Origin of the sequence: Synechococcus sp. CS-1329, from assembly GCF_025128055.1 — a bacterium.
Lineage (GTDB): Bacteria > Cyanobacteriota > Cyanobacteriia > PCC-6307 > Cyanobiaceae > Regnicoccus_A.
Map to the genome: position 1 here is coordinate 56,593 of NZ_JAHLYS010000033.1, position 56,406 is coordinate 112,998.

At 68.1% G+C, this 56,406-nt stretch carries 54 protein-coding genes (2 of these 54 cut by a window edge); 34 read left to right on the forward strand and 20 right to left on the reverse strand.

All coding sequences use genetic code 11. The features are described from left to right. The 3 genes from KQ304_RS07030 to KQ304_RS07040 form a co-directional block, all read right to left on the reverse strand. A protein-coding gene (locus KQ304_RS07030; protein ID WP_259736394.1) for a copper-translocating P-type ATPase crosses the window boundary here: on the reverse strand, positions 1–771 show its 5' portion. 1,305 nt of this gene lie to the left of the window's left edge; only the first 771 of its 2,076 coding nucleotides appear in the window; the start codon lies at positions 769–771; its stop codon lies off the left edge, out of view. A gap of 118 nt (positions 772–889) precedes the next feature. Beyond that, complete coding sequence (locus KQ304_RS07035) at positions 890–1,369, reverse strand: hypothetical protein (RefSeq protein ID WP_259736395.1); 480 nt, start codon at positions 1,367–1,369, stop codon at positions 890–892. Next, complete coding sequence (locus tag KQ304_RS07040; RefSeq protein ID WP_259736396.1) at positions 1,353–1,808, reverse strand: hypothetical protein; 456 nt, start codon at positions 1,806–1,808, stop codon at positions 1,353–1,355. The genes KQ304_RS07035 and KQ304_RS07040 overlap by 17 nt, the downstream gene beginning before the upstream one ends. 316 nt (positions 1,809–2,124) lie before the next feature. Between KQ304_RS07040 and KQ304_RS07045 the strand changes: the two genes are divergently transcribed. Genes KQ304_RS07045 through KQ304_RS07055 form a run of 3 tightly spaced genes read left to right on the forward strand, consistent with a single transcriptional unit; the run spans position 2,125 to position 3,816 of the window. Beyond that, positions 2,125–3,108, forward strand: a complete 984-nt coding sequence (locus tag KQ304_RS07045) for a class I SAM-dependent methyltransferase (RefSeq protein WP_259736397.1) — start codon at positions 2,125–2,127, stop codon at positions 3,106–3,108. A gap of 5 nt (positions 3,109–3,113) precedes the next feature. After that, complete coding sequence (locus KQ304_RS07050) at positions 3,114–3,344, forward strand: MoaD/ThiS family protein (protein ID WP_399228693.1); 231 nt, start codon at positions 3,114–3,116, stop codon at positions 3,342–3,344. A gap of 4 nt (positions 3,345–3,348) precedes the next feature. Continuing rightward, a complete protein-coding gene (locus tag KQ304_RS07055) occupies positions 3,349–3,816 on the forward strand; it encodes a molybdenum cofactor biosynthesis protein MoaE (RefSeq protein ID WP_259736399.1) in 468 nt (155 codons plus the stop codon). 43 nt (positions 3,817–3,859) lie between these two features. Here the strand turns inward: KQ304_RS07055 and KQ304_RS07060 are convergent, their stop codons facing one another. Genes KQ304_RS07060 through KQ304_RS07070 form a run of 3 tightly spaced genes read right to left on the reverse strand, consistent with a single transcriptional unit; the run spans position 3,860 to position 6,128 of the window. Next, positions 3,860–5,113, reverse strand: coding sequence for a molybdopterin molybdotransferase MoeA (locus tag KQ304_RS07060; protein WP_259736400.1), 1,254 nt, complete (start codon positions 5,111–5,113; stop codon positions 3,860–3,862). Between the two features lie 13 nt (positions 5,114–5,126). Next, a complete protein-coding gene (gene moaC, locus KQ304_RS07065; RefSeq protein WP_259736401.1) occupies positions 5,127–5,630 on the reverse strand; it encodes a cyclic pyranopterin monophosphate synthase MoaC in 504 nt (167 codons plus the stop codon). Positions 5,631–5,654: 24 nt separating this feature from the next. Next, positions 5,655–6,128 (reverse strand): DM13 domain-containing protein, encoded by a 474-nt coding sequence (locus KQ304_RS07070; protein WP_259736402.1) that lies wholly within the window; start codon positions 6,126–6,128, stop codon positions 5,655–5,657. 137 nt (positions 6,129–6,265) lie between these two features. Here KQ304_RS07070 and KQ304_RS07075 point away from each other — a divergent pair, with 137 nt between their 5' ends. Genes KQ304_RS07075 through KQ304_RS07095 form a run of 5 tightly spaced genes read left to right on the forward strand, consistent with a single transcriptional unit; the run spans position 6,266 to position 11,859 of the window. Beyond that, complete coding sequence (locus tag KQ304_RS07075) at positions 6,266–6,841, forward strand: sigma-70 family RNA polymerase sigma factor (protein ID WP_259736403.1); 576 nt, start codon at positions 6,266–6,268, stop codon at positions 6,839–6,841. Continuing rightward, the gene (locus KQ304_RS07080; RefSeq protein ID WP_259736404.1) at positions 6,838–7,563 is read left to right on the forward strand and encodes an anti-sigma factor domain-containing protein; all 726 of its coding nucleotides are present in this window, start codon (positions 6,838–6,840) and stop codon (positions 7,561–7,563) included. The genes KQ304_RS07075 and KQ304_RS07080 overlap by 4 nt, the downstream gene beginning before the upstream one ends. 22 nt (positions 7,564–7,585) lie before the next feature. Then, positions 7,586–8,596: an arsenosugar biosynthesis radical SAM (seleno)protein ArsS gene (arsS, locus tag KQ304_RS07085; protein WP_259736405.1), complete on the forward strand. Its 1,011-nt coding sequence runs from the start codon at positions 7,586–7,588 to the stop codon at positions 8,594–8,596. Continuing rightward, entirely contained in the window at positions 8,593–10,770 is a 2,178-nt protein-coding gene (locus KQ304_RS07090; RefSeq protein ID WP_259736406.1) for an FAD-dependent oxidoreductase, read from the forward strand. Before arsS ends, KQ304_RS07090 begins: the two co-directional genes overlap by 4 nt. Positions 10,771–10,800: 30 nt before the next feature. Then, complete coding sequence (locus tag KQ304_RS07095; RefSeq protein WP_259736407.1) at positions 10,801–11,859, forward strand: methyltransferase domain-containing protein; 1,059 nt, start codon at positions 10,801–10,803, stop codon at positions 11,857–11,859. A 33-nt stretch (positions 11,860–11,892) separates the two neighbouring features. Here KQ304_RS07095 and KQ304_RS07100 read toward each other — a convergent pair whose 3' ends face one another. Genes KQ304_RS07100 through KQ304_RS07110 form a run of 3 tightly spaced genes read right to left on the reverse strand, consistent with a single transcriptional unit; the run spans position 11,893 to position 14,746 of the window. After that, on the reverse strand, positions 11,893–12,738 hold the full coding sequence (locus KQ304_RS07100; protein ID WP_259736408.1) for a DUF547 domain-containing protein: 846 nt from the start codon (positions 12,736–12,738) through the stop codon (positions 11,893–11,895). Beyond that, a complete protein-coding gene (locus tag KQ304_RS07105; protein WP_259736409.1) occupies positions 12,735–14,060 on the reverse strand; it encodes a hypothetical protein in 1,326 nt (441 codons plus the stop codon). The genes KQ304_RS07100 and KQ304_RS07105 overlap by 4 nt, the downstream gene beginning before the upstream one ends. Next, positions 14,057–14,746, reverse strand: coding sequence for a glycosyltransferase (locus KQ304_RS07110; RefSeq protein ID WP_259736410.1), 690 nt, complete (start codon positions 14,744–14,746; stop codon positions 14,057–14,059). Before KQ304_RS07110 ends, KQ304_RS07105 begins: the two co-directional genes overlap by 4 nt. A 149-nt stretch (positions 14,747–14,895) precedes the next feature. On the opposite strand from KQ304_RS07110, the gene KQ304_RS07115 reads away from it, so the two are divergent. The 4 genes from KQ304_RS07115 to KQ304_RS07130 all read left to right on the forward strand — a co-directional run bounded on the left by KQ304_RS07115 (position 14,896) and on the right by KQ304_RS07130 (position 20,204). Next, positions 14,896–16,152 carry an MFS transporter gene (locus tag KQ304_RS07115; protein ID WP_259736559.1) on the forward strand — a complete coding sequence of 419 codons (1,257 nt, stop codon included), beginning with the start codon at positions 14,896–14,898 and terminating at the stop codon, positions 16,150–16,152. A 41-nt stretch (positions 16,153–16,193) separates the two neighbouring features. After that, complete coding sequence (gene ppk1, locus KQ304_RS07120; RefSeq protein WP_259736411.1) at positions 16,194–18,329, forward strand: polyphosphate kinase 1; 2,136 nt, start codon at positions 16,194–16,196, stop codon at positions 18,327–18,329. A 200-nt stretch (positions 18,330–18,529) separates the two neighbouring features. After that, on the forward strand, positions 18,530–19,510 hold the full coding sequence (locus KQ304_RS07125) for a sigma-70 family RNA polymerase sigma factor (RefSeq protein WP_399228704.1): 981 nt from the start codon (positions 18,530–18,532) through the stop codon (positions 19,508–19,510). A gap of 46 nt (positions 19,511–19,556) precedes the next feature. Beyond that, on the forward strand, positions 19,557–20,204 hold the full coding sequence (locus tag KQ304_RS07130; RefSeq protein ID WP_259736412.1) for a dolichol kinase: 648 nt from the start codon (positions 19,557–19,559) through the stop codon (positions 20,202–20,204). Here KQ304_RS07130 and KQ304_RS07135 read toward each other — a convergent pair. After that, the gene (locus KQ304_RS07135) at positions 20,194–20,508 is read right to left on the reverse strand and encodes a hypothetical protein (protein ID WP_311133890.1); all 315 of its coding nucleotides are present in this window, start codon (positions 20,506–20,508) and stop codon (positions 20,194–20,196) included. The genes KQ304_RS07130 and KQ304_RS07135 overlap by 11 nt on opposite strands. Before the next feature lie 169 nt (positions 20,509–20,677). Continuing rightward, positions 20,678–21,751 carry a 3-deoxy-7-phosphoheptulonate synthase gene (locus KQ304_RS07140; RefSeq protein WP_259736414.1) on the reverse strand — a complete coding sequence of 358 codons (1,074 nt, stop codon included), beginning with the start codon at positions 21,749–21,751 and terminating at the stop codon, positions 20,678–20,680. A gap of 130 nt (positions 21,752–21,881) precedes the next feature. Here KQ304_RS07140 and acnB point away from each other — a divergent pair, with 130 nt between their 5' ends. The 4 genes from acnB (at position 21,882) to KQ304_RS07160 (ending at position 28,218) form a co-directional block, all read left to right on the forward strand. Continuing rightward, positions 21,882–24,512, forward strand: a complete 2,631-nt coding sequence (gene acnB, locus KQ304_RS07145) for a bifunctional aconitate hydratase 2/2-methylisocitrate dehydratase (protein ID WP_259736415.1) — start codon at positions 21,882–21,884, stop codon at positions 24,510–24,512. Positions 24,513–24,559: 47 nt separating this feature from the next. After that, positions 24,560–25,945 (forward strand): ClC family H(+)/Cl(-) exchange transporter, encoded by a 1,386-nt coding sequence (locus tag KQ304_RS07150; protein WP_259736416.1) that lies wholly within the window; start codon positions 24,560–24,562, stop codon positions 25,943–25,945. Positions 25,946–26,090: 145 nt separating this feature from the next. Beyond that, positions 26,091–26,522, forward strand: coding sequence for a hypothetical protein (locus KQ304_RS07155; protein WP_259736417.1), 432 nt, complete (start codon positions 26,091–26,093; stop codon positions 26,520–26,522). 112 nt (positions 26,523–26,634) lie between these two features. Further along, a complete protein-coding gene (locus KQ304_RS07160) occupies positions 26,635–28,218 on the forward strand; it encodes a radical SAM protein (protein ID WP_259736561.1) in 1,584 nt (527 codons plus the stop codon). Here KQ304_RS07160 and KQ304_RS07165 read toward each other — a convergent pair. Both KQ304_RS07165 and purU read right to left on the reverse strand, forming a co-directional pair. Then, positions 28,190–29,470 (reverse strand): O-antigen ligase, encoded by a 1,281-nt coding sequence (locus KQ304_RS07165; RefSeq protein WP_259736418.1) that lies wholly within the window; start codon positions 29,468–29,470, stop codon positions 28,190–28,192. The two genes, KQ304_RS07160 and KQ304_RS07165, sit on opposite strands and share 29 nt — an antisense overlap. Further along, positions 29,467–30,321: a formyltetrahydrofolate deformylase gene (gene purU, locus KQ304_RS07170; protein ID WP_259736419.1), complete on the reverse strand. Its 855-nt coding sequence runs from the start codon at positions 30,319–30,321 to the stop codon at positions 29,467–29,469. The genes KQ304_RS07165 and purU overlap by 4 nt, the downstream gene beginning before the upstream one ends. On the opposite strand from purU, the gene psbQ reads away from it, so the two are divergent. The 3 genes from psbQ to pstS all read left to right on the forward strand — a co-directional run bounded on the left by psbQ (position 30,224) and on the right by pstS (position 33,136). Further along, on the forward strand, positions 30,224–30,934 hold the full coding sequence (gene psbQ, locus KQ304_RS07175) for a photosystem II protein PsbQ (protein WP_399228711.1): 711 nt from the start codon (positions 30,224–30,226) through the stop codon (positions 30,932–30,934). The genes purU and psbQ overlap by 98 nt on opposite strands. 32 nt (positions 30,935–30,966) lie before the next feature. After that, a complete protein-coding gene (locus KQ304_RS07180) occupies positions 30,967–32,061 on the forward strand; it encodes an FAD-binding oxidoreductase (protein WP_259736421.1) in 1,095 nt (364 codons plus the stop codon). Between the two features lie 67 nt (positions 32,062–32,128). Next, positions 32,129–33,136, forward strand: coding sequence for a phosphate ABC transporter substrate-binding protein PstS (gene pstS / locus KQ304_RS07185; RefSeq protein ID WP_259736422.1), 1,008 nt, complete (start codon positions 32,129–32,131; stop codon positions 33,134–33,136). A gap of 62 nt (positions 33,137–33,198) precedes the next feature. Here pstS and dnaK read toward each other — a convergent pair whose 3' ends face one another. Continuing rightward, a complete protein-coding gene (dnaK, locus tag KQ304_RS07190; RefSeq protein WP_259736423.1) occupies positions 33,199–35,118 on the reverse strand; it encodes a molecular chaperone DnaK in 1,920 nt (639 codons plus the stop codon). Between the two features lie 154 nt (positions 35,119–35,272). Here dnaK and KQ304_RS07195 point away from each other — a divergent pair, with 154 nt between their 5' ends. The 4 genes from KQ304_RS07195 to KQ304_RS07210 all read left to right on the forward strand — a co-directional run bounded on the left by KQ304_RS07195 (position 35,273) and on the right by KQ304_RS07210 (position 37,686). Continuing rightward, the gene (locus KQ304_RS07195) at positions 35,273–36,178 is read left to right on the forward strand and encodes a shikimate dehydrogenase (RefSeq protein WP_259736424.1); all 906 of its coding nucleotides are present in this window, start codon (positions 35,273–35,275) and stop codon (positions 36,176–36,178) included. A 46-nt stretch (positions 36,179–36,224) separates the two neighbouring features. Beyond that, positions 36,225–36,716, forward strand: coding sequence for a Tic20 family protein (locus tag KQ304_RS07200; protein WP_259736425.1), 492 nt, complete (start codon positions 36,225–36,227; stop codon positions 36,714–36,716). Positions 36,717–36,831: 115 nt separating this feature from the next. Then, the gene (gene rpsF, locus KQ304_RS07205; RefSeq protein WP_259736426.1) at positions 36,832–37,185 is read left to right on the forward strand and encodes a 30S ribosomal protein S6; all 354 of its coding nucleotides are present in this window, start codon (positions 36,832–36,834) and stop codon (positions 37,183–37,185) included. Between the two features lie 126 nt (positions 37,186–37,311). Then, positions 37,312–37,686, forward strand: a complete 375-nt coding sequence (locus KQ304_RS07210) for a hypothetical protein (protein WP_259736427.1) — start codon at positions 37,312–37,314, stop codon at positions 37,684–37,686. Between the two features lie 10 nt (positions 37,687–37,696). Here KQ304_RS07210 and KQ304_RS07215 read toward each other — a convergent pair whose 3' ends face one another. Continuing rightward, entirely contained in the window at positions 37,697–38,920 is a 1,224-nt protein-coding gene (locus KQ304_RS07215) for an argininosuccinate synthase (protein ID WP_259736428.1), read from the reverse strand. Positions 38,921–38,924: 4 nt separating this feature from the next. Further along, positions 38,925–39,188 carry a hypothetical protein gene (locus KQ304_RS07220; RefSeq protein ID WP_259736429.1) on the reverse strand — a complete coding sequence of 88 codons (264 nt, stop codon included), beginning with the start codon at positions 39,186–39,188 and terminating at the stop codon, positions 38,925–38,927. Between the two features lie 71 nt (positions 39,189–39,259). Between KQ304_RS07220 and KQ304_RS07225 the strand changes: the two genes are divergently transcribed. The 3 genes from KQ304_RS07225 to KQ304_RS07235 all read left to right on the forward strand — a co-directional run bounded on the left by KQ304_RS07225 (position 39,260) and on the right by KQ304_RS07235 (position 41,009). Then, a complete protein-coding gene (locus KQ304_RS07225; protein ID WP_006172708.1) occupies positions 39,260–39,511 on the forward strand; it encodes a DUF3134 domain-containing protein in 252 nt (83 codons plus the stop codon). Positions 39,512–39,628: 117 nt separating this feature from the next. After that, positions 39,629–40,717 (forward strand): phospho-N-acetylmuramoyl-pentapeptide-transferase, encoded by a 1,089-nt coding sequence (gene mraY, locus KQ304_RS07230; RefSeq protein WP_259736430.1) that lies wholly within the window; start codon positions 39,629–39,631, stop codon positions 40,715–40,717. Positions 40,718–40,766: 49 nt separating this feature from the next. Beyond that, complete coding sequence (locus KQ304_RS07235; RefSeq protein WP_259736431.1) at positions 40,767–41,009, forward strand: hypothetical protein; 243 nt, start codon at positions 40,767–40,769, stop codon at positions 41,007–41,009. Between the two features lie 20 nt (positions 41,010–41,029). Here the strand turns inward: KQ304_RS07235 and KQ304_RS07240 are convergent, their stop codons facing one another. Beyond that, complete coding sequence (locus KQ304_RS07240) at positions 41,030–41,191, reverse strand: cytochrome B6 (protein WP_399228718.1); 162 nt, start codon at positions 41,189–41,191, stop codon at positions 41,030–41,032. Between the two features lie 74 nt (positions 41,192–41,265). Here KQ304_RS07240 and purT point away from each other — a divergent pair, with 74 nt between their 5' ends. Together purT and KQ304_RS07250 are read left to right on the forward strand one after the other, a co-directional pair. Next, entirely contained in the window at positions 41,266–42,453 is a 1,188-nt protein-coding gene (gene purT, locus KQ304_RS07245; RefSeq protein WP_259736432.1) for a formate-dependent phosphoribosylglycinamide formyltransferase, read from the forward strand. Positions 42,454–42,513: 60 nt separating this feature from the next. Further along, positions 42,514–43,563 (forward strand): LCP family protein, encoded by a 1,050-nt coding sequence (locus KQ304_RS07250; RefSeq protein WP_259736433.1) that lies wholly within the window; start codon positions 42,514–42,516, stop codon positions 43,561–43,563. Between the two features lie 9 nt (positions 43,564–43,572). On the opposite strand, the gene KQ304_RS07255 is transcribed toward KQ304_RS07250, so the two are convergent. The 3 genes from KQ304_RS07255 to recN form a co-directional block, all read right to left on the reverse strand. Continuing rightward, the gene (locus KQ304_RS07255; RefSeq protein WP_259736434.1) at positions 43,573–45,129 is read right to left on the reverse strand and encodes an alpha/beta fold hydrolase; all 1,557 of its coding nucleotides are present in this window, start codon (positions 45,127–45,129) and stop codon (positions 43,573–43,575) included. Positions 45,130–45,184: 55 nt separating this feature from the next. Beyond that, positions 45,185–48,124, reverse strand: coding sequence for an excinuclease ABC subunit UvrA (uvrA, locus tag KQ304_RS07260; protein WP_259736435.1), 2,940 nt, complete (start codon positions 48,122–48,124; stop codon positions 45,185–45,187). Between the two features lie 125 nt (positions 48,125–48,249). Then, entirely contained in the window at positions 48,250–49,938 is a 1,689-nt protein-coding gene (gene recN / locus KQ304_RS07265) for a DNA repair protein RecN (protein ID WP_259736436.1), read from the reverse strand. Positions 49,939–50,014: 76 nt separating this feature from the next. Between recN and KQ304_RS07270 the strand changes: the two genes are divergently transcribed. The 6 genes from KQ304_RS07270 to purL form a co-directional block, all read left to right on the forward strand. After that, complete coding sequence (locus KQ304_RS07270; protein ID WP_259736437.1) at positions 50,015–51,973, forward strand: AarF/ABC1/UbiB kinase family protein; 1,959 nt, start codon at positions 50,015–50,017, stop codon at positions 51,971–51,973. A 27-nt stretch (positions 51,974–52,000) separates the two neighbouring features. Continuing rightward, on the forward strand, positions 52,001–52,615 hold the full coding sequence (locus KQ304_RS07275; RefSeq protein WP_259736438.1) for an alpha/beta hydrolase: 615 nt from the start codon (positions 52,001–52,003) through the stop codon (positions 52,613–52,615). 117 nt (positions 52,616–52,732) lie between these two features. Continuing rightward, on the forward strand, positions 52,733–53,791 hold the full coding sequence (thrC, locus tag KQ304_RS07280) for a threonine synthase (RefSeq protein ID WP_259736563.1): 1,059 nt from the start codon (positions 52,733–52,735) through the stop codon (positions 53,789–53,791). Positions 53,792–54,253: 462 nt separating this feature from the next. Continuing rightward, positions 54,254–55,396 (forward strand): DNA polymerase III subunit beta, encoded by a 1,143-nt coding sequence (gene dnaN / locus KQ304_RS07285; RefSeq protein WP_259736439.1) that lies wholly within the window; start codon positions 54,254–54,256, stop codon positions 55,394–55,396. Positions 55,397–55,400: 4 nt separating this feature from the next. Next, positions 55,401–56,186 carry an RNA methyltransferase gene (locus tag KQ304_RS07290; protein WP_259736440.1) on the forward strand — a complete coding sequence of 262 codons (786 nt, stop codon included), beginning with the start codon at positions 55,401–55,403 and terminating at the stop codon, positions 56,184–56,186. Positions 56,187–56,250: 64 nt separating this feature from the next. After that, a protein-coding gene (gene purL / locus KQ304_RS07295) for a phosphoribosylformylglycinamidine synthase subunit PurL (RefSeq protein WP_259736441.1) crosses the window boundary here: on the forward strand, positions 56,251–56,406 show its beginning. Its footprint extends 2,220 nt past the window's final position; only the first 156 of its 2,376 coding nucleotides appear in the window; its start codon is at positions 56,251–56,253; its stop codon lies off the right edge, out of view.

Genomic DNA, 56,406 nt, shown 5'->3' on the forward strand with positions numbered 1-56,406 from the left:
CACCGTATCGGCCCCCACCCGGCTGACCCGGAAGCTGAAGCTGCCGCTGCGGTTCATCGAGGCGCCGATCACCGCATCGCCAGCGGCCTTGGCCACTGGGGTGGGTTCACCGGTGAGCATCGATTCCTCCACCCAGGAGCTGCCTTCGCTCACCACCCCATCGGTGGGCAGCTTCTCGCCCGGGCGCACCTGCACCAGATCCCCCACCACCAGCTGGGACACGGGGATCTGCACCGGCTTGCCGTTGCGCAGCACCCGGGCGGTGGGGGGCTGCAGCTGCAGCAGGCGCCGGATGGCCTCGGAGGTCTGCCCCCGGGCGCGGGCCTCCAGCAGGTTGCCCAGCAGCACCATGGTGAGGATCACGGCGGCGACCTCGTAATAGACATCCGCCGGCAGGCCCTCGGCGATCAGCAGCTGGGGGAAGACGGTGCTGAACAGCGAGGTGAGCCAGGCGATGCCGGTGCCGGCCGCCACCAGGGTGTTCATGTCGGCGCTGTGTTGCCGAAAGGCCGAGGCGGCGCCGCTGAAGAAGCCCCGGCCGCACCAGAACAGCACCGGCGTGGTGAGGATCAGCTGGGTCCAGGGGCTGGTGAACCAGCTCGGCAGGAAGGGCAGGCTGGAGAGCATCACCAGCGCGGTGAGCACCACCGCCACACTCACCTTGCGGCGCAGCTGGGTGAGTTCCCGGGCCAGCTCCCGCTCCGCGTCGTAGGGCGCGGAGGCAAGGCCATCGGCGTGGCAGCAGGGGGCGGCTGGGGGTGGGGCAGTCATCAGCGGGGGCTGATCGACGAGAGTCGATCGGGAGGGTCGCTGACTCAAACCTATGCTCTCCAGTCGACTGGAGAGTCAAGTGGAGCGTCCGCGGCGTCCGCGATCAGTGCACTTGGGATCAGCCCCGCTGTGGAGGGTCCCAGGCCGCTTGGATCTGCTCGGGGGGCACGGCCAGGTGCTGCAGCAGCAGCAGCAGCAAGCGCTCGATTCGAGAGATGGCGGCCGGGCTCAACGGTGCTTCCAACGGCGTTGGAGAGCCGGAGGACTGGGCTGAATCCTGGGTGAGCGCCGCAGCCACAAAGGCGAGCAGAGGGTCGCGCCGCAATTTCGACCAGCCCTTGAGCTTGTGCTGGCGGCAGAGGCCCTGGAGTTGTTCTTTGCTGAGGTGCTCCAGTTCCAGTGCAGCCGCAGGCAACAGCTCGCGGCTTTCTTCGATGAGCTGGTCTTCACGCAGGGTTAATCGCTCGTGCTGGCGGCCGAGATGCTCATCGAGGCCGCGCATGTGGCTGCCGAGAAGGGATCCAAGGGCCTGCAGGTCGGAGGCGAGGCCGTCGCTGATCGGCGTGCGCGAGGGGCTGGGATCAGCTTTGCGGGTCATGGCCGCTCTCGGGTTCGTCTTCGAAGAAATCGACGGCATCGGCCCGCTCCAGCAGGTTCTCCACGGCGCGCTTGAGATCCTGCATCGATTGCCGTGTGGGGCTGCCGCTCTGGTGTTCCTGTTGATCAACTGCCTCCTTCACATCAGCCAGAGTGGTGAGCGCCTGCTCGATCTGCTGGACCTGGAGCAGCCGGCCCCGGAAGCGCGGCAGCAGTTCGGCCAGTTGACCTGCCTCCTGCTCAGCCCGCTCGCGATAGGCCAGCAACTCCAGCCGCTCCTGTTCCACCGCGGCCAGCTGCTGCTGCAACCCCTCGATCTTCTTGCGGGCTTTGGTCACCAGCCCCTGCTGGGCACCGGCACGGCGGTTGGCGGCCTTGAGCGCCTCCCGCATGTCCTTATAAAAATTGCGCAGATCCGCAAAATGGATCAGCTTGTGCACCAATGGGAAGCGAGACGCGCCTGTCTTGCTGATGTCGGCAGAATTGGGGATGGCTCCTGCTTCGCGGCTACGGCCTGCAGTGGCCATGGGGCGCTAGCGCAAAAACCAAGATTAGGACTGCAGAGGAGAGGCGGCCGGTCCACCGACACTTGAACTACAGAACAGTTGATGACAGCCCCCGCAGAACCCCTCCTCCTGGCCGTGCCCCTGGCGGACGTTGATCCCGCCTACCGGCGCTGGGTGATCGAGCAGACGCAGCCCAAGGCCTGAGCCGGGGGCGCCAGGATGGCAACCTCGCCTTGAGTCCAGCGCCGCGATGAACACCAGCGCCATCCACTCCAGCCCGGTGATCGGCCCGTCGACACCGCCCCCCTGGGTGGATGCGCGCACGCCCCTGGGGCGGCTGATCGCTGGGGTGCTGGCGGTGGAGCCCGTGCGGCAGCTCCTGTTCCTGCAGGCCCGGCGGATGATGATCCGCACGGCCGAGGGCCGGGGCATCCCCTGGCGCCAGCGCCGCGAGCAGCTGCGGCAGCAGGCCGAACCCTGGCTGGCCAGCAGCACCGAGGCAGCCGTGGTCGTCCCGCCCTACTACCGGGCCCGCTTCCACGCCTATGCCGAGGGCAATCTCTGCTGGGAAGCCGCCTGTGAGGCGGAGCAGGCCACCGATTCGGTGGCGCTGCGGGTGTGGAAGGAGGAGAAGCAACTCAGCCCCGAAGCCGCCCAGCAGCGCATGCGCGAGGGCATCTACGCCGCCATCGAGCCCAGCCTCAGCGCTCCAGTACGCGACGTGCTCGACATCGGCTGCTCGGTGGGGGTGGGCACCCTGGCCCTGGCCGACTGGCTGGAGCAGCACGGCCACAGCGACGCGCGCGTGAGCGGCCTCGATCTCTCCCCGCAGATGCTGGCGGTGGCGCGGGTGCGCGATGCCGGCGGCCGCATCAAGGCCTGGCACCACGGCGCCGCCGAAGCCACCGGCCTGCCGGCGGCCAGCCTCGATCTGATCACTGCCCAGTTCCTCTGCCATGAACTGCCGGGCGACGCCAGCCGCGCCGTGCTCAGGGAAGCGGCGCGGCTGCTGCGGCCCGGGGGGGTGCTGGCCCTGGTGGATCAGGACCCCGAAGCGGCGGTGATCCGCGCCATGCCGCCGGCCCTGGCCACCCTGCTCAAAGCCACCGAGCCCTACCTCGAGGATTATTTCCGCCTGGATCTACCGGCCGCCCTGGCCGACGCCGGCTTCACCGCCATCCGCCGCGTGGCCTCCGACCACCGCCACCGGGTGCTGGTGGCCACCCGAGCGTGATCCACGTGCGCCTGTTCGCCGGCCTGCGCGAGCAGGCGGGCTGGGGGGAGCGCAGCCTCGCGATCTCGGCGGAATCCCCGCCCGACACACCGGCTGGCCTCTGGCGCCAGCTGGGTCTGGGGGAGACCGTGCCGCCCCAGGTGCGGGTGGCCGTGAACCAGGCCTTCGCCGCCCTCGATCAGCCCCTGCAGCCCGGAGACGAAGTGGCCTTTCTGCCCCCGATCAGTGGCGGCTGAGCGCATGGCTGAAGCCCATCGGCCGGGCCTGGTGCTGCGGCTCCACCCCGAGGCTTTCGAGCCGCTGGTCGCCCTGGCGGAATGGCAGCAACAGCTCACGGCCGGCGGCAGCGAAGCGCCGCCGGCGGAAGCCCATTTCATCGGCCGGGTGCGCGGCCGCAGCGCCAGCGGCGCAGCGCTCGAGGCCCTGGAGCTGGAGCACTACCCCGGCATGACCGAGGCCCAGATCACCCGCCTCGCCACCGCCATTGCCGAGCACCATGGCCTGCTGGCCCTGCGGGTGGATCACCGGGTGGGTCGGGTGCTGCCGGGGGAGGCGATCGTGCTGGTGGCGGTGGCGGCTGATCGGCGCGGTCCGGCCCAGCGCGGCGGCCAGGAGCTGCTCGAAGCCCTCAAGCACGACGCTCCCTTCTGGAAACGAGAGTGGAGCAACGGCGTGGGCCGCTGGGTGGAGGGCAACACCGCCTACTGAACAGCCACTGAACCACCGGGACCTGTGCGGCCAGGGGCGGCCCTCAGAAGATCGGCAGCCGCAGCAGCTGCGCCCACAGCTCCGTGCCCGCCGCCAGCGTGCCCAGCTCGGCTGGGATCTCCAGCAGCAGGTCCGCGCCCTGGAGGGAGCCGATGCGGGAGGAGGCCTGGCTGCCGTCCACCAGCGCCAGCAGCTCCCCTTCGCTCCCCACCTGCAGCCGGGCGCGGGCCAGCTCGGGGCGGCCCGCACCCCGCCTGAGCTCGGCGGCCAGGCGCACCTTCAGGCGCGGCAATGGCTCCACCGGCGCCCCCTCCAGCCGCTGCAGCGCCGGCACCAGCAGCTGCAGGGCGGTGATCGCCGCCGCCACCGGATTGCCCGGCAGCCCGAAGAACGGCCTGCCCAGCAGCTCGCCGAAGGCGAAGGGCCTCCCGGGCTTGAGAAACAGCTTCCAGAAGGCCACCGATCCCAGCTCCGCCAGCAGCGGCCGGATCCAGTCGCTGTCGCCCGCCGACACCCCGCCGGTGCTCACCACCAGATCACAGCCGGCCGCCAGCTCCAGCAGGGCCGAGCGCAGGGCGGCGGGCTGATCTCCCACCACCCGCCGCTCACTCACCACCATCCCCAACCGCTGCAGCAGCGCCACCAGCAGCGTGCCGTTGCTCTCCCAGATCTGCCCCGGAGCACGGACGCTGCCCGCCGGCACCAGTTCATCACCGCTGATCAGCAGGCCCAGCCGCGGCCGCGGCCGCAGGGCCAGCTCCGCCACGCCGCAGCTGGCCAGCCGTCCCAGCAACGCCGGACCCAGGCGCACGCCGGCCGCCAGCAGCTCCTGGCCGGCGGCGGCCTCCTCATCGGCGGCGCGGATCCAGGGGTTCGCCCCCGCCTCGCGCACCAGGCTGAGGCGCTCACCCTGCACAGCCACCAGCTCCTGGGGCAGCACCCGGGTGGCCCCCTCCGGCAGCGGCGCACCGGTGAGGATGCGGATCGCCTCGCCGTCCGCCAGCGGCCTGGGATAGGGAGCGCCGGGGGCCGAGCGGCCCAGCAGTGGCCACGAGTGTCCCAGCTGCGGGACACTCGCCGCCGCCAGGGCATAGCCATCCATGATCGAGGCGCGAAAGCCCGGCACCGCCTCACTGGCCAGCAGCGGCTCGGCACTCACCCGGCCCAGGGCCTGCTCCAGCGGCAGCACCTCCCGGCCGGCCAGGGGCGTGAGGGCAGCCAGCACCTGGCGGCGGGCCTCCTCCAGGGGCAGGCCTTCGCGGGGATAGGGCTCGAGCGATGCAGCGCTGGTGCTCATCGGCAGCTCCGGTTCAGGAGGACAGGGCGACAGGACGGCTCCAGGCGCCGTGGCGTCCGCCGGTTTTGCTCAGCAGCCGCACCGGGCCGATGGTCATGGCCGGATCAGCGGATTTGAGCATGTCGTAGAGGGTGAGCAGGCCCACCTGAACGGCGGTGAGCGCCTCCATCTCCACCCCCGTGGGCGCGGTGGTGCGGGCGGCCGCCTCAAGGCGCAGGCCGCCGCCATCGGCGCTGGGCTCGATGCGCACCTCCAGGCCCGTGAGCGCGATCGGGTGGCAGAGGGGGATCAGCTCCCAGGTGCGCTTGGCCCCCTGGATCGCCGCCACCCGCGCCACCGCCAGCACATCGCCTTTGGGGGCCCGGCCCTCCACCACCAGGGCCAGCACCGCCGCCTCCATGCTGATGAACCCCTCGGCCACGGCGCGGCGGTCTGTGGCGGGGCGGTCGCCCACCTCCACCATGTGCACCTCACCGCTGGCATTGAGGTGGCTGAGCCGGCCCGGAGCTGAATCCATGCCGGCGATCATGGCGGGTCGGGATCACTTCATCATCGAGCCTTTGCCCATGGAGTCGTGCTGCATCGGCGCCCAGGCCATGGTGGCGTTGAACTTCCGGCACCAGATCAGCACCGACTTCTGCTTGCTCAGATCGATCGAAGCGGGAATCACATAGCGCTGGGCTCCCTGGCTCGACTGGAGCGGCGCGAGCACGGTGTAGCTGCCGGGCTTGAGCGCGTACTCGGGAGGCTTGCTCATCGCCAGCGGCTTGGCCGATGGGCTGAAGGCCACCTTCAGGTCGGGGGCGGTGGTGCTGGTCTTGAAATCACTGCTGAGCACGAGCACCTGACGGCCCCCCTCCTTCTTGATCATGAAGCTGCCGTTCACCGGGGCCTCGGCCTTCTGGAACATGCCGCTGTGGGCTCCCATCTCCCCGGCCTGGACCACCAGCACGCTGGAGGCGCCCAGGGCCAGGGCGGTGAGACCGCGGGCAACGGTTGAGGTGGGGAACAACATGACGGGGAGGTGGGTGGTGTGAGACCCCTTCAGTACCGGTGAGGGTCACCATCGGATTGCCGCGCTCCTCCGGGCAATCCGATCGGCGGGCTCGGCGGTACCCCCTCTGTTGCAGCCCATTCGGCTTCCTGTTGCGCGTGACCACCCCCGAGCCCAGCGCCGCCGCACCCCCCGGGGTCAGGCTGGCGGACCAGCGTCCGGCGGGATGTCCCGACCTGGCGGGCCTCTACGACGCCTGCGGGGCGCCGGTGTTCCGCCTGGCCCTGCGGCTCAGCCAGTCCCATCAGGAGGCGGAAGACCTCTGCCACGACGTCTTCCTGCGCTACTGGCAGCAGGGCCGCTACGACCCGAAGCGGGGGCCGGTGCTGGCCTACTTGCTGATGATGACCCGCTCGATGGCCTTCAACCGCATCGAGCAGCGCCGCAACCGCTGGCAGCTGGTGCAACGCTGGTCGCAGCAGCTGTTTCCCTCGGCCGTGCGCAGCCCCCAGGAAGCCGCCGAGGCCGACGACCTCGCCCAGCGGGTGCGCCTCGCCCTTGAGGCGATCCCCGCCAACCAGCGCCAGGTGCTGGAGATGGCCTACTACGAGGGCCTGAGCCAATCGGCCATCGCCGAGCGGTTGCAACTCCCCCTCGGCACCGTCAAGACCCGCTCCCGCCAGGGTCTGATTCGCCTGCGTGACCAGCTGATCGACGAGCGCCCACAGCCATGAGCATCCACGACACCCACAGCCACGCCAACGCAGCAGAGCCTCAGGCCGATCTCGACCTGCTGCTGGCCGGCCATGCCCTCGGCGACCTCGACGAACAGGAGCGCCAGCGGCTGGCGGCGCTGTTGCAGGAGCGCCCCGAGCTGCGCCAGCGCCTCGATGAGTTCAGCACCACCCTCGAACTCCTGCCCCTCGCCCTCCCCGCCGCCGCCAGTCCGCCGCAGCGCCTGCGCCAGCGCCTGCTCGCTCAGCCCCCACCGCGGCGGGCGATCCTCCCCTGGCTGCTGCCGGCGCTGATGGGGCTGGGGGTGCTGGTGCTGGGCAGCCAGCTGCACCAGACCCGCCAGCAGCTGGCGCGGGTGCAGCAACAGGCCGGCTACAACGGAACCCTCACCCCCGCCAGCCGCGAGTTGTCGCTCCAGGCCATGGGCGGCGAGGGCGGCGCCAGCGGCAAGGTGCTGGTCACCGGCAATCCCAACCACAACATGCTCATGCTCGACGGATTGCCGCCGCCGCCGCCCAACACCACCTACCGGCTCTGGGCCCGCGTCAATGGCCGCGAGGTGGGCTGTGTTCCCTTCGTGCCCGACGGCAAGGGCCATGTGGCCATGCCGATTCCCACCTACCCCACCAGCGCCGCCAGCAGCGTCAGCGTCAGCATCGAATCGCTGGGGGGCCTGGGGGCCAAGCCCGTCGGCCGCCGCGTTCTCACCAGCACCATCTGATTCCCACCGTGACCTCAGCTCCGTGACCACTGCCCCCCGCCTACGCAGTCCAGAGCACAGCCGCCTGCAGCCCGCCCAGGCCTTCCCGCCCCTCCGCCGCGGCCGCCTCGACACCCTGCAGGTGAACCTCACCTACCGCTGCAACCAGGCCTGCGTGCACTGCCACGTCAATGCCGGCCCCACCCGCACGGAGAGCATGGAGGCCGCCACCCTGGAGCTGATTCCCGCGGTGCTGGCCGCCAGGGATCTGCGCTGCCTCGACCTCACCGGTGGGGCACCGGAGCTGCACCCCCAGTTCCGGGCCCTGGTGCGCGCGGCCCGCGCCCTCGGGGTGGAGGTGATCGATCGCTGCAACCTGACGATCCTGCAGGAGCCGGGCCAGGAAGATCTGGCCGACTTTCTCGCCGACCAGGGGGTCACGGTGGTGGCCTCGCTGCCCTGCTACCTCCAGGACAACGTGGAGCGCCAGCGGGGCTCCGGGGTGTTCCAGCGCAGCATCAGCGGCCTGCGCCAGCTCAACGCCCTCGGCTACGGCCAGCCGGGCTCGGGCCTGGAGCTGAACCTGGTGTACAACCCCCAGGGCGCGGCGCTGCCGCCCGAGCAGGGACCGCTGGAGGCCGACTACCGGCGGGTGCTCTGGGCCGATCACGGCGTGGTCTTCAACCGGCTCTATGCCCTGGCCAACATGCCGGTGCAGCGCTTTGCGGCGGTGCTGAGCGCCCAGGGAGAACTGGAGGGCTACCTGCAGCTGCTGCGCCGCAGCCACCGCAACGAGAATCTGACCCAGGTGATGTGCCGCCAACTGATCAGCGTCGACTGGCAGGGCTTCCTCTACGACTGTGATTTCAACCAGCAGCTGGGGCTGGCCGCCAGCGGTGCTTCAGCAACCAACGACGAAGGCCCTGCCGGCCGCTCCCACCTGCGGGATCTGCTGCGGCGCGACCCCGCCGGCGATCCGATCCAGGTGGCTGACCACTGCTTCGGCTGCACCGCCGGCAGCGGCTCCAGCTGCGGCGGAGCCCTGGCCGCGTGAGCAACTCCCGGCGGCGCTGGCTGCTGCTGCTGGCGGTGGCGGCCCTGGTGGCCCTGTTCTTTCTGCTGGATCTGCCCCAGAAGCTGAGCCTTGAGGCCCTGCGCGAGGCCCAGACCAGCCTGCTGGCCTGGCGCCAGCGGGCACCCGCCAGCGCCGCCGCCCTCTACGGCCTGGCCTACGTGCTCGTCACCGGCCTCTCCCTGCCCGGCGCGGCGGTGATGACCCTGGCCGGCGGCGCCATCTTCGGGCTGGGGCTCGGCACCCTGCTGGTGTCGTTCGCCTCCAGCGCCGGCGCCACCATCGCCTTCCTGCTGGCACGCACCCTGCTGCGGGAGCCGATGCAGAGGCGCTTCGCAGCCCGCCTGGCCCCGATCGAGGAGGGCTTGCGCCGCGATGGGGTGCTCTACCTGCTCAGCCTGCGGCTGGTGCCCGTGTTTCCCTTCTTCCTGGTGAACGTGGTGATGGGGCTGACCCCGATCCGCACCCTCGCCTTTTACCTCACCAGCCAGATCGGCATGCTGCCCGGCACCCTCGTGTACGTGAACGCCGGCACACAGCTGGCACAGCTGCGCAGCCTCGAGGGCATCCTCACGCCGCCGCTGCTGCTGTCACTGGCACTGCTGGGGGCCTTCCCCTGGATCGCACGCCTGGGCCTGGAGCGCTGGAAGCTCTCGCGGCTGTACAGCCCCTGGAGACGACCGGCCCGCTTCGATCGCAACTTGATCGTGATCGGCGCCGGCGCGGCGGGTCTGGTCACCTCCTACATCGCTGCGGCCGTGAAGGCGAAGGTGACCCTGATCGAAGCCGAGCGCATGGGCGGCGACTGCCTCAACACCGGCTGCGTCCCCAGCAAGGCCCTGATCGCCACGGCCCGGGCGGCGGCGCGCATGCGCCAGGCCGATCGCTATGGCCTCGAGCCACATCAGCCCAGCATCTCGTTGCCGCTGGTGCTGGAGCGGGTGTTCGCCAAGGTGGCGGCAGTGGCTCCCCACGACAGCGTCGAGCGCTACGAGGGGCTGGGGGTGGAGGTGCTGCGCGGCCACGGCCGCCTGATCGACCCCTGGACCGTGGCCATCAGCGGCAGCGACGGCCAGGACCAGCGGCTGACGGCGCCGGCGATCGTGCTGGCCACCGGCGCCAGCCCGGTGCTGCCGGATCTGCCGGGGGCCGAGGCGGTGAGTCTGCTCACCAGTGAAACGCTCTGGCAGGCCCTGCGGGATTGCCCCCTGACCTCACCGCGGATCGTGGTGATGGGCGGCGGTCCGATCGGCTGCGAACTCTCCCAGGCCCTGGCCCGCCTGGGCGCACGGGTCACCCTGCTGCAGCGGGGCCCGCAGCTGCTCAGCCGCGAAGACCCCGACGCGGCCGCCGTGGTGCAGCGGGCCCTTGAAGCCGATGGCGTGCGGGTGCTCACCAGCTGCACGGTGCTGGGCTTTGAACTGCGCGGGGAAGAGAAGTCGGTGCTGATCAGCAGCGGCGGGCTTGAACCCCCAGAAGCCGGCGAGCTGCTCTGTGATCAGGTGCTCTGCGCCATCGGCCGCCGGGCGCGGCTGCAGGGTTATGGCCTCGAGGAGCTGGGCATCCCCTGCGGCCGCACCATCGACACCAACGCCTCACTGCAGACCCTCTTCCCCAACATCTACGCCGCCGGTGATGTGGCCGGCCCCTGGCAGTTCACCCACACCGCCGCCCACCAGGCCTGGTACGCCGCCGTCAATGCCCTGTTCGGGCCCTTCCGCCGGTTCCGCGTCGACGGGCGGGTGATCCCGCGCACCACCTTCACCGATCCGGAGGTGGCGGGGGTGGGGCTGAGCGAGAGCGACGCCGCCCGCCAGGGGGTGGCGGTGGAGGTGACCCGCTTCCCGTTGCAGGAGCTGGACCGGGCGATCGTGGAAAGTGCCGAAACAGGCTTCGTGAAGGTGCTCACCCCCCCGGGCAGCGACAGGATCCTGGGGGTGACGATCGTGGCGGAGCAGGCCGGTGAACTGCTGGCGGAGTTCGTACTGGCCATGCGCTGGCGCCTGGGCCTTGGCAAGATCCTCTCCACCATCCACGCCTACCCCACCCTCTCGGAAGCGAACAAGTACGCCGCCGGGGCCTGGAAACGGGCCCATGCCCCCCAGCGCGCCCTGGCGCTGCTGCAACGCTTCCACAGCTGGCGCCGGGGCCATTAACCCCTTCCCATCGTCCCTTTCCCTTTCGCGATGACCGCTTCACCACAGAGCACAGGCCTCCGCGAGGCCGTGCAGACCTATTACGGCAGCACCCTGGCCAGCAGCGCCGATCTGCGCACCAGCGCCTGCTGCGATGCCAGCGCGGTGCCCGCCGCCCTCAGGCCCCTGCTCAGCCGCCTCCACCCCGAGGTGCTCTCCCGCTACTACGGCTGCGGTCTGGTCTGCCCGCCGCTGCTGGAGGGCGCCCGGGTGCTGGATCTGGGCTGTGGCAGCGGCCGTGACGCCTACCTGCTCGCTCAATTGGTGGGGCCGGGCGGCATGGTGGTGGGGGTCGACATGACGGCTGAGCAGCTGGCGGTGGCTGAAGCCCACCGCGCCTTCCACGCCGAGGCCTTCGGCTACGACAACGTCCGCTTTCTGGAGGGCTACATCGAGCAGCTGGAGCAGCTCAAGCTGGAGCCCGGCAGCTTTGATGTGGTCATCTCCAACTGCGTGGTGAACCTCTCCACCGACAAGCTGGCGGTGCTGCGCGGGGTGCGGCGGTTGCTCAAGCCCGGCGGTGAATTCTTCTTCGCCGATGTCTATGCCGACCGGCGGGTGCCCCAGGCCCTGCAGGCCGACCCGGTGCTCTACGGCGAATGCCTCAGTGGCGCCCTCTACTGGAACGATTTCCTGTGTCTGGCCCGCCAGGCGGGCTTCGCCGATCCGCGCCTGGTGAACGACCGCCCGCTGGAGATCACCGATCCGGAGCTGGCCGAGCGCACCGGTGAGCTGCGCTTCTTCTCCGCCACCTACCGGCTGTTCAACATCGACAGCCTCGAAGAGGCCTGCGAGGACCACGGCCAGGCCGTGATCTACCGGGGCACGATCCCCGGCCACCCCCACCGCCTTGACTTCGACAAACACCACAGCCTCGAAGCGGGCCGGGTGTTTCCCGTCTGCGGCAACACCTTCCGGATGCTCCACCAGACCCGGCTGGCGCCCCATTTCAACTTCATCAGCGCCGACTCCAGCGCCCACTTCGGCCTCTTTCCCGGCTGTGGCAGCGTGATGCCCTTCACAGCGGCAGGCTCCGCCTCCTGTTGTTGAGGGCTTGAGTCCTGTTGCTGAACATTGCCGCCCTCACTGGCGGTTGAGCGACCAGTCGTAGTCGAGGGTGCCCAGGGCATAGCGGCCCTGCGCCAGATAAGCGCGGTCCTCAGGGCTGACGTAATCGCCGATGAAGGCCAGCACCGCACTGTCCTTCAGATGGCCGGGCACCGGAGCCGCCGTTGCGTTGGCCCGGTCCCAGTCCTCACCGAACCAGCGGAAGATCGGCGAGATCAGCACCCGCTCCCCAGTCCGATCGATCCGCAGGCCATAGGGAGCCGCCAGCCAGCGGCGCACCTGATCCTCCAGTTGCTGCTCCAGTCGCTCAGCCACGTAGGGCTCCCGGCGCAGGGGCGGGCAGCTGTTGGCGGCACACACCAGAGCCGCATGGATGCGCGGTTCGTTGAAGTCCTTGCGCAGGAACTGATGCTCGATCGCATCGAGCGTGCGCGGCTGGCCCGCCACCTGGTGGCGGCGCAGATTCCACACGCCCCAGATGTCCTTGATGCTGGCCTTCAGCGGAGTCTCCTGGATGATCGAGGCCAGGGTCAGGGCGTTGTAGGCATTGAGCAGGAAGGCGATCTGCTCCGCCTCACTCCAGGAGCGGTAGCGCTCCGGGGGCACGGCGCCGATCACCGCCACATAGCGCTCCAGATCCTCTGGTCGGCGCTGAAGGCCCTCGTAGTCCACCAGGCCCCGCTCGTTGACGTACTTCTGGAGCACCCGGGTGTACGTCTCGCTGGAGTAAGGCACAGCCACGGCCGCCCCGGAGCCCGCTGTGCCAGCTGCCCCGGAGCCCGGCAAAGAGAAGGGAGGCAGCGAGCAACCCACCAGGGCGGTGGTCACACCAGCCAGCAGAAACAGTCTCAAGGTGGTCATGGCACGGACGGGTTGGAGAGATCGGGGGGCTGGAGCCTGGCCTGCCTCAGCTGGGTGATGGCGAAGCCCGCCACGAACGGGACCCAGATCAGGGCGCGCTCGATCTCCAGCAGGTTCCAGTGGGGGTCTCGGTGCAGCAGCACGAAGTAGATGAAGCCGCTCAGGCTCACCAGCCGCACGCCCCAGTTCCCCGTGGGCACAGCAAAGGGCACGATCCAGCTGAAGTACCAGAGATGAACGATCGGCGAGAGCGTGAGCAGGGCAAACCAGTAGGCCTGCGCGAACCCGCCGAAGCGCTGGCAGCGCCACAGCAGCAGGGCCACCACCAGCAGCAGCGGCAGCAGATGGATGGCATTGCTGCTGCCGGTGGCCGGCCAGATCCGCGCCAACAGATGGGGAACGAATTCGGCGCTGCGGGCCTGGGTCACGAAAGCCGAACCCGTGGGAATCAATGGGCAGAGGATCGAGTCGCAGTAGGCCAGTGACGCCAGGCCGAGGGGCAGAAGCCCCAGCAGGCCGAGTCCCAGCGCCAGCAGCCGTCGCCGATGGCGCAGCGCCCGCCAGCAGGGGTAGGCCAGCAGGGGCAGCGACACCCATTTGATCGCCACGCTCACCCCGATCAGCAGGGCGCCCAGGGCCCAGCGGCCAGCGAGCCCTGGTCCTGATCCTGTTCCCGTCTCAGGTGGAAGGTCGAACAGGAACCAGGCCGCCACCAGAGGCAGCAGAAACCAGCTGTCGTAGTGGGCACCGCCGCTGAAGCTGTAGATCACCAGGGGGTTCCAGGCCCAGAGCAACGCCGACGCCGCCCCGAACCGCCGGCTCAGCAGGGCACAGAGGCCCAGATCGCAAGCCAGGAAGGCCAGCTTGAACAGCAGCACCTGGGCGGGCACCAGGGTGAGCAGGCGAAAGCCGAGCTGCGTCAGGGGCGGGTAGATGGCCGTCACCGCCGGATGGTTGATCTGACCCCACCAGGCGGGCCGCAGGGCCTGCAGGGCAGTGGCGTCGGGAGCCAGTTCGTAGGGATTGAAGCCGTGCTGCTGGATCGTGCCTTCCCAGAGGTAACGCCAGACGTCATCGCCGGGCTCCATGGCCAGCAGCAGCAGCCGGGTGGCGATCGCCACCCCCCAGAACCAGACGGCCGGCAGCGCCACAATCCGCCAGGAGAGGGCAAAGCCCAGACCCATCACCCCCACGGCGCCCCAGAACGCCTGCAGGACCCGCCAATCACTGAGCTGGCCATGGGGGGCCATCCAGGCGGCCCCGCCCACCAGCAGCAGGGCGCACAGGCGCCAGAGGCTCCGCTGGCTGGCGGGGGCAGTCATGGCTGGCGTCGACGCCGGATCCGCGCCAGGTACAGGCCCCCGAGAGTGCGCAGGATCACCTCCCCGGCCCGGAGGCTGCCCAGCAGCGAACCGGAGATCTTGGAGCGCCCCCCCTGGCGCGGCCGGTAACCCACCGGCACTTCGCGGATGCGGCAGCCCTGCTCCACTGCCCTCACCTGCATCTCGAGCGTCCAGCCAAAGCCCCGATCCCGCAGGGCGAGGGCCTCGAGGCAGCGGCGTCGGATCAGGCGCATCGGACCGAGATCCCGATACCTGTGACCCCAGCCCAGCTGGATCAGGCGGGTCGCCAGGCGGTTGCCGAAGTGCTGCAGCGGTGTCATCGCCCGCCGACCCTCTGCCCCAGCCAGGCGGTTACCCAGCACCAGATCCGCTTCTGCCGCCGCCGCCAGCAACCTGGGCAGCGCCGCCAGATCGTCACTGCCGTCACCGTCGCAGAAGAAAATCCATTCCACAGCGGGCGGCAGTCCGTCCAGGCCACGCCAGCAGGCCCGGCCATAGCCCGGCCTCGGCTCAACCACCACCTCGGCGCCGGCAGCGCTGGCCACCGCCGCGGTGTCATCGCCACTGCCGTTATCCACCACCCGGATGCGCTCCAGACCCTGACCGCGCAGCTCCTGGATCACCGCGGCGATGGCGGCGGCCTCATCGCGCGCAGGAATCAGCACCTGCAGGGAGGTGGCGGCTGGTCTGGGCGGCTGGGGGCGCGTGCGTATGGCTCGGCTCGGGCAGTTCACCCCAGATGTACCGGCGGGTGGGGCGATCGGATGTGGAGGCCGCCCATGGGAAGGTAACGGCAGTGTTGCGGGTCGCCGCCATGGGCTGGTCGCGCCCTTCCACGCGGTTCTGCATCTTCCTGACGCTGCTGAACGACCGCCTCGGGGAAAGCATCGTCTTCCCCCTGCTGCCCTTTCTGCTGGCGAGTTTCACCAGCGATGGGCGCACATTGGGCCTGCTGGCGGGCAGCTACGCCCTGGCCCAGTTCCTGTTCACCCCCCTGATCGGTGCCCTCAGCGACCGCTTCGGGCGCAAACCGGTGATCGCCGGCTGCGTGGCGGGCTCCGTGCTGGGCCTGGGCGGCTTTGCCCTCACCCTGGCCCTGCCCTGGCCGGCGGGCAGCGCCTGGCCCCTGCCGCTGCTGTTCGGCGCCCGCCTGATCGATGGAGTGAGCGGAGGCACCGCCGCCACCGCCGGCGCCGTGCTGGCCGACATCAGTCCGCCGGAGAAGCGGGCCAAGGCCTTCGGGCTGATCGGCGTGGCCTTCGGACTCGGTTTCATCCTCGGGCCTGCCCTGGGGGGGCTGTTGGCGGGGGTGAACGTGACCCTGCCGCTGCTGCTGGCGGTGGCCGTGGCGGCCGTGAATCTGGTGCTGGTGCTCACGGTGCTGCCGGAAACCCATCCCCCGGCCGCGCGCCTGGCGCTGCCGCGCAAGCGGGAGCTCAACCCGCTCACCCAACTGAACCGGGTGTTTCGCAACCCGCGTGTGCGTCGGCTCAGCCTGGCCTTCTTTCTCTTCTTTCTGGGCTTCAACGGCTTCACCGCCGTGCTGGTGCTCTATTTCAAGCAGGTGTTCGGCTGGGGACCGGGGCTGGCGGCCATGGCCTTCCTGGTGGTGGGCGTGGTGGCCACGGTGGTGCAGGGCGGCCTGATCGGACCGCTGGTGCAGCGCTTCGGTGAAGGCCGCCTCAGCCTGGCCGGCCTAGGGCTGGTGGTGGCGGGCTGCCTGCTGATTCCCCTGGCCACACCCGCCAGCGCCATCCCTGTGGTGTTCACGGCATTGGCGCTGCTGGCGTGCGGCACCGGGCTGGTCACCCCCTGCCTGCGCAGCCAGGTGTCGCGCCGGCTGGATGACAGCGGCCAGGGGGCGGCTCTGGGCAGCCTGCAGGGCCTGCAGAGCCTGGGCAGCTTCATCGGTCCGCCGCTGGCGGGCCTGGCCTACGACCTGGTGGGCAAGACCAGTCCCTTCTGGACGGGCATCGCCCTGTTCCTGATGGTGGCCCTGCTGGTGGCAGTGGGGGGACCCCTGAACAACCTTTCGGCAAGCCAGACCGCGACAGTGCCGCCTGGCCCTTGATTGCTACCTTCACCCCAAGAGACTCAGCCATGGATTCCGCGATGAATGAACCCGTTGTCGCTCCTGAGCTCTACATCAACCGTGAGCTGAGCTGGATCGCGTTCAACAGCCGCGTGCTGGCCCAGGCCCTCGATCCCGCCACGCCATTGCTGGAGCAGGCGAAATTCAGCGCCATCTTCAGCAACAACCTCGATGAGTTCTTCATGGTCAGGGTGGCGTCCCTGAAGTCGCAGCTGGAGGCTGGCCTCTCCACCCTCAGCGACGACGGCCTCACCCCCAGGCAGCAGCTGGAGGCGATCCAGCAGAAACTGCGGCCGCTGCTGAAGCAGCAGCAGGACCATTACCGCCATCGCCTCAAACAGGAGCTGTTCGAGCAGGGCGTTCAGCTGATCGACTACCAGCGGCTGAACAAACAGCAGAAGACCTGGGTCAACACCTACTTCCAGACCGCCATCTTCCCGGTGCTCACACCCCTGGCGGTGGACCCGGCCCATCCCTTCCCGTTCATGAGCAACCTCAGCTTGAACGTGGCAGCACTGATCCGCGATCCCGACACCAAGCAGCAACAGTTCGCCCGGGTGAAGGTGCCCACCAAGACCCTGCCGCGCTTCGTGGAAATTCCCACCGAGCTCTGCAGCCGCGAACCCTCCCCCGTCTACACCGTGGTGCCCCTGGAGCAGGTGGTGGCCTTCAACCTGCAGCTGCTCTTCCCGGGCATGACGATCGAGGGGCATTACTTCTTCCGCATCACCCGCGACGCCGACCTGGAGCTGCGCGATCTGGAGGCCGACGACCTGATGGAGGCCCTGCAGGAGGGTCTGCGCAAACGCCGCCGCGGCGGCGAGGTGGTGCGGCTCGAGGTGGCCGATGAGATGCCCGATGAGGTGGTGGACCTGCTGATGGAGGGCACCGACGTGGATCCGGCCGACCTCTACCGGGTCAATGGACCGCTGGGCCTCGACGACCTGATGCGCCTGCTGGCGATTCCCCTGCCCCAGCTCAAGGACAAGCCCCACCAGGGCCGCACCGCCACAGCCCTGGTCCGGGCGCAGAAGAGCCGCCTGGGGGATGGCTCGATCAAGGCGGAGGAATTCGAGAGCATCTTCGCGGCGATCCGGCGCAGCGATGTGCTGCTGCAACACCCCTACGACCTCTTCTCCACCTCGGTGGAGGAGTTCATCAGCCAGGCCGCCGACGACCCCTCGGTGCTGGCCATCAAGATGACCCTCTACCGCACCTCGAAGGATTCACCGATCATCGCGGCACTGATCCGCGCCGCCGAGAACGGCAAGCAGGTGATGGCCCTGGTGGAGCTCAAGGCCCGCTTCGACGAAGACAACAACATCCAGTGGGCGCGCCAGCTGGAGCACTCCGGCGTTCACGTGGTCTATGGCGTGCTGGGCCTCAAGACCCACACCAAGATCATGCTGGTGGTGCGCAAGGAAAAGGAGCGCCTGCGCAGCTATGTGCACATCGGCACCGGCAACTACAACTCCAAAACCTCCAGCCTCTACACCGACATCGGTCTGCTCTCGGCCCAGCCGGAACTGGGTCAGGATCTGGTGGAACTGTTCAACTATCTCACCGGCTTCTCGAAGCAACAGAGTTTCCGCAGTCTGCTGGTGGCTCCCGTCACCCTGCGCAAGGGAATGGAGACCCTGATTCAACGGGAGATCAGTCATGCCCGTGAGGGCAAGGGCGGACGCATTCGCGCCAAGATGAATGCCCTGGTGGATCCAGCCATCATCGCCCTGCTCTACGAAGCCTCCCAGGCCGGGGTGGTGATCGAGCTGGTGATCCGCGGCATGTGCAGCCTGAGGCCCGGGGTGCCGGGCGTGAGCGAAACGATCCAGGTGATCAGCATCATCGGCCGCTTTCTTGAGCACTCGCGCATGTTCTGGTTCGCCAATGCCGGCGAGCCGGAGATGTACATCGGCAGTGCCGACTGGATGCCCCGCAACCTCGATCGCCGCGTCGAAGCGGTGACCCCGATCAAGAATCCGCAGCTGCGGGGCCAGCTGGAGCGCCTGCTGGACACCTATCAGAACGACGACTGCGCCGCCTGGGACATGCAGAGCGACGGCAGCTTCATCCAGCGGCAGCCCGGCGCTGAGCCCCGCTGCGCCCAGCTGGACCTGATCAAGCAGTGGCGCACGGGTCTGGCCGTCCAGGCCTGAGCGATCACAGCCAGCCCTGGCTGGCAGCCGCTGGGTCACTGTTTGTTGTAAGCATCGCTACACCAGTTGTCGGATTGGCATCATCAATAACTCAATGAAGAAAAATGGCTCTTCTCCTTTAGGGAGTTTTCAGATTGATACAGCCGCTAACCTCCCGAACCTGCTACATTCCGCGCACAACGCATCCGGAGGCTGGGGTGATGGCGACACCTCTGCAATCCACTCCTGCCACTGGTCTCGCGCCCAAAAGCTCGAAATCATCAGCACGGGTGGTGCAGCCCAAAACAGGGGGCGGTCGGCTCAGCGCCGATTCGATCGGCTGGTATTTGAGCAACATCGGCCGGGTGCCCCTGCTCACCGCCGCCGAAGAGATTGAGCTGGCTCACCACGTCCAGGCCATGAAGCGCCTGCTGGAGCAACCCGACGACTCTCTCACCCCTCGCGAACGTCATCTGATCCGCATGGGCGGACGGGCCCGCGACCGGATGATGGCCGCCAACCTGCGCCTGGTGGTGAGCGTCGCCAAGAAATATCAAAATCAGGGATTGGAGTTGCTCGATCTCGTCCAGGAAGGGGCGATCGGGCTGGAGCGGGCCGTCGACAAGTTCGACCCCGCCATGGGCTACAAATTCTCCACCTATGCCTACTGGTGGATCCGTCAGGGGATGACCCGGGCGATCGACAACAGCGCCCGCACGATTCGCCTGCCCATCCACGTGAGCGAAAAGCTCTCGAAGATGCGCCGGATCACCCGCGAGCTCTCGCACCGTTTCGGCCGCCAGCCCAACCGGCTGGAGCTCTCCCATGCCATGGGCATGGACGTCAAGGATCTGGAGGATCTGATCTCCCAGAGCACCCCCTGCGCCTCCCTCGATGCCCACGCCAGGGGCGAGGAAGATCGCAGCACCCTGGGCGAGCTGATCGCCGATCCAGCCAGCAACGAGTCCATGGATCACATGGATCGCTCGATCCAGAAGGAACACCTCAGCGCCTGGCTCTCCCAGCTCAATGAACGCGAACAGGAGATCCTGCGGCTGCGCTTCGGCCTGGAGGGCAAGGAACCCCTCACCCTCGCTGAGATCGGCCGCAAGATCAACGTCTCTCGCGAGCGGGTGCGGCAGCTGGAAGCCAAGGCCATCATGAAACTGCGGCTGATGAGCAACCTGCAGCAGGCCGCCTGAACCAGGGCAGCTGTCAGGCTGGGTCTCGCCTGCCGGGACTCCATCCATGACAGGAGTGGCCTTGGTGCTGCTCTGGCTGAGCGCTGTGCTGGGCCTGGCACTTTGGGCGAGGCGGCACTGGCCTGATCAGCCCGAGTGGAGTCGCAAGCTGCTGCACATCGGCACCGGACCGGTGGTGCTGATCGCCTGGGCCACCGGGATCGATCGCTGGATTGCCCTGCCAGCGGCCGCTGTGGTCACCCTGCTGGCAGCCCTGAACCACCGCTACCGCCTGCTGCCGGCCATCGAGGATGTGGGCCGGCACAGCTACGGCACGGTGGCCTACGGCGCCTCGATCACCCTGCTGCTGGCGCTGTTCTGGCCGGAGCAGCCCCAGGCCGTGGCCGCCGGGGTGCTGGTGATGGCCCTGGGAGATGGCCTCGCCGGACTGCTGGGCCCCCTGATCCCCTCAGCGAGCTGGCAGATCCTGGGCCAGCGCAAATCCGTGGTGGGCACCGCGGCGATGGCCGCCGCGGCGCTGCTGGTGCTGCTGCTGCTGCGTCAGCTGGGGGGCCCAGCACCAGGCCCTGGTGCCCTGGTGCTGATCAGCCTGACGGCCACCCTGCTGGAGCAGGTGGCCGTGCTCGGCCTCGACAACCTCAGCGTTCCCGTGGTCACGGGGCTGCTCTGGAGCGGGCTGGCGCTCAGGCCCTGAGCATGCCCTCGCAGCGGTGCTGCCAGTCGCTGGAGGTGCCCAGACCAGCCACCACCAGGCGATCGCTGGGCTCGGCCTTGAGACGCAGCTGCCACTGGCGGATCACTTCAGCCCGCTCCATCCAGACCTGGAGCACCGTGGTCTCGATGAGCTGGGCCTCCCAGCCCCGCTGCCGGGCTGACGCCAGGGCCCAGCCGAGCAGATCATCCAGCTGAAAGGGCCGAAAGCCGGCGAACACCGGCCCAATGGGCTCCTGAGATACGCCACTCTGCTCGAGATAGAACAGCTGCAGCGGCTCGCTCAAGCCACAGAATTGCAGGAAATAGGACATTGGATAACCTCCCGATGCATCGGCAGATGCCTCATGGAAGAGCAACTTAGTGCTGCAGTCAGAAACAACTGTTCAGTAGGAACATCCCGTTGCAAAGCATGATTCTGGCAGTCTCACTCTGGGAGTGCCAGAACTAATCCAATCAGGCTGGGGTCAGCTGGCTGGCCTGAGCCCCTGCCACGGCTTCGGCCAGGCCGTCCAGCACCGTGCGCGTGGTCTCCAGGTCGATGCAGGCATCGGTGATGCTCTGGCCGTAGGCGAGCTCGCTGAGATCGGCGGGAATCGACTGGTTACCGGCCACCAGGTGGCTTTCGATCATCACGCCCATGACATGGCGGGAGCCAGCGCGCAGCTGGGCGGCCACCTCGGCGAGCACCTCCCCCTGGCGGCGGTAGTCCTTGTTGGAGTTGCCGTGGCTGCAGTCGACCATCAGCCGCGCCGGCAGCCCCTCCTTCTGCAGGGCCAGGGCCGCCTGCTCGATGGCCTCCGGGTGGTAGTTGCTGCCTCCCTTGCCACCGCGCAGCACCAGGTGGCCATCGGGGTTACCGGTGGTGGAGATGATCGCGGCATGGCCCAGCTGGCTGATGCCCAGGAAATGGTGGGGCTTGGAGGCGGCCTGCATGGCATGGATGGCCGTGACGGCACTGCCGTCGGTGCCGTTCTTGAAGCCGATCGGCATCGAGAGGCCGGAGGCCATCTCACGGTGGGTCTGGCTTTCGGTGGTGCGCGCCCCGATCGCCGTCCAGCCGATCAGGTCGGCGATGTACTGGGGCACCACCGGATCCAGCAGCTCGGTGGCGGCGGGCAGGCCCATCTCGGCCAGGTGCATCAGCAGGCCCCGCGCCAGGCGCAGCCCTGTGTTGATGTCGTAGCTGCCATCGAGATGAGGATCGTTGATCAGACCCTTCCAGCCCACGGTGGTGCGGGGCTTCTCGAAGTACACCCGCATCACCACCTCCAGCTGATCGCGGTGGCGCTCACGCACCTCAGCAATGGCCTCGGCGTAGGCCCGGGCAGCTTTGACGTCATGCACCGAACAGGGGCCGACGATCACCAGCAGGCGGGAATCCTGACCGTGCAGGATCGCTTTGATCCGCTCGCGGGCTTCGAGCACAGTGCGAGCCGCCGTCTGGCTCAGCGGCAGTTCGCCATGGAGGACAGACGGCGCCACCAGCGGCCGTGTCTCCACGATGTGGAGGTCGGAGGTGGTGAGCATGCCGGGAGCGGTCGTGAACCGTGGGCCAGTCTCACACCCTAGAGACTCCCATCACGGCATCTTTGGCATCCACGGTGACCGAGGAGGGGCCCGCGGCCAGAAACAATGGGGTCAACTCCGTCGTTTCGCCATGTCCTCTTCTTCAGAGAGTGTCACCGACCTGCTGCTCAGCTACCGCCAGGCGGAGGCGGAGCGCGCGGCCCTGGGGGTGCCGCCCCTGCCGCTGACCGCCACCGATGTTCAGGCCCTCACCCAGTTGCTGGAGCAGCCCCCGGCCGGCGAGGAAGCCGTTCTGCTCCATCTGCTCAGTGAACGCATCCCGCCCGGGGTGGATGAGGCCGCCTACGTCAAGGCCAGCTGGTTGAGCGCCATCGCCCAGGGGCTGAGCGCGAGCCCCCTGGTGAGCCCGATCGAGGCCACCCGGCTGCTGGCCACCATGATCGGCGGCTACAACGTCAGCGCCCTGATCAGCCTGCTCGGCCACAGCGATGCCGCCATCGCCGCCGAAGCGGCCAGCGGCCTCAGCCGCACCCTGCTCGTCTACGACTCCTTCCACGACGTGCTGGAGCTGGCGACCAGCAATCCCCTGGCAAAGCAGGTGGTCGACTCCTGGGCCGCGGCCGAATGGTTCACCGCCAAACCCGCCCTGCCGGAGGCGATCACCGTGACGGTGTTCAAGGTGGAGGGCGAAACCAACACCGACGATCTCTCCCCGGCCACCCACGCCACCACCCGCCCCGACATCCCCCTGCACGCCATGGCGATGCTGGAGACGCGCATGCCGGGCGGGCTGGAGCTGATCGAGCAGCTCAAGGCCAAGGGCCACCCCGTGGCCTACGTGGGTGATGTGGTGGGCACCGGCAGCTCGCGCAAGTCGGCGATCAACTCGGTGCTCTGGCACACCGGCACCGACATCCCGCACGTGCCCAACAAGCGCGGCGGTGGGGTGATCCTGGGGGGCAAGATCGCCCCGATCTTTTTCAACACCGCCGAGGATTCCGGCGCCCTGCCGATCGAGTGCGATGTCTCGGCGCTGAACTCGGGTGATGTGATCACGATCCGGCCCCTGACCGGCACGATCGAGCGGGCCGAAGGCGAGCCGAACGCCGGCACAGTGGTGGCCAGTTTCGAGCTCAAGCCCAGCACGATCGCCGATGAGGTGCGCGCCGGCGGCCGCATCCCCCTGCTGATCGGCCGCTCCCTCACCGACAAGGTGCGCACCCAGCTGGGGCTGCCCCCCTCGGAGCTGTTCATCCGCCCCAGTGCTCCCGTCGACACCGGCAAGGGCTTCACCCTCGCCCAGAAGATGGTGGGCCAGGCCTGCGGCCTGGCGGGCGTGCGCCCCGGCACCAGCTGCGAGCCGCTGATGACCACCGTGGGCTCCCAGGACACCACCGGACCGATGACCCGCGATGAGATGAAGGAGCTGGCCTGCCTTGGCTTCTCCGCCGATCTGGTGCTGCAGAGCTTCTGCCACACCGCCGCCTACCCCAAGCCGGTGGATCTGAAAACCCACGCCGAGCTGCCCGATTTCATGGCCTCCCGCGGCGGGGTGGCCCTGCGTCCCGGCGACGGGATCATCCACAGCTGGCTCAACCGCATGCTGCTGCCCGACAGCGTGGGCACCGGCGGCGACAGCCACACCCGCTTTCCCCTCGGCATCTCCTTCCCGGCCGGCTCGGGCCTGGTGGCCTTCGCCGCCGCCATCGGTGCCATGCCGCTCGACATGCCCGAATCGGTGCTGGTGCGCTTCTCCGGCTCCCTCCAGCCCGGCGTCACCCTGCGCGATGTGGTCAACGCCATCCCCTGGGTGGCGATTCAGAAGGGCCTGCTCACCGTGGCGAAGGCGGGCAAGGTCAACGTGTTCTCCGGCCGGATCATGGAGATCGAGGGGCTGCCAGATCTCAAGCTGGAGCAGGCTTTTGAGTTAACGGACGCGACCGCCGAGCGCTCCTGCGCCGGCTGCACGATCAAGCTCTCGGAAGCCACCGTGGCCGAATACCTGAGCAGCAATGTGGCCCTGCTCAAGAACATGATCGCCCGCGGCTACAGCGATGCCCGCACCATGGCCCGGCGCATCCAGGCGATGGAGGCCTGGCTGGCCGATCCCCGGCTGATGGCCGCCGATGCCGACGCCGAGTACGCCGAAATCCTCGAGATCAACCTCGATGAGCTCACCGAACCGGTGCTGGCCTGCCCCAACGATCCCGACAACGTCAAGCTGCTCAGCGAGGTGGCCGGCGACCGCATCGATGAGGTGTTCATCGGCTCCTGCATGACCAACATCGGCCACTACCGCGCTGCCGCCACGGTGCTCGATGGGGCCGGCACCAGCGCCGCCAAGCTCTGGGTCTGTCCGCCCACCCGCATGGACGACGAGGTGCTGCGCGCCGAGGGTTACACCAGCAAGTTCGAAGCCGCCGGCGCCCGCATGGAACTGCCCGGCTGTTCGCTCTGCATGGGCAACCAGGCCCGCGTCGACGACAACACCACCGTGTTCTCCACCAGCACCCGCAACTTCAACAACCGCCTCGGCAATGGTGCCCAGGTGTATCTGGGCAGCGCCGAGCTGGCGGCGGTCTGCGCCCTGCTGGGCCATATCCCCACTCCGGCCGAATACCTGGAGATCGCCGCGGCCAAGATCGATCCCCTCTCCGATCAGCTCTACCGCTACCTCAACTTCGATCAGATCGAGGGCTTCGGCGATGAGGGCCGGGTGCTGAGCAGCACCGAGGAGGCCAGGGTGCTGGCGGAGGTCTGACCCTGAGCACAGAGCGCCACACCCCCATCCTGGTCCAACCCCAGAAGGTGCAACTGACCACCTCCAGCATCCGGCGGATGTTGGAGGAGCAGTGGTTCAAGGTGATCCTGACGCTGGTGATCACCGGGTTGGGGGCCGCCACAGCGGCCCTGCTGTTCAAGCTGGGGCTTGATGGGCTGGGGCGTCTGCGCCTGCGCATGCTCACCCTCGGACCCGACTGGCTGCTGCTGCCGGCCATCAGCGGCAGCGGCGGCCTGGTGGCGGGCCTGCTGATCCAGATCGGCGCCCCTGCGGCCCAGGGCTCTGGCATCCCCCAGGTGATGCAGTTCCTGCGCAGGCGGCCGATCCCGATGGGCTTCGAGGTGGCGGCGGTGAAGCTGGTGGCGGGGATCGTGGCCATCGGCAGCGGTTTTCCACTGGGCCCCTCCGGCCCCTCGGTCCAGATGGGCAGCTCCGTGGGCTGGGTGATGGCCCGCCTGCTCAAGGCACCCAACGCCTTTCTGCGCATGATCGTGGCCGCCGGCGGCGGCGCCGGCATCGCCGCAGTGTTCAACGCACCGATCGGCGGCTTTTTCTACACCCTCGAAGAGTTGCTGCAGGGGGCGCGGCCTGTGGTGATGCTGCTGGTGCTGGTCACCACCTTCTGGGCCGACACCTGGGCCGATCTGCTCGGCCTGGCCGGGCTGGGGATGGAGAGCACCGGCTGGAATCTGGGGCGGGGTTTCGTTCTCGAGCGACAGGTCACCACCTTTGTGGAGGTGCTGCCGCTGGATCTGCTGGTGCTGTTCGCGGTCGGGGCCCTGGTGGCGCTGGGGGCTGAGGCCTACTGCCGCTTTGTCGTCAAGCTGCACAACTGGCGGCGCCAGCTGGCCATCCCCCTGGCCGGGGCGATGGCGGCGGCCGGCGTGGTGCTCGGGGTGGTCGATGCCCTTCTCCCCGCCGATTTCATCAACCGTGCCGGCATCCGCCAGGCCGTGGCAGAGGGTGATATCGACATCAGCAAGGCCATGGCCATCTTCTTCGTGCTGTTTCTGAGCACGGGTCTGGCCGCCGCCGCCGGCACCCCCGGCGGTCTGTTCGCACCGATGCTCACCCTCGGTGGCGCCCTGGGCCTGGCGGCGGCCGGAATCATGGAGCACGTGGGGATGAACTCCCCGAACAGCATGATCTTCGCCGGCATGGCGGCCTTCATGACCGCCTGCGCCCGCACGCCGATGACGGCCACCTTCTTGACCTTTGCCCTCACCAAGGAGCTGCTGCTGCTCAAGCCGTTGCTGGTGGCCAGCCTGGGCAGCCTCGTGGTGGCCCGCTTGCTCCATCGCCAGTCGATCTTCCAGCGGCTGATCGCACCGACCACACCAGGCAACTCCGGCGGCAAGGGCGTCGGCGGTTTGCCCGTGCTGTCAGTGCCGCTGAGGCCGCGTCAGCTCTGAGGCCGCGCCAGGCCTGAGGGGCGGGGGAAGCCTTCAGCCGCACGTTTGTAGTTGAAGTTACAAATTGCCCTGTCATCAGACAGGCCCAATGCAGCTGCATACCTTGGAGATCGTCCGCTCCTTCCCCATGAACGCCACTCGTGTGTTGACTCGCTCCGCCTGGGGTGGGGTGATCCTGGCCTCACTGCTGCTCAGCAGCTGCCAGGGCGCCAAGGAGAGCATGAAGCAGGCCGGTGACGGCATGGGCGATGCCGCCAAGCAGGCAGCCGGCGATGCCGCCAGCATGGCCATGGCCCCGGCCCTCGCACCACTGACGGACCTCCTCAAGCAGGGCGAAAGCCAGATCAAGGCCGGCAACATGCAGGCCGCCATGACCACCATGGGCGGATTCGAGGGGGTGTATCAGAAAGTGGGACCCCTGATCCAACCCATGGCCGGCGACAAGTGGCCCGCCATCGATGCCGCCGCCCAGCAGGTGATCAGCACCTTCAGTGGCACCACTCCCCCCAGCGCCGAGAACGGCAGTGGCGCCATTACCGGTCTGATGGGCCTGCTGAAGGGGCTCAAGACCAGCTGACAGCCGGGCCCGGGGGGTGACAGCCTGGGTCCAGTGCGCTGATGGCCTCTCCCTGGATCAGGAAACCCTGCTGTTCGAGCCGGCCCAGCCGGCCGCTGATGCCCTGCGCACCGTGCTGGCCTTCCCCAGCACGTATTCGGTGGGCATCACCAGCCTGGGGTTTCAGGTGGTCTGGGCCACGCTGGCGCGACGCTCCGATCTGGATGTGCGGCGGCTGTTCACCGACCGGGGCGACCCCCCCCACCGCCACTGCGACCTGTTCGGGCTCTCACTCAGCTGGGAACTGGATGGGCCGGTGCTGCTCGACCTGCTGGAGCAGCAGCGCATTCCGCTCTGGAGCCAGCAGCGCGGCGAAGACGATCCGATCGTCTTCGGGGGCGGACCGGTGCTCACCGCCAACCCCGAGCCCCTGGCTCCCTTCTTCGACGCCGTGCTGCTGGGTGACGGCGAGCAGTTGCTGCCTGACTTCGTCGAGGCGGTGATCGCCCAGCGACAGGCTCCGAGGGCCGAGCGGCTGCGGGCCCTCGCCCGGGTGCCGGGGGTGTACGTGCCGGCGCTCTACGCCCCGCGCTACAGCTCCGAGGGCCAGCTGCTGGGCGTTGAACCCACAGAGGAGGGCATCCCGGCGACCGTGGCCAAGCAGACCTGGCGGGGCAACACCCTCAGCCACTCCACGGTGATCACCCCCGAGGCGGCCTGGCCATCGATCCACATGGTGGAGGTGGTGCGCAGCTGCCCCGAGCTCTGCCGCTTCTGCCTGGCCAGCTACCTCACCCTGCCCTTCCGCACCCCATCCCTCGACGACGGCCTGATCCCCGCGGTGGAAGCGGGTCTGGGGGCCACCCGCCGGCTGGGACTGCTGGGGGCCTCGGTCACCCAGCACCCCCAGTTCGCCGACCTGCTGAGCTGGCTTGACCAGGACCGCTTCGACGACACCCGGGTGAGCGTCAGCTCGGTGCGGGCCGCCACGGTGACGCCCCAGCTGGGGCGGATCCTGGCCCGGCGGGGCAGCAAATCACTCACGATCGCCATCGAAAGCGGCAGTGATCGCCTGCGCCAGGTGGTGAACAAGAAGCTCAGCAGCGAGGAGATCTTCGCGGCGGCCCGCTACGCCAAAGAAGGGGGACTCAGCGGCCTGAAGCTCTACGGCATGGCCGGCCTGCCCACCGAAGTCGATGACGACATCGAAGCCACCGCTGATCTGCTGCTGGCGCTGAAAAAAGCCACCCCCGGCCTGCGCCTGAGCCTGGGGGTGAGCAGCTTCGTGCCCAAAGCGCACACACCCTTTCAATGGGAACCGGTGCGGCCCGAGGCGGAGAAACGGCTGAAGCGGCTGGCCAAGCGGCTCCAGCCCAAGGGCATCGAGCTGCGGCCCGAGAGCTATGGCTGGAGCGTGATCCAGGCCCTGCTCTCCCGCAGCGACCGGCGCCTGGCCACCGTGATCGCCGCCGTGCGCGGCCGCCACGGCAGCCAGGGCGGCTGGAAGGCCGCCTACCGCAGCGTCAGCGAGCAGGGGGAGGGAAGCCTGCCGCCACTGCCTTCCTGGCAGGAGACGATCCATGGCGTCTGGGACCCGGATCGTGTCTTGCCCTGGGAGCACCTGGAGGGACCCCTGCCCAAGGCCACCCTGGCCAGGCACCGCCAGGAGGCCCTGGCGGTCGGCGAGCTCAGCCCCGTTGGCGCGACTCCGGGCTGAGCGAGTAGGCGCGCAGACCGCAGAGCAGCACCCAGCCGGCAATGTTGATGCGGCTGTCGTAGAGGGGAATGTCGGTGGCGTGCAGGGCCATCAGCACCAGGAAGGCCGCCCACCAGGCCCGCTCGAACAGCGCGCCGCTGGCCATGCCGCGGCGGGCGGCCTGAATCTGCAGCGCCAGCACCAGGCCCACCAGCAGCACCGCCACCGGAACCCCATGGCTGACCGCCAGATCGATCGGCAGGTTGTGGGGATGGCCATGCCAGATGCCAGCGGTGCGCAGGGGGTAGATCACGCTGAAAGCGGCGGCTCCCCAGCCGAGCCAGGGACGCTCTGCCACCAGGTGCAGGGCCACCCCCCACTGGTTGACCCGGGTGATGGCCAGGGGCCGGCGGCCGGCGAACTCCAGATCACTCAGCCGCTCCCAGACCTCCACGGGAACCAGAACGCGGGCGGGCTGCTGCAGGGCCAGGGGCACCCCCGGCAGGCTGGCCAGCCCCACCGGGATCAGCAGCAGCAGCAGCAGGGGCAGGAGCCAGATCCAGCGGGCCGGACCCGCCACCAGGGGAAGAGCCAGCACCAGCGCCCCCCAGGCATTGCGGGAGTCGGTGAGGGCCATGGCGGCCACCAGGCCCACGCTGATCAGCAGGGCTGGCAGGCGCTTGCGCCACGGCTGAGGGCGTTGCAACAGGGCCGCCAGGGCAAAGGGCCAGGCCAGGGCCAGCCAGGCTCCGGCGATGTTGGCGTAGTCGAACAGGCCTGCCAGGCGCCCTGACGGGTTGCCACCGGCCTTGAGGTGCCAGATGACCGCTCCGCCCAGGATCTGGAACGGCCCACTCCACCCCAGGAACAGTTGCCCCAGGCCGGTGACGATCACCGGCACGCTGCCGACCACCAGCCAGAGGGCCACCCGACGGCGGGCAGGGGCCGAGGCCAGGTAGGGCTGATACCCCCAGAACGCCCAGAAGAAGGGCAGCCAGTTGCCGAGGCCCACCCAGGCCAGCCAGCCGCTGGAGGCGGTGAAACAGCCCAGCACCATCAGGACTGACACCAGCAGCAGCACCTGATTGACCCGATCCCGCCACCAGGGCAGCCGCTGGCGGCAGCCGAGAATCAGGGCCACCAGCAGCAGCACGCCAGCCAGCAGGGCTGAACTGGCCAGCAGCAGCAGGCCCAGTTGAAAACAGCGCCAACCCAGGGGTGAGGCGCCCTCAGGCCTGGTCGCATCGAGGCGCCGCAGCCACTGCTGCCTCACGAGAACACGGCGGTACGCCCCCGATAGACCATCACCTGGCGGCGCAGGTGCAGGCGCAGGGCACGGGCCAGGGCCAACCGCTCCATGTCGCGGCCCTTGCGAATCAGATCCTCCACATCGTCCCTGTGGCTCACGGGCACGGTGGCCTGCTCGATGATCGGTCCGCCATCGAGATCCTCAGTGACGTAGTGGGCTGTGGCCCCAATCAGCTTCACGCCCCGCTCCCAGGCCCGGTGATAGGGCTGAGCCCCCTTGAAGGCCGGCAGAAAGGAATGGTGGATGTTGATCACCGCGCCAAAGCGGGAGAGGAACTCGGGGCTGAGCACCTGCATGTACTTGGCCAGCACCACCAGCTCGATGCCGTGGTCGTTGAGGCACTGCAGCTGAGCCTGCTCAGCCTCAGGCTTGCCGTTGGGCAGCACCGGCAGGTGCACGAACTGTGCTCCGAAATTTTCGGCCAGGGGCTGCAGGTCAGGGTGGTTGGAGATCACCAGCGGCACCTGCATCGGCAGCTCCCCGGCCCGGGTGCGCCAGAGCAGGTCCACCAGACAGTGATCCTGCTTGCTGACAAAGATCGCCACCCGCGCGGCGACATCGGAGAAGTGCAGCTGGCCCTCGCCACCGAGCCGCTCCGCCAGGGCCTTCACCGCCGGCGCCACCGCCTCCCGCGGCAGACCGAAACCCTCCAGCTGCCACTCGATCCGGCTGAGAAACAGCCCAGCGCCGGCGTCGGTGTGGTGGTCGGCGTGGCAGATGTTGCCGCCATTGGCCGCCACCCAGCTCGAGAGCTCACTGACCAGGCCGGGGCGGTCGGGGCAGATCACCTGCAGGATCGCTGTGGGTACGCTCATCGGCACCGGGGCCTGTCACGAAGGGCATTGTGCCCGGTGCACCCAGCCCAGTCGCCAGCAGGGCGCATGGTCATGCCTGCGCGACGTACAGTCGCGCCTGACTTCGGTGCTCGCCATGGCCGCTCAGCTGGTTTCCACCCTTCGTCATTCCCTGAGGCGGCTGGCCCTTGCGGCCCTCGCTGTGGTCCTGAGTTTCGGATTGGTGGCCTGCGATGGCGGCCAGGCCAAGAAGCCCCCGAGCATCAGCCCCGCCGACATGGCGATCATCCAGCGGCAGGCCGAAGGATTCCTGGCGGCCAAGGAGCGGTTGCCCGAGCTGGCCTCTCTGGTGAACGACAGAAACTGGGTGTTCACCCGCAACTTGATCCACGGCCCGATGCAGGAAGTGGGTCGCGAGATGCTCTACATCAACCAGCGCCTCCTGCCCGCCGATCGCGCCGGCGCCACAGCTCTGGCCAAGCAGCTCAAGAGCGCCCTCGCCGAGCTGGATGAGGCCGCCCTCCTCCAGGATGGGGAGAGGCTGCGCAAGGGCTACATCAAGGTGGCCAGCGGCTTCGGTTCCTACGCCGAGGTGATTCCCGCTGCTGCCCTGCCCAGCGGCTCCGCGGCCTGAGCGCCAGCGCGCCTGATCTGCTCCATCCGGCAGTGACGCCCATCGCTGAGCGCGCCAGTTCGGTCGTGGTCGTCGGTGGCGGCATCGTCGCCCTGGCCACCGCCTGGTTGCTGCAGTGCCGGGGCCATCGGGTGCGCTTGATCGCCCCCGATGCCCAGGGGCCTGATGCGGGCGAGTGCCGCAGTGGCAGCGCCGCTGCCCTCGGGGTGCTGATGGCCCAGGTGTTTCAGCGCAGCAGGGGCCGCGCCTGGCGCCTGCGCCAGACCTCCCTGAGCCTCTGGGCCCAGTGGCGTCAGGAGCTGGCCGGGCGCGGCTGTCCCATCCCCTTCCAGGCGGGTCTGCTGCTGCTGGCGCGGGAGACCGCCGACGCCGAACGGCTGCAGCAGCTGCAGGAGGAACGCCAGGCCCAGGGGCTGCCCCTGAGCTGGTGGGAGCCAGCTCAGTTGGAGGAGCAGGGCCTGGCCGGCGCCAGCCAGGGCGGCCTCCATTCCGCCCTGGACGGACAACTGGATCCCCTGGCCGCCATGGACGCCTTTCGCCGTGACGGCCTGCGGCAGGGCCTGGAGCTGGTCAACGAGCGGGTGCTGGCACTGGAGCGGCAGCCGGGGGGCTGGAGGGTGCACGGCCACTCAAGCGCCCAGGCCAGCGAAGCTGCCTGGCTGGTGGTGGCCGCAGGTCTGGCCAGCGAGGAGCTGCTGGACCCCCTGGGGCACCAGAGGCCGCTGCAGCCGGTTCTGGGCCAGTGCCTCGAGCTGGCCACAGCAGCTGCGCTCCCCTGGCCCTGCCCTGTGGTCTGGCAGGGCCTCAACCTGGTGCCCCGGCCCGGCGGAGGCCTGTGGCTGGGGGCAACGCTGGAGCCAGGTGATCAGGCCGACTTGGACCTGCTGGAGCCGATGCAGCAGCTGGCGGCCACAGCCCCGGGCTGCGGCTGGCTGGGGGAAGCGACCGTGAACCACCGCTGGCAGGGGCTGCGAGCCAGACCGGTGGGCCGGCCGGCCCCACTGCTGGAGCCACTGGAGCCAGGACTGCTGCTGCTGAGCGGTCACTACCGCAATGGCGTGCTGCTGGCGCCGGCCTCAGCCCAGTGGGCCGTGGAGCAGATCGAAGCTTCCCTTACCTGTCGTTAACGTATTTAGGGAGATGGCTGGATAGCGTCGCCGGGTGACTTCAGGCCCAAAGCGTTCTCTCCCCACCATGAAACACAGCCAGCCCAGTTCCCTCGCCACGGTCGGTACGGCCCTGGGCCTCAGCCTGGCTCTCGCCGCCTGTGGGGGAGGCAGTGGTGACAGCGGCGGCGGTGTCACCGGCAGCCTCAATGGGGCCGGAGCCTCCTTCCCAGCCTCGATCTATCAGCGTTGGTTCCAGGATCTGGCCAGCGAGGACATCAAGGTCAATTACCAGTCAGTGGGATCAGGCGCTGGCGTGCGTCAGTTCGTGGCGGGCACCGTCGATTTCGGCGCCTCCGACGCGCCGATGAAAGCGGAGGACATCGCCAAGGTGGAGCGGGGCGTGGTTCAGGTGCCGATGACAGCGGGTGCCATCGCCGTGGCCTTCAACCTGCCCGGTTGTGATCTCAAGCTCAGCCAGGACCAGGTGGTGGGGATATTCCTCGGCAAGATCAAGAACTACAAGGATCTGGGCTGCGCCGACAAGCCGATCACCGTGGTGCACCGCTCCGATGGCTCCGGCACCACCTACAACTTCACCAACAGCCTGGCGGCCTTCAGCGACGAATGGAAAAACGGACCTGGGGCAGCCAAGTCGGTGGCCTGGCCCACGGGCGTGGGTGCCAAGGGCAATGAAGGTGTTGCCGCCACCTTGAAGCAGACACCGGGCGGTATCGGCTATGTGGAAACCGCCTTTGTGCAGGGGGATCTGCAGGCGGCGGCCGTGGCCAACAGAAACGGTGAAATGCTCAAACCCACCAACGAGACCGCCAGCGCGGCCCTGGGTTCGATCGACATCGGTGCGGATCTGGTGGGCAGCGATCCCAATCCAGTGGCCGGCTACCCGATCGTGACATTCACCTGGATCCTGCTCTACAAGAGCGGCAACGGCGACAACACCGCTCTGCTCAAGAAGGTGTTTGAGCACACCCTCTCTGAAAAGGCCCAATCACTGGCCCCCGAGCTCGGCTACGTGAGCCTGCCCCCGGAGGTGGTGAGTCGGGCCAAGGAAGCCGTGGCCAGCATCGGCGATTGAGCCCTGCCAGATGATCAAGGCCGGGTGGCAGCACAAGCCGCCCAGCCCTGATCACCAGCGGATCACTTGCTCTCGGTGAACTCCGCGTCGATCACATCATCGGCACTGGGGCCTGAGGACGACGTGGAGCCGGCAGAGCCATTGCCGCCGGGTTCAGCGCTGCCGGCAGCGGCGTCAGCACCCGCCTGCTGGTAGACGGAAGCACCCACTTCGTAGAGCTCTTTCTGGAGTTCCTCAAAGTGGGTCTTCATCGCCTCGTAATCCTCCTTGTCGAGGGCCTGCTGGAGCAGCTGACGCTTCTCCTCCATCTTGGTTTTCACCTCGGCGCTCACCTTGTCGCCCAGGTCGGTGACCTGCTTCTCCGACTGATACAGAAGGGTTTCGGCCTGGTTCTTCAGGTCGATGCGCTCGCGCTTCTCCTTGTCAGCCGCCGAGTTGGCCTCGGCATCCTTGACCATCTTGTCCACCTCGTTGTCACTGAGGGTGGAGGCGCCGGTGATCGAGATGCTCTGCTCCTTGCCGCTGCCCTTGTCCTTGGCGGTGACGCTGAGGATACCGTTGGCGTCGATGTCGAAGGTGACTTCGATCTGGGGAACGCCGCGGGGAGCGGGGGGGATCCCATCGAGGCGGAAGGTGCCCAGGCTCTTGTTGTCGGAGGCGAGCTCACGCTCACCCTGAAGCACGTGGATCTCCACGTTGGTCTGACCATCCACCGCAGTGGAGTACACCTCCGATTTCTTGGTGGGAATGGTGGTGTTACGGGTGATCATCTTGGTCATCACGCCACCCAGGGTTTCAACGCCCAGGGACAGCGGGGTGACATCCAGCAGCAGGATGTCCTTGACCTCACCGGCCAGCACACCACCCTGGATGGCAGCACCGACGGCCACCACCTCATCGGGGTTCACCGTCTGGTTGGGATCCTTGCCGGTGACGCGCTTGACCAGCTCCAGCACGGCGGGGATGCGGGTGGAACCACCCACCATCACCACTTCATCAAGCTCGCTGTTGGCCAGCTTGGCGTCCTTGAGGGCCTGCTCCACCGGCACGCGGCAACGGTCGATCAGCTGGGAGGCCAGCTCCTCGAACTTGGCCCGGGTGAGGGTGAGATCGAGGTGCTTGGGACCCTCGGGGGTGGCCGTGATGAACGGCAGGTTGATCTCGCTCTGGGTGGCGCTGGAGAGCTCGATCTTGGCCTTCTCGGCCGCTTCGGTGAGGCGCTGCAGAGCCTGCTTGTCCTGGCGCAGGTCGATGCCTTCGTTGGCCTTGAAGTTGGCGGCGAGATGATCCACGATCACCTTGTCGAAATCGTCGCCGCCCAGGTGGGTGTCACCGCTGGTGGAGAGCACCTCGAAGACGCCATCACCCACCTCCAGCACCGACACGTCGAAGGTGCCGCCGCCCAGGTCGAAGACCAGGATCCGCTCGTTGCTCTTGCGATCGAGGCCGTAGGCCAGGGCCGCCGCCGTGGGCTCGTTGATGATGCGCAGCACCTCAAGGCCGGCGATCTTGCCGGCGTCCTTGGTGGCCTGGCGCTGGGAGTCGTTGAAGTAGGCGGGCACCGTGATCACCGCCTGGGTGACGGTTTCACCGAGGTACTTGCCGGCGTCGTCGGCCAGCTTGCGCAGCACCTGGGCACTCACCTCTTCAGGGGCGAACTGCTTGCTCAGCACCGGGCACTTCACCTTGACGTTGGCGCCCGCCTTCTCGACGCCGTAGCTCACTTCCTTCGATTCCTCGGTCACCTCGTCGACACGGCGGCCGATGAAGCGCTTCACCGAATAAAAGGTGTTCTCCGGGTTCATCACCGCCTGGCGTTTGGCGATCTGACCCACCAGCTGATCCTGGTTCTTGGTGTAGGCCACCACCGATGGCGTGGTGCGGAAGCCTTCGGCGTTGGCAATCACAGTGGGCTTGCCGCCCTCCATCACCGCCACGCAGCTGTTCGTCGTGCCCAAGTCAATGCCAACAACCTTGCCCATGGGTTCTCACCTCCTCTGAATGGAATGTTCCGTCCCATGCATCTTCAGCAGTGGGGGCCACCGCAGGCGAGGTGTGGTTTCCGAACAGAGGGCGGGCGGGTGGCAGCCAGGCCCGTACATTTCGCTGCCGGCATCGCCCCAGACCCCAGCCGCCATGGCCCCTGAGATCTCTGCCCACACCTCGCTGCTGGCCGTTCTCGGCGATCCGGTGCGCCATTCCCTGTCGCCGGCCATGCACAACGCGGCCCTGCGGCAACTGGGCCGCGACTGGGTCTATCTGGCCCTGCCGGTGCAGGCCCATGACCTGGCCCAGGTGGTGCGGGCCCTGGAGGCCATCGACTGCCGCGGGTTGAACGTGACGCTGCCCCACAAGCGGGCGGTGGCGGAGCTGGCGGCGGAGCTCAGCCCCCTGGCCCGGCGGGTGGGGGCCGTGAACACGCTGGTGCGGCGCGAGGGCGGCGGCTGGCTGGGCACCAACACTGATGTGGAGGGGTTTCTGGCGCCGCTGCGAGCCAGCGGCGCCGTTGCCCGGCGGGCCCTGGTACTGGGCTGCGGCGGCAGCGCCCGGGCCGTGGTGGCGGCCCTGGTGGAGCTGGGCGTGGAGCGCGTGGAGCTGGCGGGGCGGCGGCCCGATGCCCTGGCGGCATTCCTGGCGGAGTGCGGCTCCTGGGCACCGCAACTGCGCGGGGTGGCCTGGCCGGCGGCCGCCACGGAGCGCGGCGCACTGCGCCGGGCGCTGGCTGAAGCCGATCTGGTGGTCAACACCACCCCGGTGGGCATGGGAGCCGACTTCGGCGCCTGCCCGCTCGAGGCAGCGGAACTCGACGCCCTGCGACCCGGGAGCCTGATCTACGACCTGATCTACACCCCCCGCCCCAGCCGCCTGCTGCTGGAGGCCCGCCAACGGGGTTGTGACGTGCTCGATGGCCTGGAGATGCTGGTGCAGCAGGGGGCCGCCTCCCTACGGCTCTGGCTCGCAGACCCAGATCACTCCACGGCCGCGTCACTGCCGCTGGCGGCGATGCGCCAGGCCGCCCTCGCTCAGCTGGCCAGCGCCTGAGTGCCTGATCCCAGGCGACGGACGCCATCCCCCTAGCCTGGACGCCGTGCAGCTCTTGCGTCCCGCATCCATGGAAGGCCCCCCGCTCTGGCAACGGCTCCTGGCCGCGCTGGCCTATCTGCTGCCCTGGAGTGACGGGGTGCCCTTCGGAGGGGCCCTGTTCGGCCTGCTGCCAGCTTTGCAATGGCTGGTGCTGCCGGCCCTGCCGCTGATGGCCCTGCAGCAGCAGATTCCCTTCGGCGGCTTCCTGCTGTTCCTGGTGCTGTTTTTGGCGGTGGTGCGCAATGCCCGGGTGCCCTACTTCATCCGCTTCAACGTGCTTCAGGCGATCCTGATCGACATCGTGCTGATCCTGGTGTCGCTGGCCTTCAACGTGCTGCTGCGCCCGATGGGAGCTGGATTTGCCCTGCGCACCCTCAACAACACCGTGTTCCTGGCCACCCTGCTGCTGGTGGTGTTCTCGGTGGTGCAGAGCCTCCGCGGCCGCGAGGCCGACATCCCCACAGTCTCGGAAGCGGTGCGGATCCAGCTCTACTGACAGCCGAGGCGGCAGCGCTGGAGGGGGAGGTGGCCGGCAGGTAGGCTGATCGATCCGTTGCTGGCAGCTCCAGCCGCCGGCCTCCCACGAGCCCATCACGGAGCCTCAGATCCCCATGTCGCAGAAGCCTTACTACGAAACCATGTACATCCTTCGTCCGGATATCCCGGAGGAAGAGGTGGAAACCCATGTGACCAAGTACCGCGATCTGCTCACCGAAGCAGGTGCTGAAGTGCTCGATTGCCAGATGCGCGGCAAGCGCCGTCTGGCCTACACGATCGCCAAGCACCGCGAAGGCATCTACGTGCAGCTCAACCACGACGGCGATGGCCAGCAGGTGGCTCTGCTGGAGCGCGCCATGCGCCTCAGCGAAGACGTGATTCGCTACCTCACCGTCAAGCAGGACGGCCCGCTGCCCACCCCCCGCAACGCTCCTGCCGCCGCCGAGCCGGCTGCCGCCGCAAGCTGAGCTGAGCCAGCGCACCAACCGAATCCCAGCCAGCCTGGGGATGATGGATCAACCGTCATCTCCGGCTGCTTTATGGCGAGAGAATCTTCCAGGCCAGAGGCAGGATCTCAGCCGCTGGATGATCGCTTGAGCAGCCCCCTGCATGAGGTCCGCCTGGAACTGGAGGTCACCAGAGCTCAGCTCTCGACCTGCCAGCAGGACCTGGAGCGCACCCGGCGCCAGCTGGTGGACCTCGAGGAGCTGATCAGGGACCTGCCCGAGATCTTCGAGCGCAAATTTCATCAGCGCCTGCAGCCCCTGCTCGATCAGCAACAGCTGCTGGCCCATGACAACCACACCCTCAGGGAGCAGGCCAGGCGTCAGCTGCCGCCGGCAGGGCCGGATCCCCGATCAGCACCGGAGGATCAGCAGGGGCCGGGGCCAGAAGCTCAACGGCCTGGGAGCTTCGCTCCGCTGCGGGCCCTGGGCCGGCGCTGGCTCAGCCGTCAGGCCCCGCCCTGACCCTGAGACCTCAGGCCTGGCGCTGGCTGGCCGCCCAGAGGCGCGTGGGCATCCCCCACACATAGATGAAGCCTTCGGCGGCCCGGTGATCAAAACGATCGTCGCTGCCGTAGGTGGCCATCGCCGGCACATAGAGGCTGTCGCTGCTGCTGGAGCGGCCGATCACCACGGCATTGCCCTTGTGCAGGCGCAGGCGCACCACGCCGTTGACCGTGGCCTGGGTGCAATCCAGGAAGCCATCGAGCGCCTGCTTGAGCGGCCCGAACCAGAGACCCTGATAGACGAGATCAGCCCAACTCGACTCGATCTGGCGCTTGTAGCGCACCACATCGGCGGCCAGTGTGAGACTCTCAAGCTCCTGATGAGCGCGGATCAACAGCAGCAGACCGGGCGTTTCATAGATCTCCCTGGATTTGATCCCCACCACCCGATTCTCGATGATGTCGAGGCGGCCGAAGCCATGGAGGCCGGCCAGCTCATTGGCGCGGCGGATCAGACTGACCGGGTCAAGGGCAAGGCCATCGATCGCCACAGGGTTGCCCTGCTCAAAAGCGATCTCCACCACCTGGGGCTCATCGGGGGTGTCTGAAATCGAGCGGGTCATGGCGAACACCTCCTCGGGAGGCTCCACCATCGGATCCTCCAGGGGACCCGCCTCGATGCTGCGTCCCAGCAGGTTGAGATCGATCGAATAGGGATTCTTTTTGCTCACCGGCGCCGGGATGCCGCAGCGCTCGCCGTAGGCAATGGTCTCCTCACGGCTCATGGCCCACTCCCGCGCCGGGGTGAGCACCTTCAGGTCGGGGGCGAGGGCGCCGATCGCCACATCGAAGCGCACCTGATCATTGCCTTTGCCCGTGCAGCCGTGGGCCACGGCATCGGCCCCCAACTCCCGGGCCACCTCCACCAGGCGACGGGCGATCAGGGGCCGCGCCAGAGCGGTGGAGAGGGGGTAGCGCCCCTCGTAGAGAGCATTGGCGCGAATGGCGGGGAAGGCGAACTCGCGGATGAAGGGATCGATCAGATCCCCCACGATCGACTGGCTGGCACCGGAATCGAGGGCCTTCCGGCGAATCGGCTCCAACTCATCGCCCTGGCCGAGGTCGGCGGCGAAGGTGATCACCTCCTCCACGCCCCACTCCTGCTTGAGATAAGGAATGCAGACACTGGTGTCCACCCCGCCGGAGTAGGCGAGCACCACCCGCTTTGCCCTGGCGACCTGCTCCTGTGCCATCCCCTCAGTCCTGTGCGTGCGAGCTGTTGCAGGATTGTCCCTCTTCACCGTCACCGCCGGGGTGCAGGGCCGTGGCCGGCACCGAGCCCCAGCGGCTGGCGATCCAGAGCCCCATCAGCAGCGGTGGGATCAGCACCAGAGCCCACACCTGCCACGACACCACCGCCAGGGGCTCAGGCCAGCGCTGGCCCGCCGACACCAGCAGGGCGCTGATCAACAGGGCCAGGCTCCAGCCCAGCAGCAGCGAAGGGAGTTTGGCGGCGGCCAAGGAAAGGATTCGAGGTGCTGGCTTATGGTGGTCGATCGGCGTCCAACGGTTGCACGCTTCACAGGCTTTCCATGAGCACCCTCGACAGCATCAACCCCTCCCTCACCCGCTACCGGCGGGATGAACCGGCGCCGGTGCTGCCCCTGCGGGATGAGCCGGATCTGCTCAGCTGGCTGGAGAGCAGTGGCCGCCTGGTGGCCGATGAGGAAACCGCCGCTCCTGATGTGAGCACAGTGGAGGAGGAGGAGCTCTCGGCGCTGATGGGCGAGAAGGAGGAGTACAACCAGGCCGATGAGCAGTCGGATGAAAACTGGGAAGACTGAGCCCTGAGCACCAGGAGCACTGGGCCTCCTGATCTGACTTCGCGATCCTGATCTAAGGTCCGGCCGCATTGCCCCAGCGCCGCGGCGGCGCCCCAAGTCTTGGCCCGAACAACCCCGATGCCGGTCCCCACAGGGACCACAGCAGCTCCAACGGATGGTCGATGGAGTGCTCTGGGGCTGGCCCTTGCTGTGGTGGTGATCTGCATGGTCGGCGATGGCCTCAGCGGCGCGCCCCAGCTCACCCCGCCGCTGCTGGTGGCTGCCCTGGTGAGCTGGGCGCTCTGCCGCTGGGGGGTGCCCAGGCTGAGGGCCCTGAAGCTTGGCCAGGTGATCCGGGAGGAAGGTCCCCAGGGGCACCACGGCAAGGCCGGCACACCCACCATGGGCGGCCTGCTGGCGGTGCCGGTGGGAGTGATCGTTGGCGGGCTGGTCTCCCCTGGCGATGACCGGTTGCTGGCGGTGGCAGCCATCACCCTGGCCTACATGGCCATCGGCGGCATCGACGACTGGCGCAGCCTCACCCGCCAGACCAACACCGGCCTGACCCCCCGCGGCAAGCTGCTGCTGCAGGCCCTCGCGGCGGCCCTGTTCCTGGCCTGGGCCCAGTGGAACCTCTGGATCCGTCCCGATGTCTCCCTGGCCCTGGGCTGGGTGCTGCCCCTCGGTCTGCTAATCCTGCCCCTGGGCCTGTTCGTCTTTCTGGCGGAGAGCAACGCCACCAACCTCACCGACGGCCTCGATGGCCTGGCGGCCGGATGCGGCGCCATTGTCTTCACCGGCTTCGGCGTCCAGCTGATGCTGCGCGGGTCGCTGGGGGATCCGGCCATGGCCGGTTTCTGTGCCGCCATGGCCGGCGCCTGGCTGGGATTTCTGGCCCACAACCGCCATCCGGCCAGGGTGTTCATGGGCGACACCGGCTCCCTGGCCATGGGGGCGGCCCTGAGCGCAGTGGCCCTGCTCAGTGACAGCCTCTGGCCACTGCTGCTGATGGGGGGAGTGTTCCTGGCGGAATCGCTCTCGGTGATCCTGCAGGTGTGGGTCTTCAAGGCCACCAAGGGCCCCGACGGCCAGGGGCGTCGCCTGTTCCGCATGGCGCCGCTGCACCACCACTTCGAGCTGGGGGGCCTGCCGGAGCTCACGGTGGTGGTGCGCTTCTGGGGAGCCAGCGGCCTGCTGGTGCTTCTGGCCCTGCTGTTGCTGCCCTGAGCGAATCGGCAGCAGACTTGGAGGGTGACTGAAGCAACGGGAGTCTGAAGTGGCCTACTTCACCTGGAAGGAAAAGGGTCTGACCGCCGACTGCGCCAGCCTTGAGGCCATGGCGGCCCGTTTCGAGGAGGCGGCGGCGCTGATGCGGCGCATGGCCGCTGAGGGCTTCGCCTTGGAGCGGCACAGCGACGGTCAGCACATCACCCATCCCGATGCGGGGGTGTTTGAGGCCTACGGGTTCATCAGCGAAGAGCCACCGGTGCGCCAGCTGGACCTGATCCCCGGCGGCTGAGCGGCCCAGCAGCCGGGCCCTCAGCGGCGCAGGTAACCCACCACCCAAACGGCCACGAACCCCAGGGAAGAGAGCACCAGATAGATCAGGGCCCACTTCTGGAACGTGGCGATGTCCTGGCCGAACACCAGGCCGGACGCGGCATCACCGGCAGTGGAGAAGGCGAACAGCAGGCTCAGCAAGGCAGTCGGGCGCGGAAACCTTCTTTAGCAGGCTTTGCCGGGGGCGAGGATCGGCACAGATCGCCACTGGCCCGATGCCCCCCTCTCCTTTCCCGCGAACCCTGATGCTGCTGGGCAGCGGTGAACTGGGCAAGGAAGTGGCCATCGCCGCCCAGCGGCTGGGTTGTCGGGTGATCGCCGTCGATCGCTACGCCGGTGCACCGGCGATGCAGGTGGCCGATCAGGCCGAGGTGATCGCCATGACCGACCCGGAGGCGCTCAAGGCCGTCGTGCGGCGCCATCGCCCTGATCTGGTCATCCCGGAAATTGAGGCCCTGGCCGTCGATGCCCTGGCGGAGATCGAAGCGGAGGGAATCACGGTGATCCCCACCGCCCGGGCCACGGCCGTGACCATGAACCGCGATCGCATCCGGGACCTGGCCGCCGGCACGCTCGGCCTGCGCACCGCCCGCTTCGCCTACGCCGAGAGTGCCGAGGAACTGGCGGCTGCCGCCGCTCCCCTGGGCTGGCCCGTGGTGGTCAAGCCGGTGATGAGCTCCTCAGGCAAGGGCCAGAGCGTGGTGCGCTCCGTCGAGGGCCTCGCAGCCGCCTGGCAGGCGGCCCTCGACGGAGCCCGGGGTGCCGGCGCCCGGGTGATCGTGGAGGAATTCCTGGCTTTCGAGCTGGAGATCACCCTGCTCACAGTCAGGCCCTGGGCCGGCCCCACGCTCTTCTGCCCACCGATCGGCCATCTGCAGGAGCGCGGCGACTACCAGTGCAGCTGGCAGCCGGCCGCCCTCGGCGAAGCGCAGCTGGCGGCCGCCCAGGCCATGGCCCTGGCCGTCACCAATGAACTGGGGGGTGCGGGGCTGTTCGGTGTGGAGTTCTTCCTCTGCGGCGAACCGGGCCAGGAGGAGGTGGTCTTCTCCGAGCTCTCCCCCCGTCCCCACGACACCGGCCTCGTCACCCTGATGGGGCAGAACCTGAGCGAATTCGAGCTGCACCTGCGGGCGGTGCTGGGCCTGCCGATCCCCGCTATCCGCTCCAGCGCAGCCGCGGCCAGCCGCGTGATCCTCGCGGATCAGGCGCTTGAGGGCGTGGCTTACACAGGAGTGGCCGAGGCCCTGGCCGAACCTGACACCCAGGTGCTGCTGTTCGGCAAACCCGATGCCCGCCCCAATCGCCGCATGGGGGTGGCCCTGGCCGCCGGGGCGACTGTGGCTGAGGCGCGGGCGCGGGCGGATCGGGCCGCCGGCCGGATCGCGGTGGTGGCAGCGGGCTGAGCAACGCGGCCCTGGCTTTGGGCCGTTTTCGGTTTTATGGTGCGCCAGTCAGGATTCCCCATGTTCCAGGCTCAGCGTCGTCCCAATCGTCCAGCCACCGGCAAGGTCGACGCGGCCCATCAGGCTGAGCGAGCGGCCGCCAGCGTGGTGGCCCTCAGCCGCCGCCAGGGGCGCGGCGAGGTCAAAGCCAAGCCCACAGGTTGGCTCAGGCGCGCATTGCACCCAGCCATGCTGCTGGCCTTCGCCAGCGGCATCGGCCTGGGCTACGGCCTCTCGGGCCCATTGCCACGGTTGATCGGTCCTGTCCTGGGAACCCTGAGCCGCTCGGCGCCATCCCTGAACCAGCTGGTGCCGGCGCTGCCGATCCATCAGCACCGCATCCTGATCCTGGGCTCCGACCAGATCAGCGGCAGCACCGATGTGATGGTGGTGGTCGACATCCAAGACGGCACCACCAAGCTCACTCAGGTGCCACGGGACACCTACATCGAATCCAGTCGCTTCGGTGTGCTCAAGGCCAACGCCCTCTACGCCTCCGGTGGGGTGGAGGCTGTCAAGGAGGAGCTCAGTGCCCTGCTCACCTCCCCGGTGGACCGGTATCTGCTGGTGAACCTGGACGCGGTCCAGAACCTGGCCGAGGCCCTCGGGGGAGTCGAAGTGGACGTGCCCAAGCGGATGTACTACACCGACACGCGCCAGGACCTGTACATCGACCTCTACCCGGGGGTGCAGCTGCTCCAAGGCAATGACCTGGAGGGCTTCCTGCGCTTCCGCAACGACGAGATGGGCGACATCGGCCGGATGGAACGCCAGCAGTTGGTCCTGCGCGAGGTGTTCCGCAAACTGGCCCAGCCCAGCACCCTGACCCGTCTGCCGGAACTGCTTCGCGTTGCCGGCAATGACATCAGCACCGATCTCTCCCCCCTGGAACTCGGGACTCTGATCAGCCAGCTGGGCCGCACCAAACTCAGCACGACTCAGCTGGCGGGCCGCCTCTACTGGCACGACGACCTGAGCTACTGGATGCCGGACCTGAACACCCAGCACCCCGCCACCCCCGAACCCGATTTCAGTGAAACCGGCTCTGGTGATCCTGGATCCAGCCTCTGAGCGCGCGAATCAGGGGGTTCCCAGCTGAGCCGGCGAGAACTCCACCAGGGGAATCGTTGCATCACCCCAGCCATTGGCGGGGAGCAGATCAGGTGCACCGGCGGCAGGTTGAACGGCGGCACCGGCGGCAAAGGCACCATTGGTCCAGGCCAGCAACAGCCCGCGCAGGGCTCCCCCCCCCTGAGGAAGCGGGGAGCTCAGGTTGAAGTGGTCTCCCCCCTGCGCCAGCACCAGGCGATGGCCTCGCTCACCACGGCCGGCGGCCAGTTGCATCGGTCGAATCGCCTCTGGATCAGGCGGCACCACCCAGTCGCGACTGCCGCTCACCAGCAGCACCCGGGCATTCATCGTCGGGGCAGCTTCGGTATCAAAGAGCAGCGACATCGGCGGACTCACGGCCACACCGGCTTTGACCCGTGGATCGGCCAGGGCCGCCTGATTGGCCGTGCCGATGAAACTGCATTGCAGCACCCAGCTGAGATTGCGCTCCGGATTGAACACCTCATCGCAGCGTTCCTTGAGCCGCACGTCGCTGGGCTTGGCCCCCGCCAGCTGCAACACGGTGGTGGCCCCCCACGACTGACCGAGAACCACCACAAAGTCGCTGTTGAGCCGAGGGGAGAGGCCCTCAAGGGCGGCCGCGGCGCCATCGATCACCGACGAAACATCCAGGGGACGCAGCCGCAGTTCCTCGCCCCCGGGGGGCGGAACCTGGCCGGAGAGCATCGCCTGCTGCTGACCCAGATCACTGCCGGGGTGATAGGGCAGCAGCACGGTGTAGCCGTGGCTGGCCAGATGGCTGGCCCAGCCCTCGAAGCTCTCCGGAGCGTCCCAGAGCCCGTGGGAGATCACCACCAGGCGATTGTTCGCCCCCTGGCTGGGGCTGATCTGCACCACCTGCAGGGGCTTGGGCCGATGGGGGGCCGGCAGGGTGATCAGCTTGCGCTCCACCGTCAGGGGGCCGGGCTGGCTGAGGGCCGGGCTGACGCTGGCTGGCGTCCTTGCGGCCAGGAGGCGATCGGCCGGCCGCTGCTGGGAGGCCAGCCGCTGGACCGCAAACAGAGCCCGGCCCATGTCCACCGAGGCGGTGTTGCCCGGCAAGGCCTGCATCACGCTGAGCATCGTCAGGGGTCCCCGGGCCGCGGCCTTGTCGAGCACCCGGGAGAGGTCGTTGCTGCCGAATCGGGCCGGCAGTCCATCGATGCCCCCCAGGGCCGAGATCAGCAGCAGCGCCTGATTGAGCATCGGTGACCCCTCCGCTTCATTCACCACCGCCGGCACCTGCAGCGGCAGGGGCGCATTGAAGAGGGCAATGAGCTGGCGCCCGACAGCACCGTTGGAGGCCTGATCCAGCTCGGCCAGATCGCTGGTGCCACTGATCAGGCGAGCCGGATTGCTCAGCTCCTCCAGCTTGACGGTGAAGCTGGTCTCAAGAAAAGGCAGGCGCAACTCCACCTGCTCAAGCGCCCGCAGCGGAGCAGGCAGAACAAGAGCAGCCCCGAGCAGCCCGGAGATGGTGAGCAGCAGCGGTAAGGCCGGAGCGGAGCGGGGCGCGGGCACGGGCACGGGAAGGCAACCGAGAACCTCCATGATCTCCCCTGCGGGGCTCCGGGCCTGTCCGTCAGGCCACCATGGCCACAGGTGGATGCTGGGCGAGCACCTGCTTGAGATACCGGCCCGTATGACTGGTGGAGTGCTCAGCCACCTGCTCGGGCGTGCCCGCCGCCACGATCTCGCCCCCCTTGTTGCCTCCTTCGGGGCCCAGATCGATCAGCCAGTCGGCGCAGCGGATCACATCGAGGTTGTGCTCGATCACCACGATCGAATTGCCCTTGTCCACCAGGCGCTGCATCACGTCCATCAGCTTGTGGACGTCGTAGAAGCTGAGGCCGGTGGTGGGCTCATCGATCAGGTAGAGGGTCTTGCCGGTGGCGCGCTTGGAGAGTTCGGTGGCCAGCTTCACCCGCTGGGCCTCACCGCCGGAGAGGGTGGGGGCCGGCTGGCCGAGCTTGATGTAGCCCAGGCCCACATCCACCAGGGTGCGCAGACGATCCGCCGCCTGGGGAATGGCACTGAACACGTCGGCGGCCTGCTCCACCGTCATCTGCAGCACCTCGGCGATGGTGAAGCCCCTATAGGCCACCTGCAGGGTTTCGCGGTTGTAGCGGGCCCCCTTGCAGACATCACACTGCACATAGACATCAGGCAGGAAGTTCATCTCGATCACGTTCACCCCCTGGCCGCTGCAGGCCTCGCAGCGCCCGCCCTTGACGTTGAAGCTGAACTGGCCCACCTGATAGCCGCGGGCCTTGGCCTCCACGGTGGCGGCGAACACCTGGCGGATCGGATCGAAGGCACCGGTGTAGGTGGCCGGGTTGGAGCGGGGGGTGCGGCCGATCGGGCTCTGGTCGATCACGATCACCTTGTCGACCGACTGGATGCCGCGCAGTTCCTCGAGGCCGGAGGGGAAGGGCACCCGCAGCCCGAGCTTGTGCTCCAGGGCCGGGTGCAGCAGCTCGTTCACCAGGGTGCTCTTGCCGCTACCGCTCACCCCCGTGACGGCCACAAGGCGGCCGAGGGGAATGTCGATGTCGAGGCCCTGGAGGTTGTTGCGGCGGCAGTTGACCAGGGTGAGCTTGCGGCTGCCGGAGGAGCGCCGCTCGGCCGGTGTGGGAATGGAGAGGCGGCCGCTGAGATAGGCGCCCGTGAGCGACTCCTTGGCCTCCAGCAGGTTCTGCAGCGACCCCTCGGCCACGATGTGGCCCCCGTGCACACCGGCTCCGGGGCCGATGTCGACGAGGTGGTCGGCGGCGCGGATCGTGTCCTCGTCGTGCTCCACCACGATCAGGGTGTTGCCCAGGTCCCGCAGCTTGAAGAGGGAGTTGAGCAGGCGGTCGTTGTCGCGCTGGTGCAGGCCGATGCTGGGTTCATCCAGCACGTAGAGCACGCCGGTGAGGCCGGCACCGATCTGGGTGGCCAGGCGGATGCGCTGGGCCTCACCCCCGGAGAGGGTCATGGCCGGCCGGTCCAGGCTGAGGTAGTCGAGACCCACATCCAGCAGAAACTTCAGGCGCATGCGGATTTCCCGCAGCACCAGGTCGCCGATCTGGATCTGACGGGGCGTCAGCAGGGGCTCAGCTCCATCGGCCACCCCCATCAGGGCCTCGATGCGCTCCAGCGTGTCGGCCACACTCACGGCGGTGAGCTCATGGATGGCGTAGGGACCCACCCGCACCGCCAGGGCCTCGGGCCGCAGGCGCAGTCCCTGGCAGGTGCCGCAGGGCACCATCTCCAGGTATTGCTCCAGTTTCTGGCGCACCGACTCGCCACTGGCGTCACGCAACTGGCGCTCCAGGATCGGCAGGATCCCCTCGAACGGCCGCTGGTAGGTCTCGCTCTTGCGGTAGCGGCTGTCGGCCTGGATGGAAATGGGCTCCTCGCTGCCATGCAGCACCACCTGGCGCTGCTCATCGCTGAGCTGGTTCCAGGGGGTCTTGATCTCGAAGCCGAAGGCCTCACCCACGCTGTAGAGCAGGGAGAAGTAGTAGCTGTTGTCCTTCTCGCTCCAGGGGGCGATCGCCGCGTATACCGGCAGGGAGGGATCGGGCACCACCCGCTCCAGGGTGAACTGGCGCAGGTGGCCGATGCCGTGGCAGTCGGGGCAGGCGCCATAGGGGCTGTTGAAGGAGAACAGCCGCGGTGAGAGCTCCTCCATCACAGCGCCGTGCACCGGGCAGGCGAAGTTCTCGGAATAGAGCCGCTCACGATCGATGCCCTCGGGCAGCTCCTCGCCGCTTTTGGGCACCACCTCCACCAGGGCCAGGCCATCGCCGCGCTTGAGGCAGGTGCGCAGCGAATCGGTCAGGCGTTCGTTGATGCCCTCGCGCGCCACCAGCCGGTCCACCACCACCTCAATGTTGTGGGCGTGATTCTTGTCGAGCTCGATGTTGTCGGAGAGCTCGCGCACCTCACCGTTGATGCGCACCCGGGCAAAGCCCTCGGCCACCAGACCGGAGAGCAGCTTGGTGTGGGTGCCCTTCTTGCCCCGCACCACCGGTGCCAGCAGCTGATAGCGGGTGCCCTCCGGCAAGGTGGCGATCCGATCGACCATCTCGTCGATGCTCTCCGGCCGGATCGAGCGGTTGCACTGGGGGCAGTGGGGCTCACCGGCTCGGCCGAACAGCAAGCGCAGATAGTCCTGGATCTCGGTGACGGTGCCGACGGTGGAGCGGGGGTTGTGGCTGGTGGATTTCTGGTCGATCGAGATCGCCGGTGAGAGCCCCTCGATCGCATCCACATCAGGCTTGTCCACCTGGCCGAGGAACTGGCGCGCGTAGGCGGAGAGGCTCTCCACGTAGCGGCGCTGGCCCTCGGCGAAGATCGTGTCGAAGGCGAGGGAGCTCTTGCCGCTGCCGCTCACGCCGGTGAACACCACCAGGCGGTTGCGCGGCAGGGTGAGATCAACGTTGCGCAGGTTGTGCTGACGGGCGCCACGCACCCGGATCACATCCTCAAGGCTGCCTCCATTGAGGAGGGTGCTGGGATCATGCCCGGAGGACATGGCCAGGCCGGACAGGGCCTCGGTGCCATCTCCATTCGTGGCGGAGCTCTTGGATCCGGAGCCGGATCTGGCGCGGGGCATTCAGCAAACCTGTCAGCCTGGAGTCTACGGGCTGCTCCTGCAGCTCATGGAACGCCCTGCTGCAGCAGGCTGGCCACATAGCTGAGGGTTTCTCCGGAATCACCGCCGGCCAGTTCAGCCAGCTCCCGCTCCCGCTCACCGCTCTCCAGCAGGGCCGTCACTCCGGTGCGGGTGCGTCCCGCCTCCACCTGCTTGCTGACGCGGAAGTGGTGCTGGGCCATGGCGGCCACCAGGGGCTGGTGGGTGACGCAGAACACCTGGCGCTGCTCAGCCAGGCGGCGCAGCAGAGCGGCGATGGCCCCGCTGACCCGGCCACTCACACCGCTGTCGATTTCATCGAAGAGCAGGGTGACCTGGGGATCGGCGGCCGCCAGGCAGGTTTTCAGGGCCAGCAGGAAGCGGCTCATCTCACCGCCGCTAGCCACCTCCTGCAGGGGCGCGATGGGCTGGCCGGGATTGGCCGAGAACAGAAAGCCGATGGCGTCGGCCCCCTCATCACCAGGCGGGGCCGGCTCAATCGAGACCTTGAAGCGCACCTGGGCCAACCCCAGCGGCCGCAGGATGTCCATCAGCTGTCGCTCCAGGGCTTCGGCGGCCGCCTGGCGCCGCTGGCTGAGCCGGCCGCAGGCCGAATCGCGCCGCAGGCGGCTGCTCTCCTCCTGCTGTTCCAGTTGTCGCAGCGAGGCCTCCACGCCAGTGGCATCGAACTGGCGGCGGAGGTCGTCCCGCAGGCTGATCAACGCGCCCAGCTCCTGGCCGTGGCGCCGCTCCAGGGCCTTGAGCTGCGCCATCCGCTCCTGCAGGCCCGAGAGAGTTTCCGGGTCGCTCTCCAGGGCCGCGCCGTAGCGATCGAGGCCCGAGGCCAACTCCTGCAACAGCTGAGCTGCCTCAGCACAGCGCTCCAACCAGGGTTGCAGACCTGGATCGAAGGCCTGCAGATGCTGCAACTCCTGCTCAATGGCCCCAAGGTGATCCAGCACCGAAGGCGCCCCCTCCAGGCCCTCCACCAGCCGTCCGCCCACGGTCGTCACCCCCTCCTGCAGACGCACCGCGTGAACCAGCCGGTCCTGCTCCCCCTGCAGGCGCTGGCGTTCATGGGGATCGTTGAGCTGAGCCGCCTCCAGATCCTCCAGCAGCTCCAGACGCTGCTGCCGGTCGAGCTGCTGGCGCTGGTGCTCCGTCCTGGCGATGGCCAGGGCGGCGGCGGCGGCTTTCCAGGCCCGCACGGCCGAACGGGCGGCCTGAAGGGCTTTGGCGATCGGTTCACCACCGAAGCGATCCAGCCAGCGGCGCTGCTGCCCTGGGCGCGCCAGCTGCTGGGTCTGTCCCTGAACGGTGAGATCGAGCAGCAGGGGGCGCAGCTCCAGCAACTGGCTGCGGTTGACGATCACGCCATTGATGCGGCTGCGGCTGCTGATGCGTTCGTCCTGTTGGCGCCACTCCCGGCTGATGGTCAGTTCGGCCTCGTCGGGCTCGAGCTCCTGCTGGATCAGCCAGGCCCGCAGCGGCTCCGAGCCGGAGAAACCGGCCTCGATGCGGGCCCGCCCACAGCCCGGACGCAGCAGGCGCAGGCCCTCACTGCCCTGGGCACCGCCCAGCAGCGCATCGAGGGCATCGAGGAGGAGCGATTTACCTGCACCGGTCTCGCCGGTCAGAACGGTGAACCCAGGCCTGAAGCTGAGATCCAGAGCATCGATCAGGGCGATGTTCTCCAGGCGCAGACCCGTGAGCACGCCGGCCTCCGGTGGTTGCCCAGACCGTAGCGGCGGTCGCTTTCGTTTAGAAGAGAAACAGTCGAACTGCACCCTGATGGTCCGCTCGGATCAGGACACGATCACCAGGGACGGCATCGGCGAGCAAGCCAGCAGCGCCGAGGAACTCAGCGATTTCATCGAAGTCGCCGGTCTGCTCAGCTACGACCCGCAAACCATCTCAAGGATCTACGCCGGCCACCCCCAGCGCTTGCTGCGGCGTCTCTGGCAGACCCTGGTGCCCATCAGCCTGTTTCTGATCGGTGTGGGCGTCGACAGGTTGTTCGGAGCCCTCAGCAACGAGGAGCGCGCCCGGGCGCGGGCGCGGGAATGCGCTGAGCTGCTGGCGGAGCTGGGCCCGGCCTTCATCAAGGCCGGCCAGGCCCTCTCCACCAGGCCTGACATCATCCCGCCGCTGCTGCTCGAAGAACTGGCCCAGCTGCAGGATCAGCTGCCGGGCTTCGAGAGTTCCCTGGCGATGGCGTGCATCGAAGAAGACCTCGGCGCCCCGGTGAACAGCCTGTTTCAGCAGCTGGACCGGGAGCCGATCTCAGCGGCCTCCCTGGGCCAGGTGCACCGGGGGGTGCTGCTCAGCGGTGAGGCCGTGGCGGTGAAGGTGCAGCGGCCGGGACTGCGCGAGCAGATCACCCTCGATCTCTACATCGTGCGCCAGATCGCCTCCTGGCTGAACAGAAATGTGCGCCTGATCCGCAGTGATCTGGTGGCCCTGATCGATGAGCTGGGCAAGCGGGTCTTCGAGGAGATGGACTATCTCAATGAAGCCAGCAACGCCGAGCACTTCGCGCGGCTGCATCAGCACAATCCCCGCATCGCCGTGCCGCGCATCTACCGCGAGGTCACCAGTCGGCGGGTGCTGACGATGGAGTGGATCGATGGGGTGAAACTCACCAACCTGGAGGCGGTGCGATCACTGGGGATCAACCCCGATGAAATGGTGCAGATCGGAGTGAACTGCAGTTTGCAGCAATTGCTGGAACATGGATTTTTCCATGCGGATCCCCACCCCGGCAATCTGCTGGCCCTGCCCGATGGCCGCCTGGCCTACCTCGATTTCGGCATGATGAGCGAGGTCAGCCGCGAGTCGAGAACGGGCCTGATTCAGGCTGTGGTGCATCTGGTGAATCGCAACTTCAGCTCGCTCTCGCGCGATTTTGTCAGCCTGGGATTCCTCGGGGAAGAGGTGAATCTCGAGCCGATCGTTCCGGCCTTCGAGAGTGTCTTCGGCCAGGCCCTGGAGATGGGCGTCAGCCGCATGGATTTCAAGGCCGTCACCGATGATCTCTCGGGGGTGATGTACCGCTTCCCCTTCCAGGTGCCGCCCTATTACGCCCTGATCATCCGCTCCCTGGTGACGCTGGAGGGCATTGCCCTGAGCGTGGACCCCGACTTCAAGATCCTTGGCGCCGCCTACCCCTACTTCGCCCGCCGGCTGATGGAGGATCCGGATCCGGCGCTGCGCAGCAGCCTGCGCGAGATGCTCTTCGATGGCGACGACTTCCGCTGGCAGCGGCTGGAGAACCTGATCAGCAGCGCCTCCCTGCAGGACCAGCTGGACCTGGAGGGGCTGCTGGATCAGGTGATCGATTTTCTCTTCTCCCCCAAGGGTGGCCTGCTGCGTCAGCAGCTCGTCGATGCCGTGGTGGACCAGGTGGATGCGATCGGCTGGCAGGCCTTCCGCCGGCTGGGCAGCCGCCTGCCGCGTCGCCTGCAACCGCCCGGCCTGCGCAGCCCCCGCCTGGAGAGCCCAGACGAGGCCCTGCTCAGCCTCGAGCCAGTGCAGCAACTGCTGACGATCCTGCGCGAACTGCCCGGCTTCGAGCCCCAGCTGCTGCTGCGACGCCTGCCACGACTGCTGGGGGAACCCGACCTGCGCCGCATGGGCGTACAGCTGGCCCAGGGCCTGGCCGAGCGCAGCGTGGTACGGCTGCTGCGCGATGTCCTGGTGGCTCCCGAGCTGCGCCAGGGCGCCCTTCTCAGCGCCACCGGCAGCTCTTAGAGTCGATTGATCACCAGGCTGCAGCTCTTGGCCCGTTCGCCCAAACTCCTGGCCGTCCTGCTGGGGCTTTCGCTGAGTGCGGTGACACCAGGGCTGCAGGCGCAGGCCGCCCAGCAGGTGGTGTTTGTGAGTGGGGCCTTCCGCCGCTCGATTCCGGTGGCCGACCTGGAACACCTGGCCCAGACAGGAGAGGCCCGTGGGCTGCTGGGTGATGTGATGCGCTTCAGCAATCAGGATCCGGCCTCGGTGTCGAAGCTGCTCAACCAGCAGCTGTCCCTGCCGCTGGTGCTCACGAGCCGGCTGCTCTCCACGCGGATCGGCGAAGCCCTGCTGCAGCGGCTGGCGACGATCTTCTCTCCTCTGCGGGCACCCCAGATGGGGGTCCAGGCCATCCGCGGCGCCCTGATCACGGGTCTGGCCAATGGCAACGGCAACCTCAGCGCCACCGGCTTCCTGCAGGCCTACCCAGCCCAGGAGCTGGCGGTCAACATTCCCGCCCTGCTGGGGGTGATGAGCAAGGCGAACTCGATCTCCGATCTGGTGCGCTTCTTCTCGGAATCACCGCTCGATGGCCTGCGTGGCGACAGTGCGGCTCCACCCGAGGCGGCGCCAACCCCTGAAGCACCTGTGACCACACCCTGAGGCTCCGTGCCAACGGCCCGCAGCCGCCTGGAACCGGCCGCGTAGATTCGAATCAGCCTGCCCCTTGCCGACGTGCCCCTGCTTTCAGCTCTTCGGCGACTGGGCCAGCAGCCCACGATGCAGGACTGGCCGGGGCTGATCGAGGCCTACCGGCGTTGGTTGCCGGTGAGCGAGTCCACACCGGTGATCACCCTGCGCGAAGGGGCCACGCCCCTGATCCCGGCGCCGGCGGTGTCGGCCCGGCTGGGACGCGGCATCAAGGTGTTCCTCAAATACGACGGCCTCAACCCCACCGGCAGCTTCAAGGACCGGGGGATGACGATGGCGGTGAGCAAGGCAAAGGAAGCTGGCGCCGAGGCGGTGATCTGCGCCAGCACCGGCAACACCAGCGCCGCGGCCGCCGCCTATGCCCGTCGCGGCGGCATGCGCGCCTTCGTGCTGATCCCTGACGGCTATGTGGCCCAGGGAAAACTGGCCCAGGCCCTGGTGTACGGGGCTGAGGTGCTGGCGGTGAAGGGGAACTTCGATCGGGCCCTGGCGATCGTGCGCGAGGTGGCCGACACCTACCCGGTCACGCTGGTGAATTCGCTCAACCCCTACCGCCTGCAGGGGCAGAAAACTGCTGCCTTCGAGGTGGTTGATGCCCTCGGAGACGCCCCCGACTGGCTCTGCATCCCCATGGGCAACGCCGGCAACATCAGTGCCTACTGGATGGGCTTTCAGGAGTACCGGCAGGCCGGCCACAGCCGGAAGCTGCCCCGGATGATGGGCTTCCAGGCCAGTGGTTCAGCCCCCCTGGTGCTGGGTCACACGGTGGAGCAACCGGACACCATCGCCACAGCGATCCGCATCGGCAATCCCGCCAACCGCGAGAAGGCCCTTGCCGTGCGTGAGCAGAGCGGCGGCAGCTTTCACGCCGTCACCGACCAGGACATCCTCGAGGCCTACCAGCTGCTGGGCCGGGAGGAAGGGGTGTTCTGCGAACCGGCCAGTGCCGCCTCTGTGGCGGGTCTGCTGCAGCAGGCGGAGCAGGTGCCCGCTGGCGCCACGGTGGTGTGCGTGCTCACGGGCAACGGCCTGAAGGATCCCAACACCGCCATCGACAACTGCGATGGGGCCTTCCATGCCGGTCTGGCCCCGGAAGTGGATGTGGTGGCCAAGGTGATGGGCTTCTAAGACCGCAACCTGAGCCAATCAGCCCATCAGCCCCATGCCGGAATCTCCGGTGTGGGGCTTTTTGCTGGGGTGTCACTGGGCAAAGCGTCCATGGGAAAAGTCGCCTCAAAGCGGGGAGAACCGGGGCCGAGCGGGCGCCCTTGAAACGCTGACGTTTTCCCCAGATCCGGGAAAGAGTGGAAAACTCTGATTTCGGTCATTTATGCGCGACGCTTTCCGCAGTCCTGATTGGAAAAACTTCAGTCGTGGACTGAGGTGGAAAAGTTTTCCACCTTTTCCCCAGCCCCTACGACTACGGATTGGATTTCTTCTTTTTTCAAATAATCCAAGACCAGTAAGAGGATTGGGGAAAGGGCAGGGGGAAACCGGTTCCAGCAGTCTTTGGCTCGTTGCGCTTCTGGCAGTGGTGTGGAAGCGTGGTGAGGCCCTTGGCGGGCTTGTTCTCTCTGGAGTTGTGTTGCGATGAAGCTGGTCTGCTCTCAGGCGGAACTGAGCGCCAGCCTTCAGCTGGTCAGCCGTGCCGTGGCTTCACGTCCCACCCACCCAGTGCTGGCCAATGTGCTGCTTACCGCCGATGCCGGTACGGGCCGGCTCAGCCTCACCGGCTTCGACCTCAGCCTCGGCATCCAGACCAACCTGCCGGCCTCCGTGGAGAGCAGTGGCACGATCACGCTGCCGTCACGCCTCTTCGGTGAGATCGTCTCTCGCCTGTCCAGCGACAGCCCGATCAGTCTCAGCTGCGAAGAAGGTCAGGAGCAGGTGGAACTCACCAGTCGCTCCGGCAGCTATCAGATGCGCGGGCTCTCCGCTGAGGATTTTCCCGACCTTCCTCTCGTTCAGACCGGAACACCGCTGCGCCTGCAACCGGAGGCCCTGGTGAAGGGGTTGCGGGCCACGCTGTTTGCCAGCAGCGGCGATGAGGCCAAACAGTTGCTCACCGGTGTGCACCTGGGCCTGGCGGATCAGCATCTGGAATGCGCCGCCACCGACGGGCACCGCCTCTCGGTGCTCCGCCTGGAGAAAGCCTTCTCCGGCGCGGAGGAGGGCAGTGAACCCTTTGCCGTGACGGTGCCGGCCCGCTCCCTGCGGGAGCTGGAGCGCTTGCTCTCCGCCTGCAGCAGTGACGATCCTGTGAGCCTCTACTGCGATCGAGGGCAGGTGGTGTTCCTCTGGGCCGATCAGGTGCTCACCAGCCGCAGCCTCGACGGCACCTACCCCAACTACCGCCAGCTGATTCCCGAGCGCTTCAGCCGCACCCTCGAGCTGGATCGCCGTGGCTTCGTCCAGGCACTCGAGCGGGTGGCGGTGCTGGCCGACCAGCACAACAATGTCGTCAAGCTCAGCAGCGATCCCGCCAGTGGTCAGCTGCACATCAGCGCCGACGCCCAGGATGTGGGCAGTGGTTCTGAAGACCTGCCGGCAGTGATCAGCGGTGATGCGATCGAAATCGCCTTCAATGTGCGCTACGTGCTCGATGGGCTCAAGGCGATGACCTCTGAGAGGGTGGAGTTGCGCTGCAACGCTCCCACCACCCCGGCGGTGCTCACCTCGGCGCAGGATCCCAGCTTCACCTACCTGGTGATGCCCGTTCAGATCCGCAGCTGAGACCTTGACCCTGCCCGAGCAACTGCTGCTCAGCGACCTGCTGAGGCGCCGGGTGCGTTGCCACCAGGGAATTGATCACGGCGCCGGTCTGCAGGGTTGGATGCATCCGCCGGTGCACCGCCTGCTGGGCTGGGTGAGCAAGCCTTCCGCCTTCGGCAGCCGCCGGCTGGTGTGGCGGCTCAACCAGCTGCGTGGCCTCAGCGACCAGGAGGCTCTGGTGCAGGGAGACCCCGCGGACACCGATCCCGCCACCCTGGAGCGCTTGCCCACCCTCTTCGATGCAGCTCTGCTGGGGGCCGACGGCCAGCTGCTGGGGGTGATCGCCGACGCCAGTGTGGAGATGCGCAGCGGCCGCATCGTCAGTTATCTGGTGGCCCGCAGCGATCCGCGCCTGCCCGGCAGCAGCCGATGGCTGCTCGCGCCGGAGCGCATCGTCGATCAGCAGCCTGGCCAGGTGATGACGGCGCTGCAGGGCCTCGATGATCTGCCCCTGGCCCGCGCCAGCGTGCGTCAGGAGCTGCTGCGGCGCTCCCGCCGTTGGAGGGAACAGTTCGATGAGGTGGGCGGTCGCTTCGAGGAGCGGCTGGAGGGCTGGCTGGAGGAGCCCCCCTGGCAGGAATCGCCCTGGCAGGAGCCAGAGCCCCTCGATGCCCGCGAAGACTGGGATGATCCGGAGGCCTGGGGCGAGCCCCGGCGCGAGGACCCGGCTGCGCCCCAGCGCCGGCCCGAGCCCAGGCGGACCCCGCCGCTGCATGGAGATCCGCTCGAGCCGGACGATCCCTGGATCTAAACACTCCCCCTCCCGGATCGGGGCCACGGGCTCGGCCACACTGGAGCCCTCCTGAGTCCCCGCTGTGGTTGCCACACCCTCCTTCCCGGTCGCCGAGGCCCTGCGCCAGGAGGGCCTCAGCCAGGCCGACTACGACGAGATCTGCCGCCGCCTCGGCCGCGCCCCCAACCGCGCCGAGCTGGGCATGTTCGGGGTGATGTGGTCGGAGCACTGCTGCTAC

Bases quoted from the DNA above. Each gene is read 5' to 3' on its own strand.
- KQ304_RS07035 (WP_259736395.1), bottom strand. From the start codon at position 1,369: ATGACCCGCAAAGCTGATCCCAGCCCCTCGCGCACGCCGATCAGCGAC.
- KQ304_RS07045 (WP_259736397.1), top strand. From the start codon at position 2,125: ATGAACACCAGCGCCATCCACTCCAGCCCGGTGATCGGCCCGTCGACA.
- KQ304_RS07055 (WP_259736399.1), top strand. From the start codon at position 3,349: ATGGCTGAAGCCCATCGGCCGGGCCTGGTGCTGCGGCTCCACCCCGAG.
- KQ304_RS07060 (WP_259736400.1), bottom strand. From the start codon at position 5,113: ATGAGCACCAGCGCTGCATCGCTCGAGCCCTATCCCCGCGAAGGCCTG.
- moaC (WP_259736401.1), bottom strand. From the start codon at position 5,630: ATGGATTCAGCTCCGGGCCGGCTCAGCCACCTCAATGCCAGCGGTGAG.
- KQ304_RS07070 (WP_259736402.1), bottom strand. From the start codon at position 6,128: ATGTTGTTCCCCACCTCAACCGTTGCCCGCGGTCTCACCGCCCTGGCC.
- KQ304_RS07080 (WP_259736404.1), top strand. From the start codon at position 6,838: ATGAGCATCCACGACACCCACAGCCACGCCAACGCAGCAGAGCCTCAG.
- KQ304_RS07095 (WP_259736407.1), top strand. From the start codon at position 10,801: ATGACCGCTTCACCACAGAGCACAGGCCTCCGCGAGGCCGTGCAGACC.
- KQ304_RS07100 (WP_259736408.1), bottom strand. From the start codon at position 12,738: ATGACCACCTTGAGACTGTTTCTGCTGGCTGGTGTGACCACCGCCCTG.
- KQ304_RS07105 (WP_259736409.1), bottom strand. From the start codon at position 14,060: ATGACTGCCCCCGCCAGCCAGCGGAGCCTCTGGCGCCTGTGCGCCCTG.
- KQ304_RS07115 (WP_259736559.1), top strand. From the start codon at position 14,896: ATGGGCTGGTCGCGCCCTTCCACGCGGTTCTGCATCTTCCTGACGCTG.
- ppk1 (WP_259736411.1), top strand. From the start codon at position 16,194: ATGAATGAACCCGTTGTCGCTCCTGAGCTCTACATCAACCGTGAGCTG.
- KQ304_RS07125 (WP_399228704.1), top strand. From the start codon at position 18,530: ATGGCGACACCTCTGCAATCCACTCCTGCCACTGGTCTCGCGCCCAAA.
- KQ304_RS07130 (WP_259736412.1), top strand. From the start codon at position 19,557: ATGACAGGAGTGGCCTTGGTGCTGCTCTGGCTGAGCGCTGTGCTGGGC.
- KQ304_RS07140 (WP_259736414.1), bottom strand. From the start codon at position 21,751: ATGCTCACCACCTCCGACCTCCACATCGTGGAGACACGGCCGCTGGTG.
- acnB (WP_259736415.1), top strand. From the start codon at position 21,882: ATGTCCTCTTCTTCAGAGAGTGTCACCGACCTGCTGCTCAGCTACCGC.
- psbQ (WP_399228711.1), top strand. From the start codon at position 30,224: ATGTTGCCGCCATTGGCCGCCACCCAGCTCGAGAGCTCACTGACCAGG.
- purU (WP_259736419.1), bottom strand. From the start codon at position 30,321: ATGAGCGTACCCACAGCGATCCTGCAGGTGATCTGCCCCGACCGCCCC.
- pstS (WP_259736422.1), top strand. From the start codon at position 32,129: ATGAAACACAGCCAGCCCAGTTCCCTCGCCACGGTCGGTACGGCCCTG.
- dnaK (WP_259736423.1), bottom strand. From the start codon at position 35,118: ATGGGCAAGGTTGTTGGCATTGACTTGGGCACGACGAACAGCTGCGTG.
- KQ304_RS07195 (WP_259736424.1), top strand. From the start codon at position 35,273: ATGGCCCCTGAGATCTCTGCCCACACCTCGCTGCTGGCCGTTCTCGGC.
- rpsF (WP_259736426.1), top strand. From the start codon at position 36,832: ATGTCGCAGAAGCCTTACTACGAAACCATGTACATCCTTCGTCCGGAT.
- KQ304_RS07215 (WP_259736428.1), bottom strand. From the start codon at position 38,920: ATGGCACAGGAGCAGGTCGCCAGGGCAAAGCGGGTGGTGCTCGCCTAC.
- KQ304_RS07225 (WP_006172708.1), top strand. From the start codon at position 39,260: ATGAGCACCCTCGACAGCATCAACCCCTCCCTCACCCGCTACCGGCGG.
- mraY (WP_259736430.1), top strand. From the start codon at position 39,629: ATGCCGGTCCCCACAGGGACCACAGCAGCTCCAACGGATGGTCGATGG.
- purT (WP_259736432.1), top strand. From the start codon at position 41,266: ATGCCCCCCTCTCCTTTCCCGCGAACCCTGATGCTGCTGGGCAGCGGT.
- KQ304_RS07250 (WP_259736433.1), top strand. From the start codon at position 42,514: ATGTTCCAGGCTCAGCGTCGTCCCAATCGTCCAGCCACCGGCAAGGTC.
- uvrA (WP_259736435.1), bottom strand. From the start codon at position 48,124: ATGTCCTCCGGGCATGATCCCAGCACCCTCCTCAATGGAGGCAGCCTT.
- KQ304_RS07270 (WP_259736437.1), top strand. From the start codon at position 50,015: ATGGTCCGCTCGGATCAGGACACGATCACCAGGGACGGCATCGGCGAG.
- thrC (WP_259736563.1), top strand. From the start codon at position 52,733: ATGCAGGACTGGCCGGGGCTGATCGAGGCCTACCGGCGTTGGTTGCCG.
- dnaN (WP_259736439.1), top strand. From the start codon at position 54,254: ATGAAGCTGGTCTGCTCTCAGGCGGAACTGAGCGCCAGCCTTCAGCTG.